The organism is Streptomyces sp. NPDC018019 (genome assembly GCF_044327805.1).
In the GTDB taxonomy this organism is placed as follows: domain Bacteria; phylum Actinomycetota; class Actinomycetes; order Streptomycetales; family Streptomycetaceae; genus Streptomyces.
The window spans coordinates 230,686-282,640 of the sequence record NZ_JBIRGD010000012.1 but is presented as its reverse complement, the minus strand read 5'-3'; the positions used below and the strand labels follow the sequence as shown (position 1 = coordinate 282,640).

39 protein-coding genes, 1 tRNA gene and 1 rRNA gene (1 of these 41 cut by a window edge) are annotated in these 51,955 nt (G+C 72.2%); 26 read left to right on the top strand and 15 right to left on the bottom strand.

Annotated features, from left to right (window positions below):
* The 3 genes from rrf to ACH4FX_RS21655 form a co-directional block, all read left to right on the top strand.
* A 5S ribosomal RNA gene (gene rrf, locus ACH4FX_RS21665) occupies window positions 1–94 on the top strand; the annotation flags it as partial.
* 115 nt (window positions 95–209) lie between these two features.
* The gene (locus tag ACH4FX_RS21660) at window positions 210–896 is read left to right on the top strand and encodes a DegT/DnrJ/EryC1/StrS family aminotransferase (protein WP_398481247.1); all 687 of its coding nucleotides are present in this window, start codon (window positions 210–212) and stop codon (window positions 894–896) included.
* A 98-nt stretch (window positions 897–994) separates the two neighbouring features.
* A tRNA-Thr gene (locus ACH4FX_RS21655) sits at window positions 995–1,067 on the top strand.
* Window positions 1,068–1,138: 71 nt separating this feature from the next.
* On the opposite strand, the gene ACH4FX_RS21650 is transcribed toward ACH4FX_RS21655, so the two are convergent.
* Window positions 1,139–3,811 (bottom strand): SpoIIE family protein phosphatase, encoded by a 2,673-nt coding sequence (locus ACH4FX_RS21650; RefSeq protein WP_398481246.1) that lies wholly within the window; start codon window positions 3,809–3,811, stop codon window positions 1,139–1,141.
* A gap of 258 nt (window positions 3,812–4,069) precedes the next feature.
* Between ACH4FX_RS21650 and ACH4FX_RS21645 the strand changes: the two genes are divergently transcribed.
* From ACH4FX_RS21645 to ACH4FX_RS21600, 10 genes are all read left to right on the top strand, one after another.
* Window positions 4,070–9,580, top strand: coding sequence for a HAMP domain-containing protein (locus ACH4FX_RS21645; protein WP_398481244.1), 5,511 nt, complete (start codon window positions 4,070–4,072; stop codon window positions 9,578–9,580).
* A gap of 253 nt (window positions 9,581–9,833) precedes the next feature.
* Complete coding sequence (locus tag ACH4FX_RS21640) at window positions 9,834–10,496, top strand: two-component system response regulator (RefSeq protein WP_398481242.1); 663 nt, start codon at window positions 9,834–9,836, stop codon at window positions 10,494–10,496.
* 227 nt (window positions 10,497–10,723) lie between these two features.
* Window positions 10,724–13,522, top strand: coding sequence for a DNA translocase FtsK (locus ACH4FX_RS21635; RefSeq protein ID WP_398481240.1), 2,799 nt, complete (start codon window positions 10,724–10,726; stop codon window positions 13,520–13,522).
* 349 nt (window positions 13,523–13,871) lie between these two features.
* Window positions 13,872–14,687 carry a helix-turn-helix domain-containing protein gene (locus ACH4FX_RS21630; RefSeq protein ID WP_398481238.1) on the top strand — a complete coding sequence of 272 codons (816 nt, stop codon included), beginning with the start codon at window positions 13,872–13,874 and terminating at the stop codon, window positions 14,685–14,687.
* A gap of 79 nt (window positions 14,688–14,766) precedes the next feature.
* The gene (gene rimO, locus ACH4FX_RS21625) at window positions 14,767–16,260 is read left to right on the top strand and encodes a 30S ribosomal protein S12 methylthiotransferase RimO (protein ID WP_398481236.1); all 1,494 of its coding nucleotides are present in this window, start codon (window positions 14,767–14,769) and stop codon (window positions 16,258–16,260) included.
* Window positions 16,257–17,057 carry a CDP-diacylglycerol--glycerol-3-phosphate 3-phosphatidyltransferase gene (gene pgsA / locus ACH4FX_RS21620; RefSeq protein ID WP_398481234.1) on the top strand — a complete coding sequence of 267 codons (801 nt, stop codon included), beginning with the start codon at window positions 16,257–16,259 and terminating at the stop codon, window positions 17,055–17,057. Before rimO ends, pgsA begins: the two co-directional genes overlap by 4 nt.
* A gap of 108 nt (window positions 17,058–17,165) precedes the next feature.
* Entirely contained in the window at window positions 17,166–17,738 is a 573-nt protein-coding gene (locus ACH4FX_RS21615) for a CinA family protein (RefSeq protein ID WP_398481232.1), read from the top strand.
* Window positions 17,739–17,847: 109 nt separating this feature from the next.
* Window positions 17,848–18,231, top strand: a complete 384-nt coding sequence (locus tag ACH4FX_RS21610; protein ID WP_385235149.1) for a helix-turn-helix domain-containing protein — start codon at window positions 17,848–17,850, stop codon at window positions 18,229–18,231.
* Window positions 18,232–18,706: 475 nt separating this feature from the next.
* Entirely contained in the window at window positions 18,707–19,177 is a 471-nt protein-coding gene (locus tag ACH4FX_RS21605) for a Dps family protein (RefSeq protein ID WP_398481230.1), read from the top strand.
* A 315-nt stretch (window positions 19,178–19,492) separates the two neighbouring features.
* Window positions 19,493–19,912 carry a PPOX class F420-dependent oxidoreductase gene (locus tag ACH4FX_RS21600; RefSeq protein ID WP_398481229.1) on the top strand — a complete coding sequence of 140 codons (420 nt, stop codon included), beginning with the start codon at window positions 19,493–19,495 and terminating at the stop codon, window positions 19,910–19,912.
* A gap of 157 nt (window positions 19,913–20,069) precedes the next feature.
* On the opposite strand, the gene ACH4FX_RS21595 is transcribed toward ACH4FX_RS21600, so the two are convergent.
* The 4 genes from ACH4FX_RS21595 to ACH4FX_RS21580 all read right to left on the bottom strand — a co-directional run bounded on the left by ACH4FX_RS21595 (window position 20,070) and on the right by ACH4FX_RS21580 (window position 28,596).
* A complete protein-coding gene (locus ACH4FX_RS21595) occupies window positions 20,070–20,579 on the bottom strand; it encodes a hypothetical protein (RefSeq protein ID WP_398481227.1) in 510 nt (169 codons plus the stop codon).
* 205 nt (window positions 20,580–20,784) lie between these two features.
* Window positions 20,785–21,759 carry a hydroxymethylbilane synthase gene (hemC, locus tag ACH4FX_RS21590; RefSeq protein ID WP_398481225.1) on the bottom strand — a complete coding sequence of 325 codons (975 nt, stop codon included), beginning with the start codon at window positions 21,757–21,759 and terminating at the stop codon, window positions 20,785–20,787.
* 980 nt (window positions 21,760–22,739) lie between these two features.
* Window positions 22,740–23,558 (bottom strand): Fpg/Nei family DNA glycosylase, encoded by an 819-nt coding sequence (locus tag ACH4FX_RS21585; protein WP_398481223.1) that lies wholly within the window; start codon window positions 23,556–23,558, stop codon window positions 22,740–22,742.
* 238 nt (window positions 23,559–23,796) lie between these two features.
* Entirely contained in the window at window positions 23,797–28,596 is a 4,800-nt protein-coding gene (locus tag ACH4FX_RS21580; protein WP_398481221.1) for an ATP-dependent helicase, read from the bottom strand.
* Between the two features lie 132 nt (window positions 28,597–28,728).
* Here ACH4FX_RS21580 and ACH4FX_RS21575 point away from each other — a divergent pair, with 132 nt between their 5' ends.
* From ACH4FX_RS21575 to ACH4FX_RS21565, 3 genes are all read left to right on the top strand, one after another.
* Window positions 28,729–29,691, top strand: coding sequence for an AraC family transcriptional regulator (locus ACH4FX_RS21575; RefSeq protein ID WP_398481219.1), 963 nt, complete (start codon window positions 28,729–28,731; stop codon window positions 29,689–29,691).
* Between the two features lie 265 nt (window positions 29,692–29,956).
* Window positions 29,957–30,697: an AzlC family ABC transporter permease gene (locus ACH4FX_RS21570; RefSeq protein ID WP_398481217.1), complete on the top strand. Its 741-nt coding sequence runs from the start codon at window positions 29,957–29,959 to the stop codon at window positions 30,695–30,697.
* Window positions 30,694–31,002 (top strand): AzlD domain-containing protein, encoded by a 309-nt coding sequence (locus ACH4FX_RS21565; protein ID WP_398481215.1) that lies wholly within the window; start codon window positions 30,694–30,696, stop codon window positions 31,000–31,002. The genes ACH4FX_RS21570 and ACH4FX_RS21565 overlap by 4 nt, the downstream gene beginning before the upstream one ends.
* An 89-nt stretch (window positions 31,003–31,091) precedes the next feature.
* On the opposite strand, the gene ACH4FX_RS21560 is transcribed toward ACH4FX_RS21565, so the two are convergent.
* Window positions 31,092–32,018 carry a hypothetical protein gene (locus ACH4FX_RS21560; protein ID WP_398481213.1) on the bottom strand — a complete coding sequence of 309 codons (927 nt, stop codon included), beginning with the start codon at window positions 32,016–32,018 and terminating at the stop codon, window positions 31,092–31,094.
* Window positions 32,019–32,097: 79 nt separating this feature from the next.
* Here ACH4FX_RS21560 and ACH4FX_RS21555 point away from each other — a divergent pair, with 79 nt between their 5' ends.
* The 5 genes from ACH4FX_RS21555 (at window position 32,098) to ACH4FX_RS21535 (ending at window position 37,953) form a co-directional block, all read left to right on the top strand.
* Complete coding sequence (locus ACH4FX_RS21555) at window positions 32,098–32,292, top strand: DUF3046 domain-containing protein (protein WP_398481212.1); 195 nt, start codon at window positions 32,098–32,100, stop codon at window positions 32,290–32,292.
* A 107-nt stretch (window positions 32,293–32,399) separates the two neighbouring features.
* Window positions 32,400–33,743: an AI-2E family transporter gene (locus tag ACH4FX_RS21550; RefSeq protein WP_398481210.1), complete on the top strand. Its 1,344-nt coding sequence runs from the start codon at window positions 32,400–32,402 to the stop codon at window positions 33,741–33,743.
* Between the two features lie 300 nt (window positions 33,744–34,043).
* On the top strand, window positions 34,044–35,174 hold the full coding sequence (recA, locus tag ACH4FX_RS21545) for a recombinase RecA (RefSeq protein WP_398481208.1): 1,131 nt from the start codon (window positions 34,044–34,046) through the stop codon (window positions 35,172–35,174).
* A 6-nt stretch (window positions 35,175–35,180) separates the two neighbouring features.
* Entirely contained in the window at window positions 35,181–35,873 is a 693-nt protein-coding gene (gene recX, locus ACH4FX_RS21540; protein ID WP_398481206.1) for a recombination regulator RecX, read from the top strand.
* A 799-nt stretch (window positions 35,874–36,672) separates the two neighbouring features.
* A complete protein-coding gene (locus tag ACH4FX_RS21535) occupies window positions 36,673–37,953 on the top strand; it encodes a hypothetical protein (RefSeq protein WP_398481204.1) in 1,281 nt (426 codons plus the stop codon).
* Between the two features lie 175 nt (window positions 37,954–38,128).
* On the opposite strand, the gene ACH4FX_RS21530 is transcribed toward ACH4FX_RS21535, so the two are convergent.
* The 8 genes from ACH4FX_RS21530 to ACH4FX_RS21495 all read right to left on the bottom strand — a co-directional run bounded on the left by ACH4FX_RS21530 (window position 38,129) and on the right by ACH4FX_RS21495 (window position 45,174).
* The gene (locus ACH4FX_RS21530) at window positions 38,129–38,506 is read right to left on the bottom strand and encodes a rhodanese-like domain-containing protein (RefSeq protein ID WP_398481202.1); all 378 of its coding nucleotides are present in this window, start codon (window positions 38,504–38,506) and stop codon (window positions 38,129–38,131) included.
* Window positions 38,503–39,045, bottom strand: a complete 543-nt coding sequence (locus ACH4FX_RS21525; protein WP_398481201.1) for a cysteine dioxygenase — start codon at window positions 39,043–39,045, stop codon at window positions 38,503–38,505. Before ACH4FX_RS21525 ends, ACH4FX_RS21530 begins: the two co-directional genes overlap by 4 nt.
* A 78-nt stretch (window positions 39,046–39,123) precedes the next feature.
* Entirely contained in the window at window positions 39,124–39,210 is an 87-nt protein-coding gene (locus ACH4FX_RS21520) for a putative leader peptide (RefSeq protein ID WP_312024649.1), read from the bottom strand.
* Between the two features lie 33 nt (window positions 39,211–39,243).
* A complete protein-coding gene (locus ACH4FX_RS21515; RefSeq protein ID WP_398481199.1) occupies window positions 39,244–41,409 on the bottom strand; it encodes an FAD-dependent monooxygenase in 2,166 nt (721 codons plus the stop codon).
* Between the two features lie 163 nt (window positions 41,410–41,572).
* Window positions 41,573–42,538, bottom strand: a complete 966-nt coding sequence (locus tag ACH4FX_RS21510) for an amino acid ABC transporter permease (protein WP_398481197.1) — start codon at window positions 42,536–42,538, stop codon at window positions 41,573–41,575.
* Window positions 42,535–43,182 (bottom strand): amino acid ABC transporter permease, encoded by a 648-nt coding sequence (locus ACH4FX_RS21505; RefSeq protein ID WP_398481195.1) that lies wholly within the window; start codon window positions 43,180–43,182, stop codon window positions 42,535–42,537. The genes ACH4FX_RS21510 and ACH4FX_RS21505 overlap by 4 nt, the downstream gene beginning before the upstream one ends.
* 242 nt (window positions 43,183–43,424) lie before the next feature.
* The gene (locus ACH4FX_RS21500) at window positions 43,425–44,333 is read right to left on the bottom strand and encodes a glutamate ABC transporter substrate-binding protein (RefSeq protein ID WP_398481193.1); all 909 of its coding nucleotides are present in this window, start codon (window positions 44,331–44,333) and stop codon (window positions 43,425–43,427) included.
* Between the two features lie 55 nt (window positions 44,334–44,388).
* Window positions 44,389–45,174: an amino acid ABC transporter ATP-binding protein gene (locus ACH4FX_RS21495; RefSeq protein ID WP_398481191.1), complete on the bottom strand. Its 786-nt coding sequence runs from the start codon at window positions 45,172–45,174 to the stop codon at window positions 44,389–44,391.
* Between the two features lie 338 nt (window positions 45,175–45,512).
* On the opposite strand from ACH4FX_RS21495, the gene ACH4FX_RS21490 reads away from it, so the two are divergent.
* The 4 genes from ACH4FX_RS21490 to ACH4FX_RS21475 all read left to right on the top strand — a co-directional run bounded on the left by ACH4FX_RS21490 (window position 45,513) and on the right by ACH4FX_RS21475 (window position 49,693).
* Window positions 45,513–46,256 carry a response regulator transcription factor gene (locus tag ACH4FX_RS21490; RefSeq protein WP_398481189.1) on the top strand — a complete coding sequence of 248 codons (744 nt, stop codon included), beginning with the start codon at window positions 45,513–45,515 and terminating at the stop codon, window positions 46,254–46,256.
* An 18-nt stretch (window positions 46,257–46,274) separates the two neighbouring features.
* Complete coding sequence (locus tag ACH4FX_RS21485) at window positions 46,275–47,684, top strand: sensor histidine kinase (RefSeq protein WP_398481187.1); 1,410 nt, start codon at window positions 46,275–46,277, stop codon at window positions 47,682–47,684.
* A 227-nt stretch (window positions 47,685–47,911) separates the two neighbouring features.
* Entirely contained in the window at window positions 47,912–48,115 is a 204-nt protein-coding gene (locus tag ACH4FX_RS21480) for a cold-shock protein (RefSeq protein ID WP_398481185.1), read from the top strand.
* Window positions 48,116–48,265: 150 nt separating this feature from the next.
* Window positions 48,266–49,693 (top strand): DEAD/DEAH box helicase, encoded by a 1,428-nt coding sequence (locus ACH4FX_RS21475; RefSeq protein WP_398481183.1) that lies wholly within the window; start codon window positions 48,266–48,268, stop codon window positions 49,691–49,693.
* Between the two features lie 105 nt (window positions 49,694–49,798).
* Here the strand turns inward: ACH4FX_RS21475 and ACH4FX_RS21470 are convergent, their stop codons facing one another.
* Window positions 49,799–50,797 (bottom strand): TAXI family TRAP transporter solute-binding subunit, encoded by a 999-nt coding sequence (locus tag ACH4FX_RS21470; protein WP_398481182.1) that lies wholly within the window; start codon window positions 50,795–50,797, stop codon window positions 49,799–49,801.
* Between the two features lie 78 nt (window positions 50,798–50,875).
* On the opposite strand from ACH4FX_RS21470, the gene miaB reads away from it, so the two are divergent.
* Window positions 50,876–51,955 carry the 5' portion of a tRNA (N6-isopentenyl adenosine(37)-C2)-methylthiotransferase MiaB gene (gene miaB / locus ACH4FX_RS21465; protein WP_398481180.1) on the top strand. 405 nt of this gene lie beyond the right edge of the window, so the window shows 1,080 of its 1,485 coding nt (coding positions 1–1,080); the start codon lies at window positions 50,876–50,878; the stop codon falls past the right edge of the window.

The window sequence follows — 51,955 nt, the reverse complement described above, 5'->3', positions numbered from 1 at the left end:
AACGCCCGGTTACATTCCGAACCCGGAAGCTAAGCCTTTCAGCGCCGATGGTACTGCAGGGGGGACCCTGTGGGAGAGTAGGACGCCGCCGAACTTTTCTTTAGCTCCGGTCCCTGAACCTCTTGGTTCAGGGACCGGAGCTTTTTTGTTCCCGCCGTGCAGTCCGGAGCGTTACTTCATGTTCACTTCATGTGGTCAGGATCCGCGGCATGGGGACAGTGGGAACGCTCAAGTCGGCCGGTGTCCGCGAAGGCGACGAGGTGGTGGTGCCCGCCTACGGGAACCCCGAGATCGCCGAGGCGGTCGTGGAGCTGGGCGCGCTGCCGGTCTTCGCCGATGTCGACGCGGACAGTTACTGTCTCGACCCTGCCGCGGTGGCCGACGCGGTCACCCCGCGCACGGCGGCCGTCGTCGCCGTACACCGCTTCGGGCGGCCGGCGGACATGGGTTGGATCCGCGAGATCGGCCAGCGGCACGGCCTGCTGGTGGTCGCCGAGGAGGAGCCCGGCGCCCGGCAGGCGGACCAGGAAACGATACGGCGACGCCGGGACCACGCCGCCTACCTGGGCGGACGGCTCACCGGTGTGGTGACGCCACCGGCCGCCGCGGGGCACACGTACGAGCAGTACGTGGTGCGCGTGCCGGGGAACGGACGGCCGGACCGGGACGCCTTCGCGCGGGCGCTGCGCTCGCGCGGCGTCGCCTGCCGTGTGCCCGTCCAGGCTCCCGTGTACCGGCTGCCGCCGCTGCGGCGGGATGTGTACCTGCCGCAGACCGAGCGGGCGGTGGACGAGACGCTGGCGCTGCCGGTGCACACGGAACTCTCGCGCCGAGAATTGCAGCGGCTGGCCGGCGCCTGTAACGCGCTCGGCGGACTGCTGCAACCGGCGTGCTGAAAATCCCTTTTGACGGAGAATGCGAAGCGTTCTTCACCATGCGCGGTAGGCGATTCGGGTTATCGGAGGAGTTCGGGTATGCTCTATTCCGTTGCCGCGCCCCAATAGCTCAGTCGGCAGAGCGTCTCCATGGTAAGGAGAAGGTCTACGGTTCGATTCCGTATTGGGGCTCAGAGGGAAAGGCCCCCGCCACTGGCGGGGGCCTTTTTGCATGCACGGGGAAGGCCCGGTGGGCCCCCGGGTCACGCGTCGAGCGGGACCTCGGGGACGCGCATGGCGAGAATGGCCATGTCGTCGGACGCGGGCTCGGCGGCGAAGCGCTCCACCGCCCGCAGGATGCGCGCGGCCACCGCACCGGCGGTCAGGCCCGTACAGGTCGTCAGCACGTCCGTCAGGCCGTCGTCGCCCAGCATGCGAGTGCCTTCGCGGCGTTCGGTGACGCCGTCGGTGACACACAGCAGCACATCCCCCGGGTCGAGGGTGATGGTCTGCTCGTACAGCTCCAGGTCCTCCATGACGCCCAGCAGCGGCTGCGGCTCGGCGGCCGGCTCCACCGTGCCGTCCTGCCGCAGGCGCAGCGGCAGCGGGTGGCCCGCGCAGACGACCTTCAGGACGGCGCTGCCGTTGCGCTGCGGCCACAGCTCGCCGTACAAGAGGGTCAGGAAGCGGCTGCGGGCGCCCTCGTCGAGGATCGCGGCGTTGAGCCGCTCCAGGACCGCGGGGCCGCCGAAGCCCTCGCGGGCGAGCAGGCGCAGCGCGTGCCGGGCCAGGCCGGTGACGGCCGCGGCCTCCGGGCCCGTACCGCAGACGTCGCCGATGGCGAAGCCGTACGCCCCGTCGCGGATCGGGAAGACGTCGTAGAAGTCGCCGCCGACCTCGTTGCCCTCGCCCGCCGCGCGGTAGATCACCTCGACCTCGACGCCCGGCACCTCGGGCAGCTCCGGGGGCAGCAGGCTGCGCTGGAGGGACTGGCTGATGGCGGTGCGCTCCGAATACAGGCGCGCGTTGTCCAGCGCGAGGGCGGCCCGGCGGGACAGGTCCTCGGCGAGTTCCAGGATCTCCTGTCGGAAGTGCTCCTCGCTGGGTTTGCCCAGGGTGAGCATGCCGATGACGCGGTTGCGGGCCACCAGGGGCAGGACGACGGTCTCGCCGCCGACCGCGGAGGCGGTGGCCAGGCTGGCGCCCGGCCCCGAGGAGGGGCGGGCGGAGTGGCCCAGGCCCAGGCTGCGCAGTGAGGTGCGCAGGGCCGCGTCGTGGGCGGCGTCGGTCGGCGCGTTCCACAGCCGGGCGCCGGGCGTGGGCACCGGCTCCGGCGGGTCCACCTTCATCAGGAGCGACTTGAGGCCGTCGATGCGGTCCTCGTCCTCGTGCAGCACGTAGGACAGCTCCGGCTCGGACGCCTGGTCGGCGACGGTGTAGACGGCGCACCAGGTGGCCAGGGTGGGGACCGTCATCTGGGCCATCAGGGCCAGCGTCTGGTCCCGGTCGAGGGTTCCGGCCAGCAGGTCGGACGCCTCGACGAGGAAGGAGAGGGAGCCGCGGCGCAGCCGCTCCAGCTCGGTCAGGCGGGCGCGCTCGACGGCCAGCGCGATGCGGTCGGCGGCGAACTGGAGGCGCAGTGCCTCCTCGTTCGTGTAGCGGCCGGGGGCTTCGGCGGCGACGCCCAGCGAGCCGGTCAGCCGGCCCTCGACCTTCAGGGGGACCGTGACGACCGAGCGCATGCCCGTACCGGAGAGCAGGGGCACGGCGCCGGGCACGGCGGTCAGATCCTCGTGGACGGCCGGCATCCGGGCGGAGCCGTACCGTCCGGAGCCCGCTTCGACCGGCACCCGGGCGAAGCGCTGGCGGGCCGAGGGCAGGCCGGTGGAGGCCCGTACCTCCAGCTCGGTCTCGTCGTCGGTGGCCAGCAGCAGATACGCGGCGTCGCCGTCGAGCATGTCGCGGGCGCGTTCGACCGTGCGCTGGAGCAGGCCGTCGAGGTCGTCGGGGGCCGGGGAGCCGATGAAGACCTCGAACGGGTCGGCGGGGCCGCGGCCCTCGGCCGGCTGGGCTGCCTGGTCGGGGGCGGGCGGGCGCAGCGGGCTCTGGAGGACGGCGCGCTCGTGGTCGCGCACCAGGAGACAGACCGTGTACGGCTCGCCGTCGGCGTCGCGTACTCGCAGGTGGGAGGCGTACACCGGGACGACCCGGCCGTCCGCGCCCCGTATGCCGTAGGAGCCCTCCCAGCGGGAGAGCAGCAGTGCCTCGGCGATGCCCGTGCCGGTGCCCGGGGTGTGCGGCCAGGCGGCGAAGTCGGTGAGCGGCTTGCCGATGACCTGCTCGGGGTCGTACGAGAACAGGTCCCGCGCGTCCTCGTTCCAGAAGCTGATGCAGCCGCCGCGGTCGATCTGGACGACCGCGACGCGGACCCGGCTGTCGGCGACCGGCAGGGCGTCCACGGGCAGCGCGGGGCCCGCCGAGCGGGTGCCGGCCGGACGCTCGGGCAGGTCGAGCTGGAACCAGACGTGCTTCTGCGAGGCGGTGTACTCCACGCCCCACCGGCTGGCCAGCGCGCCGCACAGGAGCAGCCCGCGGCCGCCCTCGCGGTCCGGATGGGCGAACGCGCGGCCGGTGTTCTGCAGCGGGATCTCCCGCTCCGGATAGCGGTCCGCGACCTCGATGCGCACCCCGCCGTCCGAGCGCAGGCACAGGACGTCGGCGGCGGTGCCCGCGTGGACGACGGCGTTGGTGACCAGTTCGCTGGTCAGGACGACGGCGTCGTCGACGATGTCGCCGTAGCCCCAGCCCTGGAGGGTGTCCCGCACAAAGGCGCGGGCGGTGGCGACCGAGCGGCCGACCGGCTCGAACGTGGCAGCGGCCCGCGCGGTGATCACTGGTCTCCTCATGCGTGTGTCGGTGATCTGCTCTCCCACCATGGCGGCGCCCCTTACGAAAGCCTGGTGTGCTCGCCCACTGCCCGTGCTGGACGGCCAGGGCGGGTGGACAGCCGGATGCCAGGTTACTTACCTTCGCCGCGCGTGCGGATGCCGGTCACGTGTGTTTCCGCCCCGATCGTGCTCGGGACGGTATGCGATGCTGCCGAACTGTTATGGCCTGGTTGGGCCATGGTGAAACACTGGGCAAGCTCAAAGAGAAGGCCCGGGTAGAACGGTCGACCCTGCGGGAGGGACACGGTGGAGTCTGGCGCAGCGGCGCGGGGCACGAGCACGCGCGCGAAAGGCGGACGTTCCCGGAGCAACGGGACGACTGAGGTGGATACGGCTGCGCTGAACCGGCTGCTGGCTGCTCTCGTCTCGATGCGGGACGGGAATTTCCGGAAGCGGTTGACGGTGTCCGGCGACGGCGTGATGTCGGAGATCGCCGCGGTGTACAACGAGGTGGCGGACCGCAATCTGCACCTGACGGGAGAGCTGGCGCGGGTGCGCCGGGTCGTGGGGCGTGAGGGAAAACTCACGGAACGGCTGGAGGCGGGCGCCTGCGAGGGCTCCTGGGCCGCGGCCATCGACGCCTCGAACGCCCTGGTCGACGATCTCGTACGGCCGGTCTCCGAGGTGGGCCGGGTGCTCTCCGCGGTATCCGAGGGCGACCTGGAACAGCGGATGGACCTGCGCTCGCGCGGTTCGGACGGGGGTTCGGCGCATCCGCTGCGCGGTGAGTTCCTGAAGGTGGGCCGGACCGTCAACGGTCTGGTGGACCAGCTGTCGGCCTTCACCGACGAGGTGACGCGGGTCGCCAGCGAGGTCGGTACGGAGGGCAAGCTCGGCGGGCAGGCGCGGGTGCGCGGCATGTCCGGGTCCTGGAAGGACCTGACCGAGTCCGTCAACACGATGGCGTCCCGGCTGACGGCGCAGGTGCGGGACATCGCGCTGGTCACCACCGCCGTCGCCAAGGGCGACCTGTCACGCAAGGTGACCGTCCACGTCGCCGGCGAGATGCTGGAGCTGAAGAACACCGTCAACACGATGGTGGACCAGCTCTCCTCCTTCGCCTCCGAGGTGACCCGGGTGGCCCGCGAGGTCGGCACGGAGGGCGAGCTGGGCGGCCAGGCGCAGGTCCCGGGCGTCGCGGGCGTCTGGAAGGACCTCACGGACTCGGTCAACCTGATGGCCGGCAACCTCACCGCCCAGGTGCGCGGGATCGCCCAGGTGACCACGGCGGTGGCCAACGGCGACCTGTCCCAGAAGGTCACGGTCAGCGCGCGCGGCGAGGTCGCGCAGCTCGCCGACACGATCAACACGATGACCGAGACGCTGCGTACCTTCGCGGACGAGGTCACCCGGGTCGCCAACGAGGTCGGCGCCGAGGGCCAGCTCGGCGGGCAGGCGCAGGTGCCGGGCGCCGCGGGCACGTGGAAGGACCTCACCGACTCGGTGAACAACGCCTTCCGCAACCTGACCGGTCAGGTGCGCGACATCGCGCAGGTGACGACGGCGGTCGCCAACGGTGACCTGTCGCAGAAGGTCACGGTGGACGTCGCGGGCGAGATGCTCGAACTGAAGAACACCGTGAACACGATGGTGGACCAGCTGTCCTCGTTCGGCGCCGAGGTGACGCGCGTCGCCCGGGAGATCGGTGTCGAGGGCGAGCTGGGCGGCCAGGCCGCGGTGCCGGGCGCCGCCGGTACGTGGAAGGACCTGACCGACTCCGTCAACACCGCCTTCCGCAACCTCACCGGCCAGGTGCGCAACATCGCCCAGGTGACCACGGCGGTCGCCAACGGCGACCTGTCCCAGAAGGTCACGGTCGACGTCTCCGGCGAGATGCTCCAGCTGAAGAACACCGTGAACACGATGGTGGACCAGCTGTCCTCGTTCGCCGACCAGGTCACGCGGATGGCCCGGGACGTGGGCACGGAGGGCCGGCTGGGCGGTCAGGCCCGGGTGGACGGCGTCAGCGGTACGTGGAAGGAGCTGACCGACTCCGTCAACTTCATGGCGGGGAACCTGACGTCCCAGGTACGGCAGATCGCCCAGGTGACCACGGCGGTGGCGCGCGGCGACCTGTCGCAGAAGATCGACGTGGACGCGCGCGGCGAGATCCTGGAACTGAAGAACACCATCAACACGATGGTCGACCAGCTCTCGGCCTTCGCGGAGCAGGTCACCCGGGTGGCCCGCGAGGTCGGTACGGACGGCCGGCTCGGCGGCCAGGCCCAGGTGCCGGGCGTCGCGGGCGTCTGGCGCGACCTGACCGACTCGGTGAACGGCATGGCCGGCAACCTGACCGCCCAGGTGCGCAATATCGCGCAGGTCGCGACGGCGGTCGCGCGCGGCGACCTCTCCCAGAAGATCGACGTGGACGCCCGCGGCGAGATCCTGGAGCTGAAGAACACCCTGAACACGATGGTGGACCAGCTCTCGAACTTCGCCGAGCAGGTGACGCGGGTGGCGCGCGAGGTGGGCACCGAGGGCATCCTCGGGGGCCAGGCCGAGGTGCAGGGCGTCAGCGGTACGTGGAAGGACCTCACCCAGTCCGTCAACTTCATGGCGAACAACCTCACCTCCCAGGTGCGCAGCATCGGCGAGGTGACCACCGCGGTCGCGCGCGGCGACCTCTCGAAGAAGATCACCGTCGACGCCAAGGGCGAGATCCTCGAACTGGTCACGACCGTGAACACGATGGTCGACCAGCTGTCGCTCTTCGCGGAGCAGGTCACCCGCGTCGCCCGTGAGGTCGGTACGGAAGGGCAGCTGGGCGGCCAGGCCCGGGTCCCGGGCGTCACCGGCATCTGGAAGGACCTCAGCGACAACGTCAACCTGATGGCCAACAACCTGACCATCCAGGTACGCAACATCTCCCAGGTCTCCGCGGCGGTCGCCAACGGCGACCTGACCAAGAAGGTCACGGTCGAGGCGCGCGGCGAGGTCGCGCAGCTCGCCGACACGGTCAACACGATGGTCACCACACTGTCGTCGTTCGCCGACGAGGTCACCCGGGTGGCCCGCGAGGTGGGCACCGACGGCATCCTGGGCGGCCAGGCCCGCGTCCCCGGCGTCGCCGGTACGTGGAAGGACCTCACCGAGTCGGTGAACTCGATGGCCAACAACCTGACCGGCCAGGTCCGCAACATCGCCATGGTCACCACGGCCATCGCCAAGGGCGACCTCACCAAGAAGATCGACATCGACGCGCGGGGCGAGATCCTGGCCCTGAAGACGACCATCAACACGATGGTCGACCAGCTCTCCTCCTTCGCCGAGCAGGTCACCCGGGTGGCCCGCGAGGTGGGTACGGAAGGCCAGCTCGGCGGGCAGGCGCAGGTGCGCGGCGTGGCCGGCACCTGGAAGGACCTGACGGAGTCGGTGAACGAGATGGCGGGCAACCTGACCCGCCAGGTGCGGGCGATCGCCGCCGTCGCCGCCGCGGTGACCCTGGGCGACCACAACGTCCGCATCGACGTGGACGCGGCGGGCGAGATCCTGGAGCTCCAGGACAACGTCAACACGATGATCGCCACGCTCCGCGAGACCACCCTCGCCAACGAGGAGCAGGACTGGCTCAAGGGCAACCTGGCCCGCATCTCGGGTCTGATGCAGGGGCGCCGCGACCTGAAGGACGTGGCGACGCTCATCATGAGCGAGCTGTCCCCGGCGGTCTCGGCGCAGCACGGCGCGTTCTTCCTCGCCGCGCAGCCCGGCGACAGCAACGAGATCGGCGCGGACGGCGGTGAGCCGGGCGCCTACGAGCTGCGGCTGATGGGCTCGTACGGCTACTCGATGGGCACCATGCCGACGACGTTCCGGCCGGGCGAGACCCTGATCGGTACGGCGGCGGCCGAGAAGCGCACGATCCTGGTGGAGAACGTGCCCTCCGGCTATCTGAAGATCGCCTCCGGGCTCGGCGAGGCCCCGCCGGCCAATGTGATCGTGCTGCCGGTGCTCTTCGAGGACAAGGTGCTCGGCGTGATCGAGCTGGCCTCCTTCCAGCCGTTCACCCAGATCCAGAAGGACTTCCTCAGCCAGATCGCGGAGATGATCGCGACCAGCGTCAACACCATCTCCGTCAACACCAAGACCGAGGTGCTGCTCAAGCAGTCGCAGGAGCTGACCGAACAACTCAAGGAACGCTCGGGCGAATTGGAGAGCCGCCAGAAGGCGCTGGAGCTGTCCAACTCCGAACTGGAGGAGAAGGCCGAGCAGCTGCGGGCGCAGAACCGCGACATCGAGGTGAAGAACACCGAGATCGAGGAGGCGCGGCAGGTCCTGGAGGAGCGCGCCGAGCAGCTCGCCGTCTCGATGCGCTACAAGTCGGAATTCCTGGCGAACATGTCGCACGAGCTGCGTACGCCGCTCAACTCGCTGCTGATCCTCGCCAAGTTGCTCGCCGACAACGCCGAGGGGAACCTCTCCCCGAAGCAGGTGGAATTCGCCGAGACCATCCACGGCGCCGGTTCCGACCTGCTCCAGCTGATCAACGACATCCTGGACCTGTCGAAGGTCGAGGCCGGCAAGATGGACGTCAGCCCGACGCGGATCGCGCTGGTCCAGCTCGTCGACTACGTGGAGGCCACGTTCCGGCCGCTGACCGCGGAGAAGGGGCTGGACTTCTCCGTACGGGTCTCGCCGGAGCTGCCCGCGACGCTGCACACCGACGAGCAGCGGCTGCTCCAGGTGCTGCGCAACCTGCTGGCCAACGCGGTGAAGTTCACCGACAGCGGCGCCGTGGAGCTGGTGATCCGGCCGGCCGGCGACGACGTGCCGTCGGACATCCGCGAGCACCTGCTGGAGCACGGCGCGCTGCGCGAGCCGGACGCCGGCATGATCGCGTTCTCGGTGACGGACACCGGCATCGGCATCGCCTCCAGCAAGATGCGGGTGATCTTCGAGGCGTTCAAGCAGGCGGACGGCACGACCAGCCGCAAGTACGGCGGCACCGGTCTCGGCCTGTCCATCAGCCGGGAGATCGCGCGGCTGCTCGGCGGGGAGATCCACGCCGCCAGCGAGCCGGGCCGCGGCTCCACCTTCACGCTGTACCTGCCGCACAACCCGGGCGGGCTGCCGCCGCAGGGCTACCCGCAACTGGTCGCGGGCGGGCTCGCGATGGACGCCGAGGCGCGGGACGCGGAGATCGGGCGGCAGGCCGACGAGGAGGCCGCGCAGTCCGGCGCCGCGCCGTCCCGGGACAGCGGGCCGGGGCCCCGGCGGCGGCGCCGCCCGGCCGCCGGTGAGCGGCCGCGGCCGGAGCTGCCGGCCGCGGCCACCCCGCCGGAGGCACCGCAGCCGGCCGAGGAACCGCCGCAGGCGCCCGCCGAGGAGCCCTGGATCGGCAACGGTCAGGACCTGGTGACGTCCGGCTTCGACGGCGGCTTCCACGGCGAGAAGGTGCTGATCGTCGACGACGACATCCGCAACGTGTTCGCGCTCACCAGCGTGCTGGAGCAGAACGGGCTGTCCGTGCTGTACGCGGAGAACGGCCGCGAGGGCATCGAGGTCCTGGAGCAGCACGACGACGTGGTGCTGGTCCTGATGGACATCATGATGCCGGAGATGGACGGCTACGCGACCACGGCCGCGATCCGGCGCATGCCGCAGTTCGCCGGGCTGCCGATCATCGCGCTGACCGCGAAGGCGATGAAGGGCGACCGGGAGAAGAGCATCGAGTCCGGGGCGTCCGACTACGTGACCAAGCCGGTGGACACCGACCACCTGCTGACGGTGATGGAGCAATGGATGCGCACGCGGTGACACGTTCGTCAAATGAGGCTCGTAAGGTTCCCCGCATGTTGACTCAGTGTGGCCGGCCACGTGTGGGAGAGCGGTATTCGGGGAACCTTCTGGTCTCTCACTGCGTTTGTGCTACGTGCACAGTGACATCGCGGTGACAGGGTGTGGCGACAGGCGGGGTGCGGCTACGATGACCGGCACAAGGACGGGCGGCATGACAGAGCCGTCCCCTGGGGCGGCGTCCGGTTCATTGCCGGGGCGAGGAGGACGGGCCATGGTGCAGAAGGCCAAGATCCTCCTGGTCGATGACCGGCCGGAGAATCTGCTGGCGCTGGAGGCGATCCTCTCCGCGCTCGATCAGACACTGGTGCGGGCATCGTCCGGGGAGGAAGCGCTCAAGGCACTGCTCACCGACGATTTCGCGGTGATTCTGCTCGATGTGCAGATGCCGGGGATGGACGGGTTCGAGACGGCCGCGCACATCAAGCGGCGCGAGCGCACCCGCGACATCCCGATCATCTTCCTCACCGCCATCAACCACGGTCCGCACCACACCTTCCGTGGTTACGCGGCGGGCGCGGTCGACTACATCTCCAAGCCGTTCGACCCGTGGGTGCTGCGCGCCAAGGTCTCGGTCTTCGTCGAGCTGTACATGAAGAACTGTCAACTGCGGGAGCAGGCGACGCTGCTGCGGCTCCAGCTGGAGAGCGGCCGGGCGGCGGCGGACGAGTCCGCCAAGGAGCCGGCCGGGCTGCTCGCCGAACTCTCCGCCCGGCTCGCGGCCGTGGAGGAGCAGGCCGAGGCGCTGTCCAAGCAGCTCGACGAGTCGGCGGACGCCGCGGCCGTGGCGACCGCGGCGCATCTGGAGCGCAAGCTCACCGGCCTGCGGCGGGCGCTGGACGCCCTGGAGCCCGGCACGGGCAACGGGGCCGCCTGAGCGACGCCGTGCGCGGCGCCGTCCGGGCGCCCTGAGAGGCGCTGGACGGGCCGCGGACCCGTATCCGGCCCCCCGATCCCGGCGCGGCCCTGACGAGCCATCACCAGCCGTGTGAGCGGCTCCGTTGGTCGGCCGCCGGTGCGCGGCGCCGGACCCATGGCGCGACACGAATGGGTGAAGGCCCGAGCGCTCGTGTCACTGTGGCCGTCGCCTGTAATCTCGTCACCATGGCCTCACGTACGTCCGGCAAGGGTTCCCAGAGCACGGCGGGCCCCTCGAAGCAGCGCGCCGGACAGCCCGGAGGCGCCGCCAAGAAGGCCGTCGCGAAGAAGGCACCGGCGAAGAGGGCGCCGGCTCCGGCCAAGAGGGCGCCCGCCAAGAAGACCGCCCCGGCCAAGCGCGCGCCGGCGAAGAAGGCTGCCGCCAAGAAGGCGCCGCCCAGGCCGGCCCCGTCGCCCACCGGCGGCGTCTACCGCCTGGCGCGGGCCTGCTGGCTCGGACTGGCGCACGGCGTCGGCGCGATGTTCCGCGGCGTCGGGCGCGGCGCGAAGAACCTGGACCCCGCCCACCGCAAGGACGGGCTGTCGCTGCTGCTCCTCGGTCTCGCGCTGGTCATCGCGGCCGGCACCTGGTCCAACCTCAGCGGCCCGGTCGGCGACCTCGTCGAGCTGCTGATCACCGGGGCCTTCGGCCGCCTGGACCTGGTCGTACCGATCCTGCTGGGCGGCATCGCACTGCGCTTGATCCGGCACCCGGAGAAGCCGGAGGCCAACGGGCGCATCGTGATCGGGCTGTCCGCGCTGGTCATCGGTGTCCTCGGGCAGGTCGCCATGGCCTGCGGGTCGCCCGGCCGGGGCGACGGCATAGCGGCCATGCAGGACGCCGGGGGCTACGTCGGCTGGGCCGCGTCCAAGCCGCTGATCTTCACCGTCGGCCAGACCCTGGCGGTGGCGCTGCTGGTGCTGCTCACCGTCTTCGGCCTGCTGGTCGTCACCGCGACCCCGGTCAACGCCATCCCGCAGCGGCTGCGGCAGCTCGGCGCCCGGCTGGGTCTGGTCGAGGTGTACGAGCCCGAGCCGGTGGCCGCGGAGCCCGACGCGTATGCCGAGGACTGGCGCGAGCAGCCCCGGCGGAGCGCGCGGCGCGCCGCCCCCGAGCCGGACCTCGCCGGCGATCCGGACGCCATAGAGGAGGCGGCGCTGGCCAAGCGCCGCCGCGGCCGCCGTACGCCGCTGCAGCCCGCGGACCGCCCCATGGACGCGGTGGACGTGGCCGCCGCGGCCGCCGCCTCGCTGGACGGCGCCGTCCTGCACGGCGTCCAGCCCTCGCCCCTGGTCGCCGACCTCAGCAGCGGCATCTCCGGCGAGCGCGGCGACGGCGCGCAGGACACGTCCGGGTCGCAGTCCGACAGCGGCTCGGTGCCGCCCGCCCGCGGCGCCGGCCAGGACGGCGCGGACCGGCCCTCGGGCCCGGTGCCGGACTTCACGAAGTCGGCGCCGGAGCCGTCCGGCGAGCTGCCCTCGCGGGCCGAGCAGCTGGTGCTGTCCAACGACATCACCTATGCCCTGCCGTCGCTGGACCTGCTCACCCGCGGCGGCCCCGGCAAGACCCGCAGCGCCGCCAACGACGCCGTCGTGGCGTCGCTGACCACCGTCTTCCAGGAGTTCAAGGTCGACGCGGCGGTCACCGGCTTCACCCGCGGCCCGACGGTCACCCGCTACGAGATCGAGCTGGGCCCGGCGGTCAAGGTCGAGAAGATCACCGCGCTGGCCAAGAACATCGCGTACGCCGTCGCCAGCCCGGACGTCCGCATCATCAGCCCGATCCCCGGCAAGTCCGCGGTCGGCATCGAGATCCCCAACAGCGACCGGGAGATGGTCAACCTCGGCGACGTGCTGCGCTCGGCGGAGTCGGTGGGCGAGGACCACCCGCTGCTGGTCGGCCTCGGCAAGGACGTCGAGGGCGGGTACGTGACGGCCAACCTGGCGCGGATGCCGCACATCCTCGTCGCGGGCGCCACCGGCTCCGGCAAGTCGTCCTGCATCAACTGCCTGATCACCTCGGTGATGGCGCGGGCCACCCCCGACGAGGTGCGGATGGTGCTGGTGGACCCCAAGCGCGTCGAGCTGACCGCGTACGAGGGCATCCCGCACCTGATCACCCCGATCATCACCAACCCCAAGAAGGCCGCCGAGGCCCTGCAGTGGGTGGTGCGCGAGATGGACCTGCGCTACGACGACCTGGCGGCCTACGGCTACCGGCACATCGACGACTTCAACGCCGCCGTGCGCAGCGGCAAGGTCAAGCCGCCGGAGGGCAGCGAGCGCGAGCTGTCGCCGTACCCGTACCTGCTGGTGATCGTGGACGAGCTGGCGGACCTGATGATGGTCGCGCCGCGGGACGTGGAGGACTCCATCGTCCGCATCACCCAGCTCGCCCGTGCCGCCGGCATCCACCTGGTGCTCGCCACCCAGCGCCCCTCGGTGGACGTGGTCACCGGCCTGATCAAGGCGAACGTGCCGTCCCGGCTGGCGTTCGCGACCTCCTCGCTCGCCGACAGCCGGGTCATCCTCGACCAGCCGGGCGCGGAGAAGCTCATCGGCAAGGGCGACAGCCTGTTCCTGCCGATGGGCGCGAACAAACCCGTGCGCATGCAGGGCGCGTTCGTCCAGGAGGACGAGGTCCAGCAGGTCGTCCAGCACTGCAAGGACCAGATGGCGCCGGTCTTCCGGGACGACGTGACGGTCGGCACGGCCAAGAAGAAGGAGATCGACGAGGACATCGGCGACGACCTGGACCTGCTGTGCCAGGCCGCGGAGCTGGTCGTCTCCACCCAGTTCGGGTCCACGTCGATGCTCCAGCGCAAGCTGCGCGTCGGCTTCGCCAAGGCCGGGCGGCTGATGGACCTGATGGAGTCGCGCAACATCGTCGGGCCGAGCGAGGGCTCGAAGGCGCGCGACGTCCTGGTGAAGCCGGACGAACTGGAGGGCGTACTGGCGGTCATCCGGGGGGAGACGCCCTCATAGGAGGCCGCCGGCGGGCGGCTTCGGAGCCGCCCGCCGGGCGGCGCTCCCGGACCTGCCCACCCAGTGGGCGACAGCGGCGGAGGAAGTCCAGGGGCCGCGCCCCCGAATCGCTCGAACGAGGGATTCGGGGGGCTCGTCGGAGATCGTAAGCAACCGTTTCTTCCGCCGATACGTCAAGTTGGGGGAGGTGGTGGGAGGATGCGTCACCATCGGAAGCCGGACCGGGCGTCCGGCAGCCTCACGTGGCCTTCTGATGGCGTACAAAGTCCGCTTCTCCGCTTGCCCGACCCTTTCGGTACACCCCTAGACTGAACCTCCAGCAGGTGGCTCACGCTCGAAAGGCGCCCCCGTGTCCATCGGCAACTCCCCCGAAGACGACCGGCCCTCCATCGGCCGCGCCATCCAGCAGGCCCGTATCGCCGCAGGACTGACCGTCGACGAGGTCAGTACCACCACGCGGGTGCGGGTGCCCATCGTGAACGGTATCGAGCAGGACGACTTCTCGCGCTGCGGCGGCGACGTCTACGCACGGGGGCACATCCGCACGCTCGCCCGCGCCGTCGGGCTCGACCCGGAACCGCTGATCGACCGGTTCGACGGGGACCGCGGCGGCCGGCCGGAGCCGACGCCCGCCGCGCCGCTCTTCGAGGCCGAGCGCATCCGGCCCGAGCGAGGGCGCCCGAACTGGACCGCGGCCATGGTCGCGGCCATCGTCGCGGTCGTCGGGTTCGTGGGCTTCACCCTCTTCAACGGCGGCGGCAAGGGGAGCGCGGTGGCCGAGGGCGACAACACCGCGGCGCCGGTGCAGCCGACGAAGCCCGCCGCCGGCAAGTCCGGCAAGACCCCCAAGCCGACCACCGTGCCCGGCCCGGGCCCCTCGGAGAGCGCGATCGCGGGCGTGCCGAAGGACAAGGTCACCATCAAGATCACCGCGAAGGACGGGCAGAGCTGGATCTCCGCCAAGGACGCCAACGGCCGCCTGCTGGAGGACGGCCTGCTCAAGAAGGGCGAGTCCAAGACCTTCACGGACAAGAAGCGGATCGACCTGGTCGTCGGCAATGCCGGGGTCGTGCAGCTGTTCGTCAACGGCAAGGAGGTCGAGAAGGTCGGCGACAAGGGCGCGGTCGAGCGGCTGAGCTACTCGGCGGGCCCGCAGGCGGGCTGACCGGCCCGGTCCGGGGCGCCGGACGGACGGGGCAACCCTGGCAGCGATAGGGGCTGCCGGGACAAAGTAGGCTGACTCCATGCCCGAACGCCGTACCGTCGCCCTTGTCACCCTTGGCTGCGCCCGTAACGAGGTGGACTCGGAGGAGCTCGCAGGCCGCCTGGCAGCGGACGGCTGGGAGCTCGTCGAGGAAGCCGCCGATGCCGATGTCGCCGTCGTCAACACCTGCGGATTCGTCGAGGCCGCCAAGAAGGACTCCGTCGATGCCCTCCTGGAGGCCAACGATCTGAAGGACCACGGCCGCACCCAGGCCGTGGTGGCCGTCGGCTGCATGGCCGAGCGGTACGGCAAGGAGCTGGCCGAGGCCCTGCCGGAGGCCGACGGCGTGCTCGGCTTCGACGACTACCAGAACATCTCGGACCGGCTGCAGACGATCCTGAGCGGCGGCAACGTCGAGGCCCACGCACCGCGCGACCGCCGCAAGCTGCTGCCGATCAGCCCGGCCGAGCGGCAGGACGCCGCCGGTGTGGCGCTGCCCGGCCACGGCGACACCGAGCCGGCCCCGGCCCCCGCCGACCTGCCCGAGGGCGTGGCGCCCGCCTCCGGCCCCCGTGCGCCGCTCCGGCGCCGCCTGGGCACCAGCCCGGTGGCCTCCGTGAAGCTGGCCTCCGGCTGTGACCGCCGCTGCTCCTTCTGCGCCATCCCGTCGTTCCGCGGCTCCTTCATCTCGCGCCGCCCCTCCGACGTGCTCGGCGAGACCCGCTGGCTGGCGGAGCAGGGCGTGAAGGAGATCATGCTGGTCTCCGAGAACAACACGTCCTACGGCAAGGACCTGGGCGACATCCGGCTGCTGGAGACGCTGCTGCCGGAGCTGGCGGCCGTGGACGGCATCGAGCGCATCCGGGTCAGCTACCTCCAGCCCGCCGAGATGCGGCCGGGCCTGATCGACGTGCTGACGCAGACGGAGAAGGTCGCCCCGTACTTCGACCTGTCCTTCCAGCACTCGGCCCCGGGCGTGCTGCGCGCGATGCGGCGCTTCGGCGACACCGACCGCTTCCTCGACCTGCTGGAGCAGATCCGGACGAAGGCGCCGCAGGCCGGCGCCCGATCGAACTTCATCGTCGGCTTCCCCGGTGAGACCGAGGAGGACGTGGCCGAGCTGGAGCGCTTCCTGACCGGGGCGCGGCTGGACGCGATCGGCGTGTTCGGCTACTCCGACGAGGACGGCACCGAAGCGGCCACATACGAGAACAAGGTGGACCCGGACGAGGTCGCCGAGCGCCTGGCGCACATCTCCCGGCTGGCCGAGGAGCTGACCGCGCAGCGCGCCGAGGAGCGGCTGGGGGAGACCCTGACGATCCTGGTGGACAGCGTCGACGAGGAGGACGGGGTCGTGGGGCGGGCCGCTCACCAGGCGCCCGAGACGGACGGCGTCACCTTGCTGCGGACCTCACTCGACCTTGCGCCGGGTCGTATGGTCGAAGCAAAGGCCGTGGCAAGTGAAGGCGTCGACCTGGTGGCCGAGGTGCTGTCGGTGGACGGCGTGCCCTGTACTGAGGAGGCGGGCAGATGACCGGAGTCCCGGCTTCCGCGGCCGGTGGGCACCACCGCCCGGCGCCGGCCGTCCGGACGGCCGGGCTGTGGAACATCGCCAACGTCCTGACGATGGTGCGGCTGCTGCTCGTACCGGCCTTCGTGCTGCTGCTCATGCACGGCGACGGCTACGACCCGGCCTGGCGCTCGTTCGCCTGGGCCGCGTTCGCCATCGCCATGATCACCGACCTGTTCGACGGCCACCTGGCGCGCCAGTACAACCTGGTCACGGACTTCGGGAAGATCGCCGACCCGATCGCGGACAAAGCGATCATGGGTGCGGCGCTGATCTGCCTGTCCGTGCTCGACGACCTCTCGTGGTGGGTGACCGGCGTCATCCTCTTCCGCGAGCTGGGCATCACGCTGATGCGGTTCTGGGTGATCAGGCACGGCGTCATCCCCGCCAGCCGCGGCGGAAAGCTGAAAACGCTCGCCCAGGGCACCGCGGTGGGCATGTACGTGCTCATGCTGAACGGGCCGCTGGCGACGTTCCGGTGGTGGGTGATGGCGGTGGCCGTGGTGCTGACCGTCGTGACCGGGCTGGACTACGTACGGCAGGCGGTCGTCCTGCGGCGGGCCGGGCTGGCCGAGGCGCGTGCGGTGCAGGCGCAGGAGCGGGCCCGGGCAGCCGCGGAAGCACAGCCGGTACCCGACAGGGCACCGGCCGGGAGCACCGCCGAGGTACGCGGCGGCGGGCCTGCCGGGCGCGCGGCGCGGGCCGGGGAGCGGTCCGCGGCCCCCGCGGAGGGCCGGGACGACGGGGATTCCGCAGGGTGAGGCCGGTGGGTTCCCGTACGGGGATTTCTCGTATGGTGCAGTCGGCGGTGGCCCTGGAACCGGGCTCGGGGCCGGGCCCGGGAACGACCTTCCGAAGTGGCTGTGGAAATGTCTGCTGATCCTGCGCAGGGGGCGGTCTCCGGGGGCGTTCCGGACACCGCTCCCGACACGTCGGCCGTGGCCGCCCGGGTGCTCGGCGCACTCGTGGCGCGCGGGGAGAGCCTGGCGGTGGCCGAGTCCCTCACGGGCGGCCTGGTAGCCGGGGCGCTCACCGGGGTACCCGGGGCTTCCCGGGCCTTCCGGGGCTCGGTGACGGCCTACGCGACCGCACTCAAACGGGACGTCCTGGGCGTGGACGGGGCACTTCTGGACGCCCGCGGAGCCGTGGACGCGGAGGTCGCCCGCCAGATGGCACGCGGTGTAAGGCGTGTGCTGGGCGCGGACTGGGGTATCGCCACTACAGGGGTCGCCGGCCCGGACCCCCAGGATGGACAGCCCGTGGGCACGGTCTTCGTCGCGGCCGACGGGCCGGGCGGCGCGGGCGGCGTGCGACAGCTCACGCTGGACGGCGACCGCGGACGGATCCGCCGGGAAACCGTGGCGGCGGCGCTGACGCTGCTGGTGAGCGAACTGACAGAGAATGCGGCGGCACAGGATACGGAACAACGGGGGGAATTTTGATGTTTACAGCCCTGAGTGAACACGAACTCGCGCCCCGCACGGCCGAGGCCCGAGGCGGTACGGTGGGGCGAGAAGGATCCGACTCCGAGGTCCGAGGAGGGAGCCAGCGATGATTCTGCTTCGTCGCCTGCTGGGTGACGTGCTGCGCCGACAGCGTCAGCGCCAGGGCCGCACCCTGCGCGAGGTCTCCTCCTCCGCCCGGGTGTCGCTCGGCTACTTGTCCGAGGTCGAACGGGGACAGAAGGAAGCCTCTTCCGAACTGCTCTCGGCGATCTGTGACGCGCTGGATGTGCGCATGTCCGAGCTGATGCGCGAGGTCAGCGACGAGCTGGCGCTCGCCGAGCTGGCCCGCTCCGCGGCCGCGAGCGACCCGGTGCCCGCACCGGTGCGCCCGAAGCTGAACTCGGTGTCGGTGGCCTCGCTGACCGGGGTCCCCGAGGACCGCGTGACGATCAAGGCTCCCGCGGAGGCCGTGGACGTCGTCGCGGCCTGAGGCCGCCGCGTCCGCCCGGGCGTGGCCTTCGGGCCCCGCCGTCCGGCGTCCCCCCGTACGTGCTCAGCTCCTCTCCTCCCTCCTACGGGCCCCACGGCCCCTGAGCCGCTGCGACCAAGAGGCCGCCGGTTCCTTCTTCAGGCGCCCTGCGAGCGCCCCCACGACTTCCCTGAGCCCCGCCCGGCAGCCGCCAGGTGGGGCTCGGGGCTTTTCCGGGACTTTCTTTGGGCTTTCCGGAGGTTTTCCGGGGGCTGATCGGGCGGTTGCTCGGGGGCATTCCCGGGGGCTTCCCGGGGCTTTTCGAGGGAGCCGGGACCTTCGGGCGGACCGGGCGGAGCGGTCGGCGGGACTTCCGTCCCCACTTGTGACGGCCAGGCATTACCGCGGCGCGACGGGGTACCCGATCCGTACAGACAGGACCAATCGTTTGTACGATGGGCGAAGCGCAACCATTCGCCCGAAAAGGAGTAAATGGATGTCTGTCGTCAAGAGCACGCTGTCCGAAGACGACCGCAAGGTGGTCGGGGACGCACTGCAGGGAGCCCTCGTCGACCTGGTGGATCTCTCGCTCGTGGCGAAGCAGGTCCACTGGAACATCATCGGCCCGCGGTTCCGGTCCGTACATCTCCAGCTCGACGACGTCGTGGACACCGCGCGCGCGTACGCGGACACGGTCGCCGAGCGCGCCTCGGCCGTCGGCGTCTCGCCGGACGGCCGGGCCGAGACGGTCGCGAAGACCAGCGGTATCGACACGGTGCAGGACAGCTGGATCAAGGACGCCGAGGTCGTCCGCGTCATGGTCGACGCGCTGGGCGCGGTCATCGCGCGGATGCGGGAGCGCATCCGTACGACCGACGAGCCGGACCCGGTGACCCAGGACATCCTGATCGGCCTCACCGCCGACCTCGAAAAGCACCACTGGATGTTCCAGGCGGAGTCCGGCTGAGCGGGACGACCGGGTCTTCCCGAACGGTGTTCTGAACGCGGTTCCGCCGAGCGGTCCACGATCTTCCAGAGCCGGTCGTCCCCGCGATGAGCGGAGGACGGACGACATACCGCAGGCCGTACGAGCGCCCCTCCGACGGATGAGGAGGGGCGCTCGGCTGTTCAGGGGTCCACATGCCCGTTCCCGAGGGAGCGGAAAGCGGCCCCTGTGACGGGTGCGTCGTAATGGCGTGTCTGTGGTTTGGGAGAGTGGGGGCGGACGAACATGTTGAGGCAGACGCATGCCGGATGAGCAACGTATGGAGGAGTGCCCGCTATGTCGAAACCCCCGCTGCCGCGCGAGGCGGTGGCCATGCTGGAGAAGGCCAACCCGGCCGTCATCACGACCCTTCGGTCGGACGGCCAGCCCGTCTCCACGGCGACCTGGTACCTCTGGGACGACGGCCGGGTGCTGGTGAACATGGACGAGGGCCGTAAGCGCCTCCAGCATCTGCGCAACGACCCCCGGGTGACGCTCACCGTCCTCGACGAGGAGAGCTGGTACACCCACATCAGCATCATCGGCCGCGTCACCGAGTTCCGCGAGGACAAGGATCTGGCCGACATCGACCGGCTGGCCCACCACTACCTCGGCAGCCCCTACGCGCAGCGCGACCGCGGCCGGGTCAGCGCCTGGATCGAAATCGACCGCTGGCACGGCTGGGGCAGTCACAAGGACAGCAGCCAGGCCGGCTGACGAATGGCGTGCGGAAGACCTGGTGTGGGGAAGTCCTCTCCCCGGCGCGTCCGAGCGCCGGGGAGAGGACTTTCGTCATTTCTCAGGGATCGGGGGCCAGGGGTCAGAGGCAGCCGGAACGGTCTTCGGTCCGGCGTGCCGTCACTCACCCATGGGTTCATGCCGCGAGTTCGTACGCCTCAAGCCGTTTGATCATGCGGCGTACCACCAGCAACGGAATGACGCCGAAGACGCCGAACGACATGTCGATCAGCTGCCAGTAGAAGGGAATTCCGCGAATCGGGCCGCAGATGAGGGCCAGCGGAATGATTCCCGCGCATGCGATCATGCCGAAGTCGATGACCCAGATATTCCGTACCGGGTCCCGGAACGGTCCGTAGAACGCCACCGCGATGACCAGATGCGCGAACGCCAGCCAGTCCGTCCCGTACAGCACGAACGGATACTTCGCGTCGGTGGCCTCCAGCCCCTCCCGGACCCTGCCGATCCACTCGACCAGCCCCGGCAATGGCCCGGCGACCGGCGACGCGTCCGACCGCAGCAGTTCATCGATCCACCGGATTTCGGTGACGAGCGGAAAAGCCGTCAGTCCGCTCAGCACGAGGCAGACGATGAAAACAACCAACCAGATACGAATGCGGCGCCGAAGCGCTTCACGCCCCTCCATGATCGGGAGCGTACGCTTGCCCCGGCCCACCCCCCGCCCCGGGGTCGGCATACCGTCGTACTGCTCATTCGCTGCCCTTCGATAGCGGCGTATCACCCGTCAATCAGCGGCAGTCAAACGGCGTTCGATCGGCAGCGGTGACTCCGTACCGGCTGCGGAAAGTGCGGGAAACGCGCACAGCTCGCGGCGGTACCCGGCCTTCGGGTCAGAGAGGGGTCCCGGTGTCGATCAGTGAGCGGGCGCCCTGACTGAGGAGTTCGGTCGCGGCGTGCGCGCCGAGCGCGGCCGGGTCGTGCGGTGCGTCGCTGCGCAGATGCACGTGCGCGAAAGCGGTGCCGTCCGGGGAGAAGACCATGCCGCGCAAGGAGAGTTGGCCTTCGGGCCCGGTGACGCAGTATCCCGCGATGGGGCTGTTGCAGTGGCCGCGCAGACCCTGGAGCATGACGCGCTCGGCGGTCACCTCGGTGAGCGTGGGTTCGTGGTTGAGCCGTTCCAACAGCGCGGCGACGGTGGTGTCGTGACGTCGGCACTCCAGGGACAGGACGCCGGCGCCGACAGCCGGCAGCAGCTCCTCCACCTCGAAGATCTGCCGGACCCGGTGCGTCAGGCCCAGTCTGGCCAGCCCGGCACCGGCCAGGACCAGCGCGTCCAGCTCGGCGGCTGTGTCGAGCTTGCCGTCCATGAGGTCCAGACGGGTGCCGACGGCGCCACGTACGGGCACGATCCGCAGATCCGGCCGGATGCGCAGGAGCTGCGCCCGGCGGCGTACCGAGGCGGTGCCGATCCGGGCGCCGTGCGGCAGGTCGTCGAGGCGGCGTACCGGTGAGTGCTCGGGAACGACCAGCACGTCCCGGACGTCGGCGCGCTCCAGATGCGCGGCGACGACCAGCCCCTCGCGAAGCGGCACGTCACCGGGTACGTCCTTGAGGCAGTGGAGTGCGAGGTCGATGTCACCGCGCTGCAACTGCGCGTCGAGGGCTTTGACGAACAGGCCCTTGCCGCCGGTGCCGGACAGATCGCCGTGCCAGAGGTCGGCCTCCGTCTGGACCGGGACGGTCACGATGCGCAGCTGCGGGTCGATGGCGTGCAGCAGCCGGGCGACGTGGGCGGTCTGGGCGAGGGCCATCGGGCTCGTACGGGTTCCGATGCGCAGTTCGCGGGCGGAGGGATCGGCGCTCACGGAGGTCTCCGTTCGGTGCATCTCGGGCGGTGGCCGCCGGCGGGGCGATGATCACTCAGTGCAGCGTAAGAGACACGGGGCGGTGGGCCGGGGAGATGCGGGTTCGTGCTGGCGTACGAGGTGGGAGAGGCGCGAGGGCCGCGAGGGCCGCTTGGTGGGTTGGGGAGCGGCAGGAGCGGCATGAGCGGCCAGGGCGTCGTGCCGGTCGTGCCTCGGGTTGGGGGGCGGGGCACGGCCAGGGGGTGTCTGGATGCGGGGCGGGTGGAGCCGCGCGAAAATACCGGGAAGACCGAGATCGGTGGGGACGGGCCCGGATGATCGGGCTCCGTAGATCCGTTCGCGCCGGTTGTGCCCCGGTGCGCCCTCCCGCTGGACGGCTGCGCCCGTCTAGCGTCGACCGGAGGAGGCAGCCATGGCTAGGCACGACTTCTTCACCCGGTTCGGCATATCTCCGGGACGGCTGGTGGCCGGGGTCGCGGTCGGGGGGCTGTGGTGGTGGGCCGTACTGAGTCTGACGCTGTGGCCGGGCACGGCGGGGATCGTCGAGGGGGCGGTGGCGGCGGGGGGCTGGGGGCTGAGCCTGCTGCCGGTGCACTGCGTGCCGTGGGCGGGGCGGAGGCGGAGTGGGGGGCGGGGTGGCCGGAGCGGGCGGGGTGGCTGGGGTGATTGGTGTGGTGGGGCTGTCGGGCGCATTGGGGACGTGCTGCGGGGTGGGGTAGGGAGGGCTGTGGGGCGGGGGCGTAGGTGAGGGGTGTGGGGCGGTGGGGAGTGGGGTGATCGGATGTGGGGGATGGGGTGGCGGGTCACTCGGGTGGCCTAGTGGAGAGGTGGGGACAAGGGTGGGCTTTGAGGTGGGACGCGGGTGGCGGGGGCGTTTTGCTTGATTGGGGCTGAGGGGGCTGAGGGGGCTGAGGGGGCTGCGGCGTGCAGCGGTTGATGGGGTGGAGCTTGCTGCTGACGGGCCATCAGGCGCCGCGGGATCACCGTGCCTTGTCGTCCGGTGCCGCAGCCGCGTCCTCCGGCTGGCAGGTAGGGCACCAGTAGGTGACGCGTTCCTGGGTGGCCGGGCCCTGCTCTCCCGTACGGATCGGTGTGCCGCAGCGGAAGCACGGGCGGCCGCCGCGGCCGTACACCCACTGGCGGCGGTCCGGGCGGGCGCTCGGCGTCGTGACGCGGGCGAGGCGGTCCTTGTTGGCTTCCAGGAGCTTCTTGGCGAGGGCGGTCGCGCGTTCCGGGGCGGGCAGGCGGCCGATGGGCAGCCAGGGGGACGCGCGTAGGAGGAAGCACAGTTCGCACTTGAAGACGTTGCCGATGCCGGCCAGGTTGCGCTGGTCGAGCAGTGCCTCGCCGAGGGGGCGGGCGGGGTCGGCGAGCAGGCGCCGCAGCGCCTCGTCCGCGTCCCAGTCGGGGCCCAGCAGGTCGGGGCCCAGATGGCCCACGGCGTTGCCCTCGTCGGCGGTACGCAGGAGTTCCAGTACGGGCAGGCGGTAGCCGACGGCGGTGCGGTCGGCGGTGGCGAGGACCGCGCGGATCTGGTGGGCGGGGCCGCCGCGCCACCGCTCGGCCGGGGCGTAGATCTTCCAGGCGCCGTCCATGCGCAGGTGCGAGTGGAGGGTCAGGCCGCCCTCGACGCGGGTGAGGAGGTGTTTGCCGCGCGGGACCACCTCCAGAACCGTACGGCCGGACAGGTCCGTGGTGGCGAGCTTCGGCACGCGCAGGTCGGAACGGGTCAGCGGTTTGCCCGCCAGCGCTTCGTGCAGGCGGCGGGCGGTACGCCAAACGGTGTCGCCTTCGGGCATGAGGCCATTGTGCCGGGCGGCGCGTGGAGCTGGGATGGTGCCGGGTGCCGGGTGCCGGGTGCCGGGTGCCGGGTGCCGGGTGCCTGGAGCTGAGGGCTTGGCACTGGGTGCCTGGGGCGGGGGCCCGGCGTCGGGGCTCGACGCCGGGCACGGAGTGCCTTGTGCTGGGCTGCTTGGGGCCGGGCATGCGCAGGCCGATGCCGCGCCCGCCGGTCACCGCAGTCGGCAGCCCCGTCCCTCAGGCGCGCAGGCGGAAGCCGCGCGGCGTGGGGTGGAACCCGGCGGCCTCCAGAGCAGGGGCGAGCGGGGCGGTGAGGGCGGCGGCGCCGTTGACGCGCTCCACGGTGATCGTGCCGAGGGCGCCCGCCCGCCCGGCGTCGGTGAGCGCTTCGAGGGCGAGCCGGAGGCGGGTGCCGGCGGGGGAGCCCTCGTCGGGCTTGCCGGATTCATCCGCCTGCGTCCAGGCCAGCAGGGTTTTGCCGCCCCGCTCCATGTAGAGCGTCAGCTCACCGTCGACGAGGACGACGAGCGAACCCGCCTTGCGGCCCGGTTTGTGCGTCGAGCCGTCGGGCGACTCGGGCCAGGCCAGGGCGGCTCCGTACGCGTTCGCCGGGTCGGCGGCGGCCAGGACCAGGGCCCGTTGCGGTCCGGTGGCGCGGCGGCTCCCCGGGGCCTCCTGGGCGTACCCGTCGGCGGTGCGCTCCCGGCTGGTGTTGACCGCGCGCAGCCGGTCGACCGCGCCGTCCATGGCGAACTGCGCGGCGCCCAGCCCCTCGACCACATACCCGCGCCGGGCCTGGCCGGTCTCCTCGAAGGCGGCCAGGACACGGTACGCGGCGGAGAAGCCGCCCTCGACGCCCTCGGCGGCGACGGCACCGCGGGTGACGACACCGTGCCGGTCCAGGAGCGTGCGCGCCAGGGCGTGGGCGCGGTGGGTGGGCTCCGGTTCGGGGGCGGGCAGCAGGGACCAGCGACCGGCGACGGTCGGCGGCCCGGAACGGGAGGCGGTGGGGCGGCCCGTGCGGCCGGTGGCCGCGGTCAGGGAGCCGTACCGGCCGCGGGGGACCGCGCGCTTGGCCCGGTGGGCGGTGGAACCGGACGTACGGCCCGAGCCGAGGAGGGATCGGAGCGGGGCCAGGGTGTCGTTGGTGAGCCGGCCGGACCAGGCCAGGTCCCACAGGGCGTCGGCGAGTTGGGGGTCCGTGCACTCGGGGTGGGTGGTGGCCCGCACCTGGTCGGCGAGCTGGCGGAAGAAGAGGCCGTAACCGGGTGCGAGGGCCTGGAGTACGGACTGGTGCAGGGGGGACAGCTCCAGCGGGTGGGGTGGTGGCAGGAGCAGCGGGGCGGTGTCGGCGAGGTAGAGAGAGATCCAGCCGTCTTTGCCGGGGAGCGCGCCCGCGCCGGCCCACAGCACCTCGCCGGTGGAGGTCAGCTCGTCCAGAAGCGCCGGAGCGTAGTCGCCGACCCGGGAGGGCAGCACCAGCTTTTCGAGGGCGGAGGCGGGCACGGACGCGCCCTGCAACTGCTCGACGGCCCGGACCAGACCGTCGATGCCGCGCAGGCCGTACGACCCGCCGCGCTGGCCCCCGGCCCCGTACGACGTCTTGGGGACCAGCGGGCCCACCTGCTGCCACTGCGGCAGGAAGGAAGCCAGGGCCGCGGGTGGTACGGGCTCCAGCTCGTGCCGCAGCGCGGCCAGGGAGCGGCGGCGCAGGCGGCGGAGCACCTGGGCGTCGCACCATTCCTGGCCGATTCCGGGAGAAGGGGCAGCGCGCAGCGCTTCCGGGGAAGGGTGTGGGCGGAACTCGCCCTGGACCACGCGACCGCTCGCGGCCAGCCGTCGCAGGGCGCCGTCCGTGACGGCCGTGCCGAGGCCGAAGCGGGCGGCGGCCTGGTCGGAGGTGAACGGGCCGTGCGTACGGGCGTACCGGGACAGGAGGTCGCCGAGGGGGTCCTTGACGGGCTCGGTGAACGATTCGGGGACGCCCACGGGCAGGGCCGTGCCCAGCGCGTCGCGCAGCCGGCCCGCGTCCTCGATCGCGGCCCAGTGGTCCTGACCGGCGATCCGGACCGTGATGGCGCGGCGGGCCGCCGCCAGTTCCCGCACCCATGCGGGGTCGGCGCCGCGCTCGGCCAGCTCGGCGTCGGTGAGCGGACCGAGCAGGCGCAGTACGTCGGCGACGCCCTCGGCGTCCTTGACCCGGCGGTCCTCGGTGCGCCACTGCAGCTCGCTCTCCAACTCGGCCAGGACGTCGGCGTCGAGCAGCTCGCGCAGTTCGGCCTGGCCGAGCAGTTCGGCCAGCAGCCGGGAGTCAAGGGAGAGGGCGGCGGCCCGGCGCTCGGCGAGGGGGGAGTCGCCCTCGTACAGGAACTGGGCCACGTAACCGAACAGCAGAGAGCGGGCGAAGGGGGACGGCTCGGGGGTGGTGACCTCGACGAGGCGGACCCGGCGGGCCTCGATGTCGCCCATCAGCTCCGTCAGGCCCGGCACGTCGAAGACGTCCTGGAGGCATTCGCGGACGGCCTCCAGCACGATCGGGAACGATCCGAACTCGCCCGCCACCTGGAGGAGCTGGGAGGCGCGCTGGCGCTGCTGCCACAGGGGCGTGCGCTTGCCGGGGGTGCGGCGGGGCAGCAGCAGGGCGCGGGCCGCGCACTCGCGGAACCGGGAGGCGAACAGGGCCGAGCCGCCCACCTGGTCGGTGACCACCTGGTCGACCTCGCCCTGGTCGAAGACGACGTCGGCGGCGCCCACGGGGGACTGCTCGGGGTCGTACTCCATGCCGCGGGCCGCCGGGTCGAAGGCGCCGGTGTCGCTGTCGAGCAGGTCCAGGCCCATCAGGTCGGCGTCCGGCAGGCGCAGCACGATGCCGTCGTCGGCGTGCATGACCTGCGCGTCCATGCCGTAGCGCTCGGCGAGGCGGGCGCCGAGGGCCAGCGCCCAAGGGGCGTGCACCTGGGCGCCGAACGGGGAGTGCACCACCACCCGCCAGTCGCCCAGCTCATCGCGGAAACGTTCGACGACGATCGTGCGGTCGTCCGGTACGTGGCCGCAGCTCTGCTTCTGCTCGGCGAGGTACGCGAGCACGTTGCCCGTCGCCCAGTCGTCGAGGCCGGCGGCGGAGAGCCGCTCGCGGGCGGCCTCCGGGGCGAGCGATCCGATCTCGCGGAGGAACGCGCCCAGCGCGCGCCCCAGCTCCAAGGGGCGGCCGAGCTGATCGCCCTTCCAGAAGGGGAGCCTGCCCGGCACTCCGGGTGCCGGCGAGACCAGCACCCGGTCGCGGGTGATGTCCTCGATGCGCCAGGACGTCGTACCGAGCGTGAAGACGTCGCCGACGCGGGATTCGTAGACCATCTCCTCGTCGAGTTCTCCGACCCGGCCGCCACCCTTCTTCGGATCGGCACCGGCCAGGAAGACCCCGAAGAGCCCGCGGTCGGGGATCGTGCCGCCGGAGGTGACGGCCAGCCGCTGCGCGCCGGGGCGGCCGGTGACCGTCTGGGCCACGCGGTCCCAGACGACCCGGGGACGCAGCTCGGCGAAGGCGTCGGAGGGGTAGCGGCCCGCGAGCATGTCCAGGACGCTGTTGAACGCCGACTCGGGCAGGGCCGCGAAGGAGGCGGCGCGGCGGACCAGGGCCAGCAGCTCCGTCACGTCCCAGGTGTCCATCGCGACCATCGCGACCAGCTGCTGGGCCAGCACGTCCAGCGGGTTGGCCGGGATGCGCAGCGACTCGATGGAGCCCGTCCGCATCCGCTCCGTGACGACCGCGGCCTGCACGAGGTCGCCGCGGTACTTGGGGAAGACCACGCCCCGGGACACCGCGCCGACCTGGTGGCCCGCGCGGCCGACCCGCTGGAGGCCGGAGGCGACCGACGGCGGGGACTCGACCTGGACGACGAGGTCGACCGCGCCCATGTCGATGCCCAGTTCCAAGCTGGACGTGGCGACCACGGCCGGCAGCCGGCCCGCCTTGAGGTCCTCCTCCACCTGGGCGCGCTGCTCCTTGGACACCGAACCGTGGTGGGCGCGGGCCAGCAGCGCGGGCGCCCCCTTGGCAGCGCCGGCCTCGGCCATCAGCTCCGCGGGGGAGTGGTCCTCGGGGAGCGCCTCACCGGTGGCGCGCTCGTACGCGATCTCGTTCAGCCGGTTGCACAGGCGTTCGGCGAGGCGGCGGGAGTTGGCGAAGACGATCGTCGAGCGGTGCGCCTGGACCAGGTCGGCGATCTTCTCCTCGACATGCGGCCAGATGGAGGGCTTCTCGCCGGTGTCGCCCTCCTGGACGGGCGAGCCGCCCAGTTCGCCCAGGTCCTCGACGGGGACGACGACCGACAGGTCGAACTCCTTGCCGGACGGCGGCTGGACGATCTCCACCCGGCGCTGCGGCGACAGATACCGGGCGACCTCCTCCACCGGGCGCACGGTCGCCGACAGGCCGATCCGGCGGGCCGGGCGCTCCAGCAGGTGGTCGAGCCGCTCCAGGGAGAGCGCGAGGTGGGCGCCGCGCTTCGTACCGGCGACGGCGTGCACCTCGTCCACGATCACCGTCTCGACGCCCTCCAGCGCCTCCCGGGCCGAGGAGGTGAGCATGAGGAAGAGCGACTCGGGGGTGGTGATGAGGATGTCCGGCGGCCGGGTGGCGATCGCGCGGCGCTCGGCGGCCGGGGTGTCGCCGGAGCGGATGCCCACCCGGATGTCCGGCTCCGGCAGCCCCAGGCGGACGGATTCCTGGCGGATGCCGGTCAGCGGGCTGCGCAGATTGCGTTCGACGTCGACCGCGAGGGCCTTCAGCGGTGACACGTACAGCACCCGGCAGCGCTTCTTCGGCTCGGCGGGCGCCGGCACGCTCGCGAGCCGGTCGAGCGAGGCGAGGAAGGCCGCCAGGGTCTTGCCGGAGCCGGTCGGCGCGACGACCAGGACGTCCGAGCCCTCGCCGATGGCCCGCCAGGCACCCTCCTGCGCGGCGGTGGGCGCGCGGAACGCCCCCGTGAACCAGTCGCGGGTCGCGGGGGAGAACGAGTCGAGCGCTGCCTTGGCCATGTCCCCCATCGTGCAACGGACCACTGACAATCGGCGGTGCCCCGCCGCTCACCTGCGGTGATACCGGCGCCTGCACCGTCCACGACCCGGACCCGCGGACCGCGGCGGGCCGCACCGGAGCACAATGACGCCATGATCGGCAGCCGGACGGGGGACACGGGCGGCCCGGAGGACGCGGCGGCGCCGGGCGCGGAAGTCCGTGGCGACGGGCGCCCGGCCGCGGCATCCGCCGCCCGGAAGGGCGGCGAGTGGGCCCGGCACTGGCAGCACGCCGAACTTCCCGGCCTGGACCTGCTGCGGGCCCGCTACGTCCGGCATGCCTTCCCCCGCCACTCCCACGAGGGCTACGTCCTGGGAGCCGTCACCGGCGGTGTCGAGCGGGTCGGGCTGCCGGCCGGCGTCCAGGACGCCGGGGAGGGCGGCATCATCATGATCAATCCGGAGGTGCCGCACACCGCGCAGGCCGGCGCACCGGAAGGCTGGGCGTACTCGACGCTCTACCCCTCCGTGCAGCTCGTCGCCGGTGTCGCCGCCGAGACGACCGGCCTCACCGGCACCGCCGGGTTCACCGAGACGGTGGTGGCCGACCTGGAGGCCGTACGCCTCGTCAACGGCGTGCACCGCGCCGCCGAGCAGGGCAACGCGCTGGCCGCCGACAGCCTGCTGCGCATCGCGATCGCCCGGCTGCTGCGGCGTCACGGCGGCCCGTTGCCGGCCCGTACGGCCGCCGCGGCCGGGGCGCGCACCGCCGAACGCGCCAGGGCGCTCCTGGAGGCGCGGCTCACGTCGCCACCGTCCCTGGAACAGCTGGCACGGGAACTGGGCACCGGTCCGTTCGCCCTGCTGCGGGCCTTCAAGAACGCGTACGGGATGCCGCCCCACGCCTGGCTCACCGACGCCCGCATACGCCGCGCGCGCCAGCTCCTGGAGGCCGGTACGGCGCCCGCGGAGGCCGCCGTAGCCGTCGGCTTCACCGACCAGCCGCATCTGAACCGGCACTTCACCCGCATCGTGGGCGTACCGCCCGGCGCGTACCGGCGCGAGCGGGCGGGCGGCGCAAGAACGTACAAGACCGCCGGGGAGGGGCCTTCCTAAGGTCCGGAACGTGGCACAGCAAACAGGACAGCCGGACCGGGCCCGGCAGTGGGACCAGCCCCGGCAAGCGGGAAAGCCTCAGCAACCGGACCGGGGCGCGCCCCCGGAACAGCCAGAACGGCCAGAACAGCCAGAACGGCCAGAACGGGCGGGACAGCCAGAACGGGCGGAACGGCCAAGGCAGCCGGAACAACCGGATCGAGTACGGCGGGCACCGCAGGCGGAGCCGTCCGGACACGCGGAACGCATACCGGGCCCGGCGCCGGTGCGCGCCGGAACCAAGCCCCGCTCCGCCGTCGTCCGGGACGCGCTCGGCGTCGGTGTCGCCGTCGGGCTCTCCGGCTTCGCCTTCGGGGTCACCGCCTCCGGCGCGGGGCTCACGGTGCTCCAGGCGTGCGCGTTGAGCCTGTTCGTCTTCACCGGCGCCTCGCAGTTCGCGCTGGTCGGCGCGCTGGCCGCGGGCGGCAACCCGTTCACCGCGGCGGCCGGGGCGTTCTTCCTGGGCACCCGTAACGCGTTCTACGGACTGCGCCTGTCCGGCCTCCTCGGATACCGGGCGGCGGTCCGGCCGCTCGCCGCCCACTGGGTCATCGACGAGACCTCGGCCGTCGCCCTGGCCCAGCCCGACCGGCGCAGCGCACGCCTCGGCTTCACGGTCACCGGACTCAGCCTGTACGCCCTGTGGAACCTCACCACCCTCGCCGGTGCCGCGGGCGCCGAAGCCCTCGGCGACACGGACGCCTGGGGCCTGGACGCGGCCGGTCCGGCGGTCTTCGTGGCGCTGCTCGGGCCCATGCTCAGGACGACGGTGGAACGGGCCGCGGCGGGGCTCGGGGCCGCGCTCCTCCTGGTCACGCTGCCGCTGCTGCCGGCGGGCGTCCCGGTGCTCGTCGCGGCGCTGGCCGCACCGGCCGTCCTCTGGGCGGAGGGCCGCCGACCCCGTACACGTACCGGCGACGCGTCCGGCACCACGGAGAAGAGCACCCGAGAGGCGGACGCACGATGAACGTCTGGATCGCGATCGGCGTCACCGCCGTCGGCTGTTACCTGGTGAAGTACCTCGGCCTCCTGGTGCCCGCCGGCGCCCTGGAACGGCCGCGCGTCAAGCGCCTCGCCGCCCTGCTGCCGGTGGCCCTGCTCGCGGCGCTCACCGCACAGCAGACCTTCGGCGACGGACCGCATCTGCTCCTCGACGCGAAGGTCGCGGGCGTCGGCGCGGCGGTGGTCGCCCTGCTGCTGCGCGCGCCGTTCCTGCTGGTCGTGGCGGTCGCGGTGGCGGTGACGGCAGGCGTACGGGCGCTGGGCGGGTGAACGGGTGAGCTGGGCGACGGGGCCCGAGGCCCGCCCTTTACGCGCCCGCCCCTCGCCGCCGCCGGATGCGTCCGGCACCTGCCCGGCCGCTATGGCACGGTGAGGCGTCCGTAGGCGCGCAGGGTCAGCAGCGCCTTGACCGTCACCATCGGGCGGCCCTCCAGCGCGGTGCCCGGCGCCCACACGCGCCAGTTAACGGGCCAGCCGCCGTCCTCCTGCTGGAGGGCGGCGAGGTGGTCCAGCGCCCGGTCCGTCTCGGCGTCCGTGAACCAGCGGCGGGCGAGCGAGCCGGGCGTGGCCGCGTAGTCGTACGCGAAGTGGTGCTCACCGGGCGCGTAACCCTCCGGCACCGGTGTACGGGCCGCCTGATCCGGTTCCAGGAGGACGAGCCGCTGTTCGCGTACCAGGACCCCCAGACGTTGCGCGGCGGCCTCGGCGCGCGGCCGGTCCGGCGCGCCCTCCAGGAACGCGAGCGCCGCCTCGACCTCGTACGGATGGGTCCGCTCCAGGGACTCCACCGCCTGCCAGCAGAAGTCCGTGGCCCGGAACAGCCAGGCGTGCCACACCTCGTTGCGGTGCAGCAGGCCCACGACGGGCCCGGTGGCCAGGAGATCGCCGGGCGGATCGTCGAGCACCGGCAACCAGGGCGCGGCCGGATAACCGCGCAAGGAGGGATGCAGCGCGGGCAGCGCGCCCTGAGGAGTGGACACCTCGGTCAGATAGCGGCAGATCCGCTCGGCCCGCTGTCCGCCACAGCGCCCGATCAGATCGAGGACGTGCAGGGCGTGCGCGGTGTGCAGCGGCTGACTGACCGGGCCGCGCAGATCGGGCTCCAGGGCGTGTCCGTAACCACCGTCCGGGTTCGCGTACGCGGCGAGCGCGGCCTCGACACCGTCCGCGCTCCCGCCCAGGAAATGATGGGCGAAACGGCGCTGTTCGAGCACCCGGGCAGTGAGCCAGATGAAGCGCTCGGCACGCGCCAGCAAGGTCGGCTGTGATGCTCCGTTTTCCGCCATCCCCCGACGGTAGGGCCCAACCCGTCCCCCGACACCGACGCGGCCACGGCTGCACTCTCAGGGGCGGGATACTGGGTTCATGCGGTTGACGGTCTTCTGGCAGCGGATGGCGGAGCACTTCGGTGAGTCCTACGCCGACTCCTTCGCGCGTGATCATGTGATGTCCGGGCTCGGCGGGCGGACCGTCCATGAGGCGCTGGCCGCCGGGTGGGAGGCGAAGGACGTCTGGCGGGTGGTCTGCGCGACGGTGGACGTCCCGTACGACAAGCGCTGACGCGGGCGGGGCCGGGACAGGCCCGCACGGAGGTATCGGCGGTGGTGGCCGGCCATGGCGCGCGGGGCAGGGCGGGAGGTGTCGGACCCGTGCGCGACACTTGGGCCGTGCCAGCGACCGAGAAACCCACCAGCCACGATGCCCCACGCCCCGACGGCCCGGCCGCGCGGATGCCGCGCTGGCTGCCCCGCGCCATGGTGCTGGCGCTCGCCCTCGTGGCCTGTTTCCAGCTTGCCAACTGGGCGTTCCACCAGCTCATCTCGCTGCTGCTGAACGTGCTGATCGCCTTCTTCCTCGCGCTGGCCGTCGAGCCGGCCGTGGACTGGATGGCGGCCCGCGGCATGCGGCGCGGGGCCGCGACCGGCCTGGTCTTCCTCGGCATACTCGTCGGGACCGCGGGTTTCTTCGCGCTGCTCGGCTCGATGCTCGCGGGCCAGATCGCCACCATGGTCCAGGAATTCCCGCAGTACCTGGACTCGGTGATCAGCTGGATCAACGCCACCTTCCACAGCCACCTCTCACGGGTCGAGGTGCAGAACAACCTGCTCAAGTCCGACTGGCTGCAGAGGTACGTCCAGGACAGCGCCAACAACGTGCTCGCGGTCTCCGCGACCGTCCTGGGCAGCCTGTTCAACCTGCTGACGGTGGCGCTGTTCTCCTTCTACTTCGCCGCCGACGGCCCCCGGCTGCGCCGCGCCCTGTGCTCGGTCCTGCCGCCGTCCCGGCAGGCCGAGGTGCTGCGCGCCTGGGAGATCGCGGTCGCCAAGACCGGCGGTTACCTCTACTCGCGCGGCCTGATGGCGCTCATCTCGGGCATCGCGCACTACGTCCTGCTGGAGATCCTGGGCGTCCCGTACGCCCCCGCGCTCGGCATGTGGGTGGGGCTGGTCTCCCAGTTCATCCCGACCATCGGTACGTACCTCGCGGGTGCGCTGCCGATCCTGCTCGCCTTCACCGTCAACCCCTGGTACGCGCTGTGGGTCTTCGGGTTCGTCGTGATCTACCAGCAGTTCGAGAACTACCTGCTCCAGCCGCGGATCACGGCGAAGACCGTGGACATCCACCCGGCCGTCGCCTTCGGTTCGGTGATCGCCGGTACGGCCCTGATGGGCGCGGTCGGCGCGCTGATCGCCATCCCGGCGACCGCGACGCTGCAGGCGTTCCTGGGGGCGTACGTGAAGCGCTACGAGGTCACGGACGACGCCCGGGTACAGGGCGGCGGCCGGCGCCGGCGCGCCTCCTCGGCCCTGCGCCGGCTGCGCCGGACCCTGCACGCCGACCCGCCGGCCGCGCCGCTGGAGGGGCGCGGACGCGGTGACGGCCGGGAGGGTGACGGCCGGGACGAGGGCACCGGTCGTGACGGAAGCGGCGACGGTGACAGGGGCGAGCGGCGGCCGGACGGGGACGGTGCGGACGGGGGCGAGCGGGGCACGGGCGGCAAGGGCGAGTGAGGGAGCGCGCCATGTCGAAGGTGGGGCCCGGGCGCTGATCATCGGCCGCCGGTGCCTGCCACTCGGCCTCCTGCGGGCCGGGCCCCTTGTCCTCGTGGGGCATGACCGAAGGACGAGGCGGTGCGTGGTGCGCTTGACACTGAAATCGAACATCTATTCTTATGAGACGTCCGACCCGTGTTTCCGCCCGAGTTCCCGGGAGTTATCCACAGGCCGGAGCCGGGTCCGGGCGCATTGTCAGTGGCAGGCGTTAGCGTCATGGACGTGAAGCGATCGACTCAAGCAAACCGGGTGGAAGCCATGGCAGGCACTGACCGCGAGAAGGCGCTGGACGCCGCGCTCGCACAGATTGAACGGCAATTCGGCAAGGGCGCCGTGATGCGGATGGGCGAACGCCCGAACGAGCCCATCGAGGTCATCCCCACCGGGTCGACCGCACTCGATGTCGCGCTCGGCGTCGGCGGCATCCCGCGCGGCCGTGTGGTGGAGGTCTACGGCCCGGAGTCCTCCGGCAAGACGACCCTGACCCTGCACGCGGTGGCGAACGCGCAGAAGGCCGGCGGCTCCGTCGCCTTCATCGACGCCGAGCACGCGCTCGACCCCGAGTACGCCAAGAAGCTGGGCGTGGACACGGACGCGCTGATCCTGTCCCAGCCGGACAACGGCGAGCAGGCCCTGGAGATCACGGACATGCTGGTCCGCTCCGGCGCGCTCGACCTCATCGTGATCGACTCGGTCGCCGCGCTGGTGCCCCGGGCCGAGATCGAAGGTGAGATGGGCGACTCCCACGTGGGTCTCCAGGCCCGTCTGATGAGCCAGGCGCTGCGGAAGATCACCAGTGCGCTCAACCAGTCCAAGACCACCGCGATCTTCATCAACCAGCTCCGCGAGAAGATCGGCGTGATGTTCGGCTCGCCGGAGACCACGACCGGTGGCCGCGCCCTGAAGTTCTACGCCTCGGTGCGCATCGACATCCGCCGTATCGAGACCCTCAAGGACGGCACCGAAGCGGTCGGCAACCGCACCCGCTGCAAGGTGGTCAAGAACAAGGTCGCCCCGCCCTTCAAGCAGGCCGAGTTCGACATCCTGTACGGCCAGGGCATCAGCCGCGAGGGCGGCCTGATCGACATGGGCGTCGAGCACGGCTTCATCCGCAAGTCCGGCGCTTGGTACACCTACGAGGGCGACCAGCTCGGCCAGGGCAAGGAGAACGCCCGCAACTTCCTCAAGGACAATCCCGACCTCGCCAACGAGGTGGAGAAGAAGATCAAGGAGAAGCTGGGCATCGGCGTGCGGCCGGAGGAGCCGGCGGCGGAGCCCGGCGCGGACGCGGCGGATGCGGCGGCCGGCGCGGAGGCCCCGGCGAAGTCCGTACCGGCACCGGCCACCAAGGGGGCCAAGGGCTCCAAGGCCGCCGCGGCCAAGAGCTAGTCCATCGTGACGCGGCGAACGGAATGGCCCGGCGACCACGGCTACGGCCCCGGTGACGGCGTCGGTCACGGCGGGGGACGTGACGGCGCCGGCCGGGGCGGCAGCGGCGGCGCCGAGGGCGGCGCCGAGAACCGTGGGAAACACAAGGACGGCGGTGGTCCCTCCTCGTCGAGGGCCGAGGCGGGGCCGCCGCGTACGCCCGAGGAGCAGGCGCGGGCCATCTGCCTGCGCCTGCTCACCGGGTCCGCGCGAACGCGCAAGCAGCTCGGGGACGCCCTGCGCAAGCGGGGCATCCCCGACGACGCCGCGCAGGAGGTGCTGTCCCGCTTCGAGGAGGTGGGGCTGATCGACGACGCGAAGTTCGCCGACGCCTGGGTGGAGTCCCGGCACCACGGCCGGGGGCTGGCCCGCCGCGCGCTCGCCCGCGAACTGCGTACCAAGGGCGTGGACGCGGTGACGGTGGACGAGGCCCTCGGACAGCTGGACTCCGAGCAGGAGGAACGCACGGCCCGGGAACTGGTCGACCGCAAGCTGCGGACGACCCGCGGCCTGGACCGGGAGAAGCGGATACGGCGTCTCGCGGGGATGCTGGCCCGCAAGGGGTACGCCGAAGGGCTGGCCCTGCGCGTGGTCCGGCAGGCGCTGGAGGAGGAGGGCGAGGACCCGGAACTGATGGGGTACCACCTGCCGGAGGCGTAGGGGTCCGGAGGCAGGAGAACAGTGGGGAGAGTTGGGCGAGCAGGGATGGGGAGGCCACTGAGTGGTGCCCGGGGTTCGGGGCCGGTAGTGCGGGGCCGCGAGCCGTGCGGATGAGTATGGGCGCGGATGATCGGTACGGGTGAGCTGGGTACGGCGGAACGGTAGGGGCGGTCCGTGTGGTTGCGGTCGCACGTGCGCGCCGCGTGGCCACCGTACGAGCGTGTCGCCCGGGCACGCCGCCGGGCGGAGGCACAGGTCACCCGCGCCGGGGTGAGATGAAGTGCGCTCAGTAAGGCGCCGAGGTGGTTGGTGGCGGCTGCGTGGGCGCGGGGGCGCTGGGCTGAGGCTGTCCGGCGGTCCAGGGGCAGGTCGGTCTCGGCGGTGGCGGAGCTGCCTGCGGGGCGTGGTGTCCGGCCTCGGTGCGGCCGGGGGCGGATGTCCGTAGCGCGGATGCGGGGTGGGGTGGGCTCGCCGCCAGGCGGGCTATGGCAAGGCATGCCTGGGAGCCGCGGACGCCTGCCCGGGGAGCGCGGGCGCCTGCCCGCGGTCTTTCGTGCACCGTGAGCCGGGCGTAAGGCAGGGGCGCATCGGGCGTGAGTCAGGGCTGCGTTGGAGCTGAGAGCCGGGGATGAGTCTGGGGTGAGCCAGGGATGAGTCTGCGGTGAGCCGGGGCGAGGGGGCGGGGGGGGGAGTGGGACGAGGGGCCGGGGTGGCAGTGGAGGGTTTGGGGAAATCCCCCCGGGAACCGGGGGGTTGGCTGCAATGTGCCGGTCCCGTTGCGCACGGCAGAGTGCGGAGCATGATCTTTCAACGATTCCGTGGACGGGCCACCGGACCGGGGGCCGCACTCGCGTTGGGGTGTGCGGCGGTCGTACTGGCTGCGGCAACGGCCCCGGCGACAGCAGTGGCGGCCGGGGCCGACGGCCGGACCGGCGCCTCGCCTTCTTCCTCGGCCGTGGCCGAGCAGCGTCCGGGCCCTGGTTCCGTCGTTTCCGCCACCCTCGTGGCCGACCTGGACGCGAAGGAGGTCGCGGCCCGTCTGGAGAAGGCCGGCATCGACGCGGCCCAGGTCCGTTACGGCGTACGGGCCCACCGCATCGTCTACCGCACCCGTGGCGTCGACGGCGGCCCCACCACGGCCAGCGAGCTGGTCGCCCTGCCCAAGAACGGCAAGCGTGACCTCCAGGCCGTCTCCTGGCTGCACGGCACCACCGTGTACCGGGGCGACGCTGCCTCGGTGAACGAGGCGGCCACCGACCGGGCCGCGGCCCTGCTCTTCGCCTCGACCGGCCGGGCCGTGTCCGCGCCGGACTACCTCGGCCTGGGCGTGGGCCCCGGCACCCATCCGTACGGACACCCGCAGGCGACCGTCACCGCCTCGGTCGACGCGCTGCGCGCGGCCCGCGCGTTCGTCCGGCAGGACCGCCGTACCTTCGCCAGACATGTTCTGGTCAGCGGTTTCTCCCAGGGCGGGCCCGCCACGATGATGGTCGGCCGGGCGCTGCAGCGGGGCGCCGACCCGTATTTCCGCCTGGGCGCGCTCGCCCCGGTCGCCGGGCCCTTCGACCTGAGCGGCTTCGAGGCCGCCGCGGCGGACGACAAAGTGGTCCGGTCGTCGCTCTACCTGGCGTACTTCGTGATCGCGTGGAACCGGTTGTACGGCCTGTACGACACGCCGGGGCAGGCGTTCCGCGCCCCGTACGACAAGACGGTGGAAACGCTCTTCGACGGCGACCACAAGGCGTCGGAAATAGCCGCCGCCCTGCCGGCGACCTCGAAGGAACTGTTCACCGCGGAATTCCTCGACAAGATCCGCAACCCCACGGGAAAGCTGCGGCAGCGGCTGAAGGCGCTGGACACCACCTGCGACTGGCGTCCGGATGTGCCGGTGCACCTGTACCACGCCAGGGGGGACAAGGACATCGCCTTCGAGAACGCCCGGCACTGCCAGCGCCAGTTGAGCGCCAACGGGGCCGTGCACCGGCTCACGGACGTGGGTGACCTCGACCACAATGCGACGGTGCGCGCGGCACTGCCGTTGATCGTCCGGCAGTTCGACGCCGTACGCGTACGGAGCTGAGCCGGCCGGCACAGCGCCGGACGGGCAGGTCCGAAGTCGGCAGGTCCGGAGCCGAGCCGGCAGAGCCGAGGCCGAGCGGACAGGCCCGACACCAGCCCGGCAGATCCGAAGCCGAACAGCCAGGCCCGAAGCCGATCCGGCGGGCCCGCCCACTCCCGGGCGGACCCGCCCGATCTCACCCCCGCACCGGCAGTCCGGCCGCTCGCCAGGCCTGGAAGCCGCCCACCAGGTCGGTCGCCCGGTACAGGCCCAGCTGCCGCAGGGACACGGCCGCGAGGCTCGACGCGTAACCCTCGTTGCAGACGACCACGACCGGCAGGCCGTGGCCGGTGGCTTCCGGGGCGCGGTGGGCGCCCGTGGGGTCCAGCCGCCACTCCAGTTCGTTGCGTTCGACGATCAGCGCGCCCGGAATGGTGCCGTCGCGTTCGCGCAGCGCCGCGTAGCGGATGTCCACCAGGAGCCCGCCGTCCCGCTGGACCGCCGCGGCCTGGTGCGGCGTCACCCGGTCGAGCCCGGCACGTGCCGCCTCCAGGAGCGCGTCGACGGCGCTCATCGCCAGTCCTCGGGGCGCTCGACCTCTTCGAGGCGCAGGACCGGGCCGGTGCGGCTGTAGCGCCGCATCAGCGGCAGGGGCGGGTAGTAGGCGTGCACCGAGACGGCGTGGGCGTCCGGGGAGAGGTTGAGCACCTGGTGGACGTGGTGCGGGCCGAAGGCACGGCCACGGCCGCCGGCCAGCGTCCGCTGACGGTCCACGCCGTCCGCCAGTTCCAGCGTCTTCCAGCCCTCGGTGGGCAGTTGGGCGGCGAGCGACTGCTCGGTCAGCTCGCCCGCGGCGGTGGCGAACGCGCCGTGCGAGCCGCCGTGGTCGTGCCAGCCGGTGCCCGTACCGGGCGGCCAGCCGATCAGCCACGCCTCGCTGCCGCCCGGTCCGTCCAGGCGGATCCAGGTGCGGCCTTCGGGGTCGAGGGGGAGGGAGGCGATGAGCGGGGCGTCGGCGGCGGTGCGGCGGACGAAGCCGAGGAGTTCGGCGGCGCCGGGGCCGCCGTCGGCGGCGGCAGGGCGCGGGCGCGCAGGGATACGTACATCGGGCACGGGAACCGTCCTGAGTGATCGCGAGGAGGCGCGCGCGGGCAGCGCGGAACGCGGCGGCGCGCGGGGTGGAATGGCGGATCAGCAGGACGGACGACACACGCAGCCCGCGTAGCGGACCAGGTCCAGATGGACCCTCCGCCAGAATCGCGAACCGCTCTCCGTCACGTTCCGGAGTGAAGCACGGGGTTTCCCGCAGGGTCAACCGCCGGCCGACCGGACCTCCGCCTCGGACACGCCCCGCGACACGTCCGCGCCGGCCTGCGGGAACGTGCCTTCGACGGACAGCGGCCCGCCGGCCGGACGGCCCTCCGGGCGCGCTTCCGGACGGGCGCCCGCGTGGGTTCCCTGGCGGGCCTCCGCGTGCGTTCCCGCACGTGGTTCCGCATCTCCGTACGGTTCCGGCCGGGCATCCCCGTATGGTTCCGGCCGGGCATCCCCGTATGGTTCCGGCCGGGCATCCCCGTACGACTCCGATCGCGTACCCGGATACGGCCCCTCGCCAGCCGTACGGGCCCGCGCCCGGGCGTGCCCCTCCGCATCGCCGGAGACGGGAAGCCCATCCGCACCGGAGACCTCGGCAGCACCCGTCCCCCCAGCCCCGCCCCTCCCACCCGGCGCAGCGGTCTCGCCCTCCGGTGCCCCGCCCCGCACCGCGTCCGCGCACGCGTACAGCTCCGCCGGGCGTACGCCGCCCATCGCCGCGACCAGGTGCCCGTCCGGCCGTACGACCAGGACGGTGTGCGCCACCGCGCCCGGATATGCCTCGGCGACCAGCACCTCGGCGCGCATCGGCAGCGCCGACACGGTCTGCGTCAGCCGCGGCATCAGGCCCGCCGACTGCCAGTGCCGCCGCTCCCACACGCCCGTACCCGGTGCGACCAGCACCACCAGCAGGCCCCGGCCCAGCCGGGTGCTCAGCGGTACCAGGGACCCGTCCGGGGCCGTCACCGGGACGTCCGCGACCGGCGCGCCGACCCGGGTCCCCACCGCCATCGCCCCCGACGGGTCGGTGACCGGCGCCAGGGGGGAGCGGGCGTACGCGGGGGGCGCGCCGAGCGGGCCGCGCCCCAAGTGGCCGTCGGTGAGCATCGCCGTGTGCCCGCGGGCGGCCCCCGGGAGCACCGTCCGCCACCGGCCGCCCCGCTCGCCGTCACGCAGCAGCGGCAGCGCCTGGTCGGCCGCGCGCAGCCGGGCCGTCACCGCGCCCCGGCGCTCCGCCTGATAGCTGTCCAGCAGGGCCTCCGAGGCACCCTGGTGCCAGGCCAGCGCCAGCTTCCAGGCGAGGTTCTCGGCGTCCCGCAGCCCCTCGTCCAGGCCCTGGGTGCCGAGCGCGCCGAGCAGGTGCGCGGCGTCCCCGGCGAGGAAGGCCCGCCCGCGCCGCCAGCGCCGTGCCAGCCGGTGGTGCACCGTGTGCACACCGGTGTCGAGGAGTTCGTACGGCGGTACGGCCGGAACACGCGGGTCACCGGCCTCCGCCGCACCGCGCGCGCCCCCCGGCGCCCTCACCTGAGAACCGCCCCCCGCGGCGAACCCGGCCCCTGCATCCGAGCCGATCACCGTGCCAGGTCCGATCCCCGCCCCCGACCCCGTACCGGACGCCGCCTCGGCCGCCCACACCGCCAGTGAGCCGCGGATCCGGGCCACCAGGGCGTCCGGAGTGACCAGGTCCCGGCCGGGCGGCAGCAGCCAGTCCAGCCGCCACACGCCGCCGGGCAGGGGCCGGGCCGTCACCTCGCCGCCGGACCCGCCGCCGCCCTGCCGCGCGGGCGCGCGGTGCAGCAATGCCTCGCCGGGCCAGGGGAGTTCCGCGCGCAGCGCCGCCACCGCATGCCGCTCGACCGCCGTACGGCCGGGGAAACGGACCTCCAGCAGCTTGCGGACGGTCGAGCGCGGCCCGTCGCAGCCGACCAGGTAACTGGCACGCCACCAGGCACCGTTGGGGCCGCGAGTATGGGCGCTGACGCCGTGCGCGTCCTGCTTCAGCTCGTCGAGCCGGCTGTCGGCGATGATCTGGACGAGCGGTTCACCCGCGAGTGCGGTGCGCAGTGCCCGGGTCAGCGCGTGCTGTGGTACGTGGACGGGGGAGGCGACCTCCGGGCCGAACTCGACCCGTTCCAGCAGGCGCCGCCGGCGCACCGCGCGCCAGGCCGTCCAGCGGGCGCCCGCCGACTCCAGGGCCGGGCCGCAGCCCAGCCGGGTCAGGAACGCGGTGGTGTCGGGGCGCAGCACGACCGTGCGGGCGGTCCGCGGATCGGCCGCACCGGGGGCTTCGTCCAGGACGACGCACGGCACGTCGAGGCGGGCGAGGGCGAGGGAGAGCGCGAGACCGACCGGGCCGGCCCCGACGACGATCACCGGGTCCACGGCGTGGCTCCCCCGGTCCGCGGGTTCTTACGGGACGTACGGGAACTGGCAGTTGGAGCCCGGTGCGCGATCACACAGCGTATGCAACCCATTGCGGGCGCCCGCGTCAAGTGACGGGGGCAGCGGCGCACGCGGCACTGCCCCCGCCCAAGGTGTCACACCGTCAGGCCCCGGCGCCGCCCCCGGGGTGGATGTCCGGCGGGCGCCGGGTGCCGGCCGGGCCGCCGGGGGCCCCGTCGGCGGTCTCCAGCGCGTCCGACGCGGTGACCGGCTCGGCCGCCCCGGCCATCACGATGCCGGTCTTGGCCCGCCGGCCGCGCCGCTCGATCCAGTTGGCCAGCCCGGACAGCGCCATGCACATCGCCACGTAGATCGCGCCGGCGACGATGATCATCGGGACGTACGGGTTCTCGTCGCTGACGACGATGGTGCTGGCCATCTGCTGGATGGTGTACAGCAGCTCCTCGAAGGTGATCACGTAGCCGAGCGAGGTGTCCTTGAGGGTCACCACCAGCTGGCTGATGATCGTCGGCAGCATCGCCCGGATCGCCTGCGGCATCAGCACCGTCGTCATGACCTGGGTCTTGCTCATGCCGAGCGCGTACGCCGCCTCGCGCTGGCCCCGGGGCACCGCGTTGATGCCGGCGCGCAGCACCTCCGCCTGCACCGCGCCGTTGTAGACGGTCAGGCCGACGACCAGCGCCCAGAACTGCGGGGTGTCGCCGGTCAGGCCCAGCTCCTCCTTGTAGGAGAGCAGGATCACCCACAGGGCGTAGATCGTGATCAGCAGCGGTACGGCCCGGAAGATCTCGATGAACCCGGTCGCCAGCCAGCGCACCGGCTTGTGGTCGGAGAGCCGGGCGACGGCGAGCAGGACGCCGAGCGCGAGGGAGAGCACCGCGGCCACCGCGAAGACCTGGAGGGTGGTCAGCACGCCGTTGCGCAGGTTGGTCCGCACGCCCGCGTTGTTGAAGATGTTCCACATCTCCGGCGCGAACTGGCCCTTGGCGGCCAGCCGCAGCACGGCGAAGACGAGCAGACCGAGGACGGCGAGGGCGCCCGCGACGGTGTAGACGCGGTTGCGGACCTTGGCCCTGGGCCCCGGCGCGTCGTACAGGACGCTGGTCATCGGGCCACCTCCAGGCGGCGCTCCAGCAGCCGGAAGATGCCGCTGATGGCGAACGTGATGATCAAGTAGGCGAGGGCGATCCAGAGGAAGATCCAGCCGATCGGCCGGCCCTGGTCGTTGAGGAGTTTGGAGACGTTGAACAGCTCGGCGTTGCTGAACGCGCCCGCGATGGCCGAGTTCTTGGTGAGCGCGATCAGGATGCTGCTCAGCGGCGGGATCACGGTGCGGGTGGCCTGCGGCAGGATGATCAGGCGCAGCGTCTGGACGAAGGTCATCCCGATGCTGCGCGCCGCCTCCGCCTGGCCGAGCGGCACCGTGTTGATGCCGGAGCGCACGGCCTCGCAGACGAACGAGGACGTGTAGAAGCCGAGCGCCAGGGTGGCGAGCACGAACGGGCTGGTGCCCGGGAAGAGGATCTGCGGGACCACGAAGAAGGCGACCAGGAACAGCAGGGTGAGCGGGGTGTTGCGCAGCAGCGTCACCCAGGCCGTCCCGAAGGCGCGCAGCGGGGGCACGGGCGAGACCCGGAAACCGGCTATGAGGAGGCCCAGCAGGAGGGCGAGCGCCGCGCTGGCCGCGGTCAGCGACACGGTTCCGAGGAACCCCTTGCGGAACTCGGGGAGGTAGTCGAGGAGTACGTTCATGGGTTCTCCGCGGTGGCGGTCAGGGTCAGCGGCGGACGGATGGACGGCCCGGCGCGGGGCGTGCGCGGCGCGCGGACGCTTCCGTACGCGGCGTACGGGCGTGCGGCCACAGGGGCGGGCACGGCCCGCGCCCGCGTGCGCACGGACGGCCCGGCGCGCGGTTCCTCAGGCACCCACGCCCCGTACGCCCGCCGAGGCGGCGTACGGGGCGTGCGGCAGCGGACAGCGGGTGTGCGACCGGATCAGTCGCGCGGCAGCGGCGTCTCCGGCGCGACGAAGCTGGTCCCGGACTTGCCGAGGGTGCCTTCGTACGCCTTCTTGTAGTCGCCGTTCTTGATGTGCTTCTCCAGGGCGTCGGTGATCGCGTCGCGCAGCACCTTGTCGCCCTTCTTCAGGCCGACGCCGTACGGCTCCTTGGTGAACTTCTGGCCCACGACCTTGAGCTTGGAGGACCGCTCGGCCGCGTACCCCTTGAGGATCGCGTCGTCCGTGGTGACCGCGTCCACCTGGCCGTCGAGCAGCTGCTTGACGCACAGCGAGTACTTGGCCAGCTCGGTGGTCTGCGCGCCGTACTTCGGCTTCTTGATCTCCTGGAGCGGGGTGGAGCCGACGATCGAGCAGACCTTCTTGCCCTTGAGGGAGTCCGGCCCGGTGATCGACTTGTCGTCCCGGCGGATCAGCAGGTCCGCGCCCGCGGTGTAGTAGGGGCCCGCGAAGTCGACCTGCTTCTTGCGCTCCTCGTTGATCGTGTACGTGCCGACGTAGTAGTCGACCTGGCCCTTGGAGATCGCGGTCTCGCGGACGTTGGAGTCGATCGTCTTGAACTCGATCTGCTTCTCGGAGAAGCCCAGGTCGGCGGCGATCATCTTGGCGATCTCGATGTCGAAGCCGGACCGCTTGCCGGTGGTGTCCTGGAAGCCGAGGAAGGGCTGGTCGGCCTTGGCGCCGATGGTGATCTTCCCGGCCTGCTTGGCCTTCTTCCAGGCCGGCGAGTTCAGGTTGGCCTTGTCGTTGACCGGATACGTCCCGCTGAAGACCTCCGTGCCGGACGCCTTGTCGCCGGCCGTGCCCGACTCGCCGCCACATGCGGTCGCCGTCGCCGCCAGCGCGAGCACCACCGCACCCGCCGCGGCCGTCTTACGAATCCTCATGGTGAACATCCTTCGGTTCAGCGGAAGTTGGCAATCATGATGACCGGCCGCGGGGTCAGTGGTGGAGGATCTTCGAAAGAAAGTCCTTGGCCCGGTCGCTGCGCGGGTTGTTGAAGAACTGGTTCGGCTCGGCCTCTTCGACGATGCGGCCGTCCGCCATGAAGACGACCCGGTTGGCCGCCGAGCGGGCGAAGCCCATCTCGTGCGTGACCACGACCATCGTCATGCCGTCCCGGGCGAGCTGCTGCATGACCTCCAGCACCTCGTTGATCATCTCCGGGTCGAGGGCGGAGGTCGGCTCGTCGAAAAGCATGACCTTGGGGTCCATCGCCAGGGCCCGGGCGATGGCCACCCGCTGCTGCTGTCCGCCGGACAGCTGGGCGGGGTACTTGTCCGCCTGGGTGCCGACCCCCACCCGGTCCAGCAGGGCCCGGGCCTTCTCCTCGGCCGCCTTCTTGTCCGTGCGGCGGACCTTGGTCTGGCCCAGCATCACGTTCTCCAGCACTGTCTTGTGCGCGAAGAGGTTGAAGGACTGGAAGACCATGCCCACGTCGGCGCGGAGCCGGGCCAGCTCGCGTCCCTCCTGCGGCAACGGCTTGCCGTCGATCGCTATGGAGCCGGAGTCGACGGTCTCCAGCCGGTTGATCGTGCGGCACAGGGTGGACTTGCCGGACCCGGAGGGCCCGATCACCACGACCACCTCACCGCGCCGGATGGTCAGGTCGATGTCCTGGAGTACGTGCAGCGCGCCGAAGTGCTTGTTCACGTTGTCCAGCACGACCAGCGGGTCGCCCGCCGGCGCGGGGCTCGTGTCGCCCTTGGTCACCGGTACTTCGCTCATCGGCGTACAGCTCCGTCCTCCTCGGTTGGGAGGACCCTAATGACGCCCCGCGACCAGCGTCATCACATCTGAGCGGGATTTGAGCATAACGATACGGCCGCGGAGCGACACGCGGCGTGAACGGGGCGCGCGGTCCCGGCGCCACGGTGTACCGGCTGCACAACGGAACCGTCCCTCCGGGAATACCCCCTTGACGCGCGTGCCGTCCATCCCCGTAGATGCCTTTTGGCCGCTTCGCGGACGGCCCGACACCCGTATGCGCCCGCGTACGGCCGTACACCTGTGCACCCGCGCGTCCGGAGACGCGCGGCCGGGCGGACATCGTGAGGAGGGGGCCGGTGCGGCTGCTGCTCGTGGAGGACGACGACCATGTCGCGGCCGCCCTGTCCGCCGTGCTGTCCCGGCACGGCTTCGACGTCACCCACGCGCGCAGCGGCGAGGAGGCGCTACAGGCCCTGCTCCCCGGCGACCGGGCGCCCTTCGGGGTGGTCCTGCTCGACCTCGGCCTGCCCGACCAGGACGGCTTCGAGGTCTGCGGGCGGATCCGGCGGATCAGCAGCAGCCCGGTGATCATGGTGACCGCGCGGGCGGACGTCCGGTCGCGGATCCACGGTCTGAACCTCGGCGCGGACGACTACGTGGTCAAGCCGTACGACACCGGCGAACTGCTCGCCCGCATCCACGCCGTCAGCCGCCGCCGCGCCTCCGCGCCGCCCGCCGGCGGGAGCGAGCCGCCCGCCGACGAGGACGCGCCGCGGGAGGCGCTGCGGCTGGGCGCGGTCACGATCGAACTGCCCACCCGCCAGGTGGCCGTGCGCGGCACCGCCGTACCCCTGACCCGCAAGGAGTTCGACCTGCTCGCCCTGCTCGCGCAGCGGCCCGGTGTGGTCTTCCGGCGGGAGCAGATCATCAGCGAGGTGTGGCGCACCAGCTGGGAGGGGACCGGGCGGACCCTGGAGGTGCACATCGCCTCGCTGCGCGCGAAGCTGGGCATGCCCGCGCTGATCGAGACGGTGCGCGGGGTCGGCTACCGCCTCGTGGCACCGCCCGCCGCCGTGTCACCGGCCGGCCCGGCTTCCTGAAGGACCCGGCGCCCCCTCATGCGTACCCGTCTCCTCCCGCTCCTGATCGTCCTGCTGGCCGGCGTGCTGCTCGCGCTCGGCTTCCCGCTCGCCGGCATCACCGCCACGGTCGAGCAGCAGCGGGTGGTCGTCGACCGGATCGACGACGCGGCGCGTTTCGCCTCCCTGGCGCAGTACGTCACCACCCGGCCCGGAACCGGCCGCAACACCCCCGACGAGGACGAACGGCAGGCCACGCTCGGCGCCGAGCTCAAGCGCTACCACGAGCTGTACGGCATCCGCGCGGGCGTCTTCTTCCGCGACCGGACGCCTATGGCGGCGGCCCCCGCCGGCTGGCGCGTACCCGAGGAGGGGGAGGGCGCACGCGCCTTCAGCGAGGCGCTGGCGGGCCGCCGCAGCCACGACCCCCGCCAGATCTGGCCCTGGGACGACGGTGGCCGGATTCCGGTCGCCTCACCCGTCATCCGGGACGGCGACGTGGTGGCCGTGGTCGTCACCGACTCGCCCACCGGGCAGATGCGCTCCCGCATCCTGCACGGCTGGCTGCTGATCGGCGCGGGGGAGTGCGCCGCCATGCTCGTCGCGGTGGCCGCCGCCTTCCGGCTCACCGGCTGGGTGCTGCGCCCGGTGCGCATCCTGGACGCGGCCAGCCACGACATCGCGACCGGCCGGATGAAGTCCCGGGTCGCCGCCGCCTCCGGGCCGCCGGAACTGCGCCGCCTGGCCCGTTCGTTCAACGAGATGGCCGACAACGTCGAAGACGTGCTGGAGCAGCAGCGCGCCTTCGTCGCCGACGCCTCCCACCAGCTGCGCAACCCGCTCTCCGCCCTGCTGCTGCGCATCGAGCTGCTCGCCCTGGAACTCCCCGAGGGGAACGCGGAGATCGCCTCGGTCCGTACGGAGGGCAAGCGTCTGGCCCGGGTCCTGGACGACCTGCTGGACCTGGCGCTCGCCGAGCACGCCGCCGCCGACCTCCAGCTCACCGACGTCGCCGCGCTCGCCGCCGAACGCGTCGACTCCTGGCGCCCGCTGGCCGACGACAAGGGCGTGCTGCTGTCCTACGAGGGGCAGCGCGCCGTCACGGGCTGGGCGGACCCGGTCGCCCTGTCCAGCGCCCTGGACGCGCTGGTCGACAACGCCCTGAAATTCACGCCCGCCGGGGAGCGGGTCACCGTCGGCGCGGCACCGGACGGTGAGCGTGTACGCATCACCGTCTGCGACCACGGCCCCGGCCTCACCGAGGACGAACTGGCCCGGATCGGCGACCGCTTCTGGCGCAGCGGGCGCCACCAGAACGTCTCCGGCTCCGGCCTGGGACTGTCGATCACCCGCGCGCTGCTCGCCGCCGGGGGCGCCACGCTCTCCTTCGCACCGCACCGGCCGCACGGACTGCGGGTGACTGTGGAGGTGCCGCGCACCGCGCCGTGACCACCGGCCGCCCGGCCCCGTCCCGCACCGCCCGCCGCTGCCGGTGGATGTGTGCTACCGTTGTCGGTGTTGCAGTTGTGGTACCCATGAACTTTGTGCGCGCCCGGAGGCTGGAAGCCCCGGGCGTTCCTTGTTTTCCGGACCTTACTCCGGTGCGTGGCGATCATCTCGGCGACAGGGAGGCCGTGCAGTGCGGTTTCCCGTTTGCCCCCAAGAAGGAGAAACACATGGCCACCGGCACCGTGAAGTGGTTCAACGCGGAAAAGGGCTTCGGCTTCATCGAGCAGGACGGCGGCGGCCCCGACGTCTTCGCCCACTACTCGAACATCCAGTCCCAGGGCTTCCGTGAGCTCCTGGAAGGCCAGAAGGTCACCTTCGACGTGACCCAGGGCCCGAAGGGCCCGCAGGCGGAGAACATCGTCACCGCCTGACGCACGTGTCCGCGGACGGGGCCCGCACCGACCGGTGCGGGCCCCGTCCGCGTCCGTACGCACCACCGGACGTCCGCATCGCGGGCGTCCGCCCCGTACCCCGCGGCCCGAAGACCGCACGGCACCCTCCCCGCCACAGAAGGGCTTTCAGTGACCCGAGCGACCGCACCGCGACAGAGTGCCGCCCCGAAGACGCCCGCGCAGACGTCTCCCCAGCCGCCCGCCGTCTCCTTCGACGAGCTGCCGCTGGCACCGGCCCTCCTCACCGCGCTGCGCGAGCAGGGCGTCACCGAGCCGTTCCCCATCCAGGCCGCGACGCTGCCCGCCACCCTCGCGGGCCGGGACGTCCTCGGCCGCGGCCGGACCGGCTCCGGCAAGACCCTGGCCTTCGGCCTGGCGATGCTCAGCCGCACGGCCGGCCGCCGCGCCGCGAGCGGGAGCCCGCTGGCCCTGGTCCTCGTGCCCACCCGTGAGCTGGCCACCCAGGTCAGCCAGGCGCTCGCCCCGTACGCCACGGCGGTGGGTCTGCGCACGACCACGGTCGTCGGCGGCACCTCGATCAACCGCCAGGTGGCGGCGCTGCGCAAGGGCGCCGAGATCCTGGTCGCCACCCCCGGCCGGCTCGCCGACCTCCTGGACCGGCGCGCCTGCACACTCGACCAGGTCGCGATCACCGTCCTGGACGAGGCCGACCAGATGACCGACATGGGCTTCCTGCCGCAGGTCACCCGCCTGATGGAGAAGGTCGACCCGAACGGCCAGCGGATGCTGTTCTCCGCGACGCTGGACCGCAACGTCGACAAGCTCGTCCGCCGGTTCCTGACCGACCCGGTCACCCACTCCGTGGACCCGTCGGCCGCCACGGTCACCACCATGGAGCACCACGTCCTGTACGTGGAGGACACCGACAAGCGGGCCACCGCGACCGAGATCGCCGCCCGCGACGGCCGCGTGATCATGTTCGTGGACACCAAGCGCGGCGCCGACCGGCTCACCAAGCACCTGCTGTCCCAGGGCGTCCGCGCCGCGGCGCTGCACGGCGGCAAGTCCCAGCCGCAGCGCACCCGCACCCTGGAGCAGTTCCGCACCGGCCAGGCCACCGCGCTGATCGCCACCAACGTCGCCGCCCGCGGCATCCACATCGACGGCCTCGACCTCGTGGTCAACGTCGATCCGCCGACCGAGGCCAAGGACTACCTGCACCGCGGCGGCCGGACCGCGCGGGCCGGCGAGTCCGGCACCGTCGTGACCCTGGTCACGCCCGGCCAGCGCCGGGACATGAGCCGGCTGATGTCCCGGGCGAAGATCACTCCCGGTACGGCGCGGGTCCGGCCGGGCGACGGCGAGCTGATACGCATCACCGGCGCGCAGGCCCCGTCCGGTCAGCCGGTGGTCATCACCGTGCCCGCACAGCAGGAACGGCCGAAGCCCGCGGGCGGCGGACGGCGGCGTCCGCGCCGGGGCGGCTCCGGCGGCCCGGCGTCCGGCGCGTCCGGCGCCCCGAACGGCGGCCGTCCGGCCCGGCGCCCCGCCCGCAACCCGAAGGGGCCGCGCACTCCGCGGGCGCCCAGGGCCTGATACGCGCCGGAGCGCAGGCGGCCCGTGCGCGCCCTCGCGCCGGGCCCCTGCGGTTTCCCGGGCCCATGATCACGGTGTCTCACGTCACCACGGCGTCCCGCGTGATCACGGCTTCTCCGACACGTAATACCGCCGCGCGCCCTCGTGCAGCGGCAGCGGATCGGTGAACACCGCGGTACGCAGGTCCACCTTCTGCGCGGCGTGCACCTCGGTACCGATCCGGTCCCGGCTCCTTATGACGGTCCGGGTGATCGCCTCCGTCAGCACCGGGTCCTGGCGGTCGGTGGTCACCAGCAGGTTCGCGACCGCGATCGTCCTGATCGCCTGCCCGTTCTGCACGCGCGGATAGGCGTCGGCCGGCATCACGGCCGCCCGGTAGTGGCGGGACGGCTCGCCCTGCCGGTGCAGCGCCGGGATCAGATCGCCGAGCTGGACCAGCCGTACCGGCATCCGCCGGGCGACCTGCTGCACGGCCGAGGTCGGCAGCCCGCCCGACCAGAAGAAGGCGTCCAGCTCCCGCTCCTCCAGCAGCTTCGGCATCCGGTCGATGCCGACCCGCACCGCCTCGATGTCGTGGTCGAAATCCAGCCCGGCCGCCGCCATCAGCCGCCGGGTGATCAGCTGTACGCCGGAGCCGTCCGCGCCCACGCCGACCCGCAGTTTCCCGAGGTCCCTGGCCGAGTCCACCGTCGAGTCGGCCGGGACCACCAGTTGCATGTAGTCGTCGTACAGCCGCGCGCAGGCCCGCAGCCGTGCTTCCGCCCGCGGGTCGAGGCGCCGCTGCTCGGCCACCGCGTCCGCGGTCGCGATCGCGAACTGTGCGTGACCGCTCGTCAGTTGCTCCAGGTTGTCCAGCGAGCCCGCGCTGTTCATCAGCCGTACGTCGACCTGCGGCAGGTCGCGGCGCAGGTCCTGCTTGAGCAGCTCCCCGTAGCGCGCGTACACCCCGGACCGCACGCCGGTCGTCAGCGTCACCTGCCCGGCCGGTGCGGGCGGACCGCCCAGCGGCAGCAGCCACCACAGCAGCAGACCGAGCGCCACCAGTGCGGCGGCCGCCGCGAGCAGCGCCCGGCGGCCGCCGGTGCGGGGGAGTACTGAGACCATGGGCGGGATCCTGCCAGCCCCGCACCGCGAACGGGAGGGGCGAGGCGCCGGTGGGAACACGTACCCTGGTCGATTGAGATGAGTGCGAAGACATACGAGGTGCGCACCTACGGGTGCCAGATGAACGTCCACGACTCCGAGCGGCTGTCGGGCCTGCTGGAGGACGCCGGGTACGTACCTGCGCCCAAGGACGCCGACGGGGCCGATGTCGTCGTCTTCAACACCTGCGCGGTGCGGGAGAACGCCGACAACCGGCTCTACGGCAACCTCGGCCAGCTCGCGCCCAAGAAGGCCGCGCGGCCGGGCATGCAGATCGCCGTCGGCGGCTGCCTGGCCCAGAAGGACCGCGACACCATCGTCAAGAAGGCCCCCTGGGTCGACGTGGTCTTCGGGACGCACAACATCGGTAAGCTGCCGGTCCTCCTGGAGCGCGCCCGCGTCCAGGAGGAGGCCCAGGTCGAGATCGCCGAGTCGCTGGAGGCGTTCCCCTCCACCCTGCCCACCCGCCGCGAGAGCGCCTACGCGGCGTGGGTCTCCATCTCCGTCGGCTGCAACAACACCTGCACCTTCTGCATCGTCCCCGCCCTGCGCGGCAAGGAGAAGGACCGCCGCCCCGGCGACATCCTCGCCGAGATCGAGGCGCTGGTCGGCGAGGGCGTCTCCGAGATCACCCTGCTCGGCCAGAACGTCAACGCCTACGGTTCCGACATCGGCGACCGCGAGGCGTTCAGCAAGCTGCTGCGCGCCTGCGGGAAGATCGAGGGCCTGGAGCGGGTCCGCTTCACCTCGCCGCACCCGCGCGACTTCACCGACGACGTCATCGCCGCCATGGCCGAGACGCCGAACGTGATGCCGCAGCTGCACATGCCGCTCCAGTCCGGCTCGGACACCGTCCTGAAGGCGATGCGCCGCTCGTACCGCCAGGAGCGCTTCCTCGGCATCATCGAGAAGGTGCGCGCCGCGATGCCGGACGCCGCCATCTCCACGGACATCATCGTCGGCTTCCCCGGCGAGACCGAGGCGGACTTCGAGCAGACCCTGCACGTCGTCCGCGAGTCCCGCTTCGCGCAGGCGTTCACCTTCCAGTACTCCAAGCGCCCGGGGACCCCGGCCGCCGAGATGGACGGCCAGATCCCCAAGGAGGTCGTCCAGGAGCGC

Bases quoted from the DNA above. Each gene is read 5' to 3' on its own strand.
- ACH4FX_RS21640 (WP_398481242.1), top strand. From the start codon at position 9,834: ATGGTGCAGAAGGCCAAGATCCTCCTGGTCGATGACCGGCCGGAGAAT.
- ACH4FX_RS21485 (WP_398481187.1), top strand. From the start codon at position 46,275: ATGCGTACCCGTCTCCTCCCGCTCCTGATCGTCCTGCTGGCCGGCGTG.
- ACH4FX_RS21650 (WP_398481246.1), bottom strand. From the start codon at position 3,811: ATGGTGGGAGAGCAGATCACCGACACACGCATGAGGAGACCAGTGATC.
- ACH4FX_RS21495 (WP_398481191.1), bottom strand. From the start codon at position 45,174: ATGAGCGAAGTACCGGTGACCAAGGGCGACACGAGCCCCGCGCCGGCG.
- ACH4FX_RS21480 (WP_398481185.1), top strand. From the start codon at position 47,912: ATGGCCACCGGCACCGTGAAGTGGTTCAACGCGGAAAAGGGCTTCGGC.
- ACH4FX_RS21555 (WP_398481212.1), top strand. From the start codon at position 32,098: ATGCGGTTGACGGTCTTCTGGCAGCGGATGGCGGAGCACTTCGGTGAG.
- ACH4FX_RS21585 (WP_398481223.1), bottom strand. From the start codon at position 23,558: ATGCCCGAAGGCGACACCGTTTGGCGTACCGCCCGCCGCCTGCACGAA.
- ACH4FX_RS21530 (WP_398481202.1), bottom strand. From the start codon at position 38,506: ATGAGCGCCGTCGACGCGCTCCTGGAGGCGGCACGTGCCGGGCTCGAC.
- pgsA (WP_398481234.1), top strand. From the start codon at position 16,257: ATGACCGGAGTCCCGGCTTCCGCGGCCGGTGGGCACCACCGCCCGGCG.
- ACH4FX_RS21510 (WP_398481197.1), bottom strand. From the start codon at position 42,538: ATGACCAGCGTCCTGTACGACGCGCCGGGGCCCAGGGCCAAGGTCCGC.
- ACH4FX_RS21565 (WP_398481215.1), top strand. From the start codon at position 30,694: ATGAACGTCTGGATCGCGATCGGCGTCACCGCCGTCGGCTGTTACCTG.
- ACH4FX_RS21470 (WP_398481182.1), bottom strand. From the start codon at position 50,797: ATGGTCTCAGTACTCCCCCGCACCGGCGGCCGCCGGGCGCTGCTCGCG.
- ACH4FX_RS21505 (WP_398481195.1), bottom strand. From the start codon at position 43,182: ATGAACGTACTCCTCGACTACCTCCCCGAGTTCCGCAAGGGGTTCCTC.
- ACH4FX_RS21535 (WP_398481204.1), top strand. From the start codon at position 36,673: ATGATCTTTCAACGATTCCGTGGACGGGCCACCGGACCGGGGGCCGCA.
- ACH4FX_RS21575 (WP_398481219.1), top strand. From the start codon at position 28,729: ATGATCGGCAGCCGGACGGGGGACACGGGCGGCCCGGAGGACGCGGCG.
- ACH4FX_RS21580 (WP_398481221.1), bottom strand. From the start codon at position 28,596: ATGGCCAAGGCAGCGCTCGACTCGTTCTCCCCCGCGACCCGCGACTGG.
- ACH4FX_RS21560 (WP_398481213.1), bottom strand. From the start codon at position 32,018: ATGGCGGAAAACGGAGCATCACAGCCGACCTTGCTGGCGCGTGCCGAG.
- ACH4FX_RS21595 (WP_398481227.1), bottom strand. From the start codon at position 20,579: ATGGAGGGGCGTGAAGCGCTTCGGCGCCGCATTCGTATCTGGTTGGTT.
- ACH4FX_RS21610 (WP_385235149.1), top strand. From the start codon at position 17,848: ATGATTCTGCTTCGTCGCCTGCTGGGTGACGTGCTGCGCCGACAGCGT.
- ACH4FX_RS21660 (WP_398481247.1), top strand. From the start codon at position 210: ATGGGGACAGTGGGAACGCTCAAGTCGGCCGGTGTCCGCGAAGGCGAC.
- ACH4FX_RS21635 (WP_398481240.1), top strand. From the start codon at position 10,724: ATGGCCTCACGTACGTCCGGCAAGGGTTCCCAGAGCACGGCGGGCCCC.
- ACH4FX_RS21605 (WP_398481230.1), top strand. From the start codon at position 18,707: ATGTCTGTCGTCAAGAGCACGCTGTCCGAAGACGACCGCAAGGTGGTC.
- rimO (WP_398481236.1), top strand. From the start codon at position 14,767: ATGCCCGAACGCCGTACCGTCGCCCTTGTCACCCTTGGCTGCGCCCGT.
- ACH4FX_RS21500 (WP_398481193.1), bottom strand. From the start codon at position 44,333: ATGAGGATTCGTAAGACGGCCGCGGCGGGTGCGGTGGTGCTCGCGCTG.
- ACH4FX_RS21600 (WP_398481229.1), top strand. From the start codon at position 19,493: ATGTCGAAACCCCCGCTGCCGCGCGAGGCGGTGGCCATGCTGGAGAAG.
- recA (WP_398481208.1), top strand. From the start codon at position 34,044: ATGGCAGGCACTGACCGCGAGAAGGCGCTGGACGCCGCGCTCGCACAG.
- ACH4FX_RS21615 (WP_398481232.1), top strand. From the start codon at position 17,166: ATGTCTGCTGATCCTGCGCAGGGGGCGGTCTCCGGGGGCGTTCCGGAC.